The 57,671-nt window shown below is 39.9% G+C and carries 48 protein-coding genes, 2 tRNA genes and 3 rRNA genes (2 of these 53 cut by a window edge); 19 read left to right on the top strand and 34 right to left on the bottom strand.

Annotated features, from left to right (window positions below; translation table 11 throughout):
- A protein-coding gene (locus tag ACZ1GV_RS12040; RefSeq protein ID WP_472674374.1) for a 1-aminocyclopropane-1-carboxylate deaminase/D-cysteine desulfhydrase crosses the window boundary here: on the top strand, positions 1-323 show its 3' portion. The gene continues 664 nt to the left of window position 1, outside the view; 323 of the gene's 987 nt are visible here — the last part of the coding sequence; the start codon falls outside the window, past its left edge; it ends in the stop codon at positions 321-323.
- Here the strand turns inward: ACZ1GV_RS12040 and ACZ1GV_RS12045 are convergent.
- The 5 genes from ACZ1GV_RS12045 to ACZ1GV_RS12065 all read right to left on the bottom strand — a co-directional run bounded on the left by ACZ1GV_RS12045 (position 294) and on the right by ACZ1GV_RS12065 (position 8,344).
- Positions 294-1,670, bottom strand: a complete 1,377-nt coding sequence (locus tag ACZ1GV_RS12045) for an EAL domain-containing protein (RefSeq protein ID WP_472674375.1) — start codon at positions 1,668-1,670, stop codon at positions 294-296. The genes ACZ1GV_RS12040 and ACZ1GV_RS12045 overlap by 30 nt on opposite strands.
- A 790-nt stretch (positions 1,671-2,460) precedes the next feature.
- The gene (gene ssb / locus ACZ1GV_RS12050) at positions 2,461-3,099 is read right to left on the bottom strand and encodes a single-stranded DNA-binding protein (RefSeq protein ID WP_472674376.1); all 639 of its coding nucleotides are present in this window, start codon (positions 3,097-3,099) and stop codon (positions 2,461-2,463) included.
- Positions 3,100-3,116: 17 nt separating this feature from the next.
- Positions 3,117-4,484 (bottom strand): MFS transporter, encoded by a 1,368-nt coding sequence (locus ACZ1GV_RS12055; protein ID WP_472674377.1) that lies wholly within the window; start codon positions 4,482-4,484, stop codon positions 3,117-3,119.
- 81 nt (positions 4,485-4,565) lie between these two features.
- The gene (gene prsT, locus ACZ1GV_RS12060) at positions 4,566-7,358 is read right to left on the bottom strand and encodes an XrtA/PEP-CTERM system TPR-repeat protein PrsT (protein ID WP_472674378.1); all 2,793 of its coding nucleotides are present in this window, start codon (positions 7,356-7,358) and stop codon (positions 4,566-4,568) included.
- 107 nt (positions 7,359-7,465) lie between these two features.
- Positions 7,466-8,344, bottom strand: coding sequence for a PEP-CTERM sorting domain-containing protein (locus tag ACZ1GV_RS12065; protein WP_472674379.1), 879 nt, complete (start codon positions 8,342-8,344; stop codon positions 7,466-7,468).
- A 304-nt stretch (positions 8,345-8,648) separates the two neighbouring features.
- Between ACZ1GV_RS12065 and uvrA the strand changes: the two genes are divergently transcribed.
- Positions 8,649-11,471 carry an excinuclease ABC subunit UvrA gene (gene uvrA / locus ACZ1GV_RS12070; RefSeq protein ID WP_472674380.1) on the top strand — a complete coding sequence of 941 codons (2,823 nt, stop codon included), beginning with the start codon at positions 8,649-8,651 and terminating at the stop codon, positions 11,469-11,471.
- Positions 11,472-11,481: 10 nt separating this feature from the next.
- On the opposite strand, the gene ACZ1GV_RS12075 is transcribed toward uvrA, so the two are convergent.
- On the bottom strand, positions 11,482-13,722 hold the full coding sequence (locus ACZ1GV_RS12075; protein WP_472674381.1) for a bifunctional diguanylate cyclase/phosphodiesterase: 2,241 nt from the start codon (positions 13,720-13,722) through the stop codon (positions 11,482-11,484).
- A gap of 175 nt (positions 13,723-13,897) precedes the next feature.
- Between ACZ1GV_RS12075 and ACZ1GV_RS12080 the strand changes: the two genes are divergently transcribed.
- Positions 13,898-14,779, top strand: coding sequence for a TIGR03899 family protein (locus ACZ1GV_RS12080; RefSeq protein WP_472674382.1), 882 nt, complete (start codon positions 13,898-13,900; stop codon positions 14,777-14,779).
- A 12-nt stretch (positions 14,780-14,791) separates the two neighbouring features.
- Here the strand turns inward: ACZ1GV_RS12080 and ACZ1GV_RS12085 are convergent, their stop codons facing one another.
- The 8 genes from ACZ1GV_RS12085 to dusA all read right to left on the bottom strand — a co-directional run bounded on the left by ACZ1GV_RS12085 (position 14,792) and on the right by dusA (position 20,168).
- A complete protein-coding gene (locus ACZ1GV_RS12085; protein ID WP_472674383.1) occupies positions 14,792-15,544 on the bottom strand; it encodes a TIGR04219 family outer membrane beta-barrel protein in 753 nt (250 codons plus the stop codon).
- Between the two features lie 6 nt (positions 15,545-15,550).
- Entirely contained in the window at positions 15,551-16,528 is a 978-nt protein-coding gene (locus ACZ1GV_RS12090) for a DUF2333 family protein (RefSeq protein WP_210560974.1), read from the bottom strand.
- 15 nt (positions 16,529-16,543) lie between these two features.
- On the bottom strand, positions 16,544-16,987 hold the full coding sequence (locus tag ACZ1GV_RS12095) for a copper chaperone PCu(A)C (RefSeq protein WP_472674384.1): 444 nt from the start codon (positions 16,985-16,987) through the stop codon (positions 16,544-16,546).
- A gap of 67 nt (positions 16,988-17,054) precedes the next feature.
- Positions 17,055-17,381, bottom strand: a complete 327-nt coding sequence (locus tag ACZ1GV_RS12100; protein WP_472674385.1) for a hypothetical protein — start codon at positions 17,379-17,381, stop codon at positions 17,055-17,057.
- A gap of 15 nt (positions 17,382-17,396) precedes the next feature.
- Complete coding sequence (locus ACZ1GV_RS12105) at positions 17,397-17,606, bottom strand: PspC domain-containing protein (RefSeq protein WP_472674386.1); 210 nt, start codon at positions 17,604-17,606, stop codon at positions 17,397-17,399.
- A 10-nt stretch (positions 17,607-17,616) separates the two neighbouring features.
- A complete protein-coding gene (locus ACZ1GV_RS12110) occupies positions 17,617-18,276 on the bottom strand; it encodes a PspA/IM30 family protein (protein ID WP_472674387.1) in 660 nt (219 codons plus the stop codon).
- Positions 18,277-18,772: 496 nt separating this feature from the next.
- Positions 18,773-19,006: a hypothetical protein gene (locus ACZ1GV_RS12115; RefSeq protein WP_472674388.1), complete on the bottom strand. Its 234-nt coding sequence runs from the start codon at positions 19,004-19,006 to the stop codon at positions 18,773-18,775.
- A 169-nt stretch (positions 19,007-19,175) separates the two neighbouring features.
- A complete protein-coding gene (dusA, locus tag ACZ1GV_RS12120; protein ID WP_472674389.1) occupies positions 19,176-20,168 on the bottom strand; it encodes a tRNA dihydrouridine(20/20a) synthase DusA in 993 nt (330 codons plus the stop codon).
- Positions 20,169-20,396: 228 nt separating this feature from the next.
- On the opposite strand from dusA, the gene katG reads away from it, so the two are divergent.
- Positions 20,397-22,649, top strand: a complete 2,253-nt coding sequence (gene katG / locus ACZ1GV_RS12125) for a catalase/peroxidase HPI (RefSeq protein ID WP_472674390.1) — start codon at positions 20,397-20,399, stop codon at positions 22,647-22,649.
- Between the two features lie 197 nt (positions 22,650-22,846).
- Here katG and ACZ1GV_RS12130 read toward each other — a convergent pair whose 3' ends face one another.
- The 6 genes from ACZ1GV_RS12130 to ACZ1GV_RS12155 form a co-directional block, all read right to left on the bottom strand.
- A complete protein-coding gene (locus ACZ1GV_RS12130) occupies positions 22,847-23,377 on the bottom strand; it encodes a hypothetical protein (RefSeq protein WP_472674391.1) in 531 nt (176 codons plus the stop codon).
- A 359-nt stretch (positions 23,378-23,736) separates the two neighbouring features.
- Positions 23,737-23,851 (bottom strand): 5S ribosomal RNA (gene rrf, locus ACZ1GV_RS12135).
- A 152-nt stretch (positions 23,852-24,003) separates the two neighbouring features.
- Positions 24,004-26,882 (bottom strand): 23S ribosomal RNA (locus ACZ1GV_RS12140).
- A 299-nt stretch (positions 26,883-27,181) separates the two neighbouring features.
- A tRNA-Ala gene (locus ACZ1GV_RS12145) sits at positions 27,182-27,257 on the bottom strand.
- Between the two features lie 45 nt (positions 27,258-27,302).
- Positions 27,303-27,379: transfer RNA gene (locus ACZ1GV_RS12150), tRNA-Ile, on the bottom strand.
- 108 nt (positions 27,380-27,487) lie between these two features.
- Positions 27,488-29,021, bottom strand: a 16S ribosomal RNA gene (locus ACZ1GV_RS12155).
- The 16S, 23S and 5S rRNA genes sit together here with 2 tRNA genes alongside, the layout of an rRNA operon.
- Before the next feature lie 586 nt (positions 29,022-29,607).
- On the opposite strand from ACZ1GV_RS12155, the gene ACZ1GV_RS12160 reads away from it, so the two are divergent.
- Both ACZ1GV_RS12160 and trmA read left to right on the top strand, forming a co-directional pair.
- Entirely contained in the window at positions 29,608-30,024 is a 417-nt protein-coding gene (locus ACZ1GV_RS12160; RefSeq protein ID WP_472674392.1) for an RNA recognition motif domain-containing protein, read from the top strand.
- Positions 30,025-30,142: 118 nt separating this feature from the next.
- Positions 30,143-31,240 (top strand): tRNA (uridine(54)-C5)-methyltransferase TrmA, encoded by a 1,098-nt coding sequence (gene trmA / locus ACZ1GV_RS12165; RefSeq protein ID WP_472674393.1) that lies wholly within the window; start codon positions 30,143-30,145, stop codon positions 31,238-31,240.
- Positions 31,241-31,457: 217 nt separating this feature from the next.
- Here the strand turns inward: trmA and ACZ1GV_RS12170 are convergent, their stop codons facing one another.
- From ACZ1GV_RS12170 to fabR, 5 genes are all read right to left on the bottom strand, one after another.
- Complete coding sequence (locus ACZ1GV_RS12170; RefSeq protein WP_472674394.1) at positions 31,458-31,772, bottom strand: hypothetical protein; 315 nt, start codon at positions 31,770-31,772, stop codon at positions 31,458-31,460.
- A 19-nt stretch (positions 31,773-31,791) separates the two neighbouring features.
- Entirely contained in the window at positions 31,792-31,935 is a 144-nt protein-coding gene (locus ACZ1GV_RS12175; RefSeq protein ID WP_472674395.1) for a hypothetical protein, read from the bottom strand.
- On the bottom strand, positions 31,932-32,267 hold the full coding sequence (locus ACZ1GV_RS12180; protein ID WP_472674397.1) for a helix-turn-helix domain-containing protein: 336 nt from the start codon (positions 32,265-32,267) through the stop codon (positions 31,932-31,934). Before ACZ1GV_RS12180 ends, ACZ1GV_RS12175 begins: the two co-directional genes overlap by 4 nt.
- A 15-nt stretch (positions 32,268-32,282) precedes the next feature.
- A complete protein-coding gene (locus ACZ1GV_RS12185) occupies positions 32,283-32,813 on the bottom strand; it encodes a hypothetical protein (protein WP_472674398.1) in 531 nt (176 codons plus the stop codon).
- Positions 32,814-33,043: 230 nt separating this feature from the next.
- Positions 33,044-33,682, bottom strand: a complete 639-nt coding sequence (fabR, locus tag ACZ1GV_RS12190) for an HTH-type transcriptional repressor FabR (protein WP_472674399.1) — start codon at positions 33,680-33,682, stop codon at positions 33,044-33,046.
- Positions 33,683-33,825: 143 nt separating this feature from the next.
- On the opposite strand from fabR, the gene ACZ1GV_RS12195 reads away from it, so the two are divergent.
- Together ACZ1GV_RS12195 and sthA are read left to right on the top strand one after the other, a co-directional pair.
- Positions 33,826-34,944, top strand: coding sequence for an acyl-CoA desaturase (locus ACZ1GV_RS12195; RefSeq protein ID WP_472674400.1), 1,119 nt, complete (start codon positions 33,826-33,828; stop codon positions 34,942-34,944).
- 249 nt (positions 34,945-35,193) lie between these two features.
- A complete protein-coding gene (gene sthA / locus ACZ1GV_RS12200; protein ID WP_244731997.1) occupies positions 35,194-36,528 on the top strand; it encodes a Si-specific NAD(P)(+) transhydrogenase in 1,335 nt (444 codons plus the stop codon).
- A gap of 120 nt (positions 36,529-36,648) precedes the next feature.
- Here sthA and hemE read toward each other — a convergent pair whose 3' ends face one another.
- Together hemE and nudC are read right to left on the bottom strand one after the other, a co-directional pair.
- Positions 36,649-37,716, bottom strand: coding sequence for a uroporphyrinogen decarboxylase (hemE, locus tag ACZ1GV_RS12205; protein ID WP_210560955.1), 1,068 nt, complete (start codon positions 37,714-37,716; stop codon positions 36,649-36,651).
- 246 nt (positions 37,717-37,962) lie between these two features.
- Entirely contained in the window at positions 37,963-38,784 is an 822-nt protein-coding gene (gene nudC, locus ACZ1GV_RS12210) for an NAD(+) diphosphatase (RefSeq protein ID WP_472674401.1), read from the bottom strand.
- A 140-nt stretch (positions 38,785-38,924) separates the two neighbouring features.
- Between nudC and rsd the strand changes: the two genes are divergently transcribed.
- Positions 38,925-39,392 (top strand): sigma D regulator, encoded by a 468-nt coding sequence (gene rsd, locus ACZ1GV_RS12215; RefSeq protein ID WP_210560953.1) that lies wholly within the window; start codon positions 38,925-38,927, stop codon positions 39,390-39,392.
- Positions 39,393-39,411: 19 nt separating this feature from the next.
- Entirely contained in the window at positions 39,412-40,704 is a 1,293-nt protein-coding gene (locus ACZ1GV_RS12220; RefSeq protein WP_472674402.1) for a YfiM family lipoprotein, read from the top strand.
- A gap of 64 nt (positions 40,705-40,768) precedes the next feature.
- On the opposite strand, the gene fkpA is transcribed toward ACZ1GV_RS12220, so the two are convergent.
- Positions 40,769-41,503 (bottom strand): FKBP-type peptidyl-prolyl cis-trans isomerase, encoded by a 735-nt coding sequence (gene fkpA / locus ACZ1GV_RS12225; protein WP_210560949.1) that lies wholly within the window; start codon positions 41,501-41,503, stop codon positions 40,769-40,771.
- A gap of 132 nt (positions 41,504-41,635) precedes the next feature.
- Between fkpA and ACZ1GV_RS12230 the strand changes: the two genes are divergently transcribed.
- Both ACZ1GV_RS12230 and ACZ1GV_RS12235 read left to right on the top strand, forming a co-directional pair.
- A complete protein-coding gene (locus ACZ1GV_RS12230) occupies positions 41,636-42,880 on the top strand; it encodes a WD40 repeat domain-containing protein (protein ID WP_472674403.1) in 1,245 nt (414 codons plus the stop codon).
- Positions 42,867-43,094, top strand: a complete 228-nt coding sequence (locus ACZ1GV_RS12235; RefSeq protein ID WP_244731809.1) for a SlyX family protein — start codon at positions 42,867-42,869, stop codon at positions 43,092-43,094. Before ACZ1GV_RS12230 ends, ACZ1GV_RS12235 begins: the two co-directional genes overlap by 14 nt.
- A 42-nt stretch (positions 43,095-43,136) precedes the next feature.
- Here ACZ1GV_RS12235 and ACZ1GV_RS12240 read toward each other — a convergent pair whose 3' ends face one another.
- Positions 43,137-43,343 (bottom strand): YheV family putative zinc ribbon protein, encoded by a 207-nt coding sequence (locus tag ACZ1GV_RS12240; RefSeq protein ID WP_210560947.1) that lies wholly within the window; start codon positions 43,341-43,343, stop codon positions 43,137-43,139.
- Positions 43,344-43,548: 205 nt separating this feature from the next.
- Here ACZ1GV_RS12240 and ACZ1GV_RS12245 point away from each other — a divergent pair, with 205 nt between their 5' ends.
- Together ACZ1GV_RS12245 and ACZ1GV_RS12250 are read left to right on the top strand one after the other, a co-directional pair.
- Positions 43,549-45,465: an ABC transporter ATP-binding protein gene (locus ACZ1GV_RS12245; RefSeq protein ID WP_472674404.1), complete on the top strand. Its 1,917-nt coding sequence runs from the start codon at positions 43,549-43,551 to the stop codon at positions 45,463-45,465.
- Positions 45,449-45,910, top strand: coding sequence for a TIGR02444 family protein (locus ACZ1GV_RS12250; RefSeq protein WP_472674405.1), 462 nt, complete (start codon positions 45,449-45,451; stop codon positions 45,908-45,910). The genes ACZ1GV_RS12245 and ACZ1GV_RS12250 overlap by 17 nt, the downstream gene beginning before the upstream one ends.
- On the opposite strand, the gene ACZ1GV_RS12255 is transcribed toward ACZ1GV_RS12250, so the two are convergent.
- Complete coding sequence (locus ACZ1GV_RS12255) at positions 45,878-48,259, bottom strand: TonB-dependent receptor (protein WP_472674406.1); 2,382 nt, start codon at positions 48,257-48,259, stop codon at positions 45,878-45,880. The two genes, ACZ1GV_RS12250 and ACZ1GV_RS12255, sit on opposite strands and share 33 nt — an antisense overlap.
- A 204-nt stretch (positions 48,260-48,463) precedes the next feature.
- Between ACZ1GV_RS12255 and ACZ1GV_RS12260 the strand changes: the two genes are divergently transcribed.
- On the top strand, positions 48,464-48,688 hold the full coding sequence (locus ACZ1GV_RS12260; RefSeq protein ID WP_472674407.1) for a DUF3149 domain-containing protein: 225 nt from the start codon (positions 48,464-48,466) through the stop codon (positions 48,686-48,688).
- A 7-nt stretch (positions 48,689-48,695) separates the two neighbouring features.
- Here ACZ1GV_RS12260 and ACZ1GV_RS12265 read toward each other — a convergent pair whose 3' ends face one another.
- Genes ACZ1GV_RS12265 through ACZ1GV_RS12280 form a run of 4 tightly spaced genes read right to left on the bottom strand, consistent with a single transcriptional unit; the run spans position 48,696 to position 53,658 of the window.
- The gene (locus tag ACZ1GV_RS12265; protein ID WP_472674408.1) at positions 48,696-50,420 is read right to left on the bottom strand and encodes a porin family protein; all 1,725 of its coding nucleotides are present in this window, start codon (positions 50,418-50,420) and stop codon (positions 48,696-48,698) included.
- Positions 50,421-50,426: 6 nt separating this feature from the next.
- A complete protein-coding gene (locus tag ACZ1GV_RS12270) occupies positions 50,427-51,377 on the bottom strand; it encodes an XrtA-associated tyrosine autokinase (RefSeq protein ID WP_472674409.1) in 951 nt (316 codons plus the stop codon).
- The gene (locus ACZ1GV_RS12275) at positions 51,374-52,960 is read right to left on the bottom strand and encodes an XrtA system polysaccharide chain length determinant (protein WP_472674410.1); all 1,587 of its coding nucleotides are present in this window, start codon (positions 52,958-52,960) and stop codon (positions 51,374-51,376) included. Before ACZ1GV_RS12275 ends, ACZ1GV_RS12270 begins: the two co-directional genes overlap by 4 nt.
- 56 nt (positions 52,961-53,016) lie before the next feature.
- A complete protein-coding gene (locus tag ACZ1GV_RS12280) occupies positions 53,017-53,658 on the bottom strand; it encodes an XrtA/PEP-CTERM system exopolysaccharide export protein (RefSeq protein WP_210560937.1) in 642 nt (213 codons plus the stop codon).
- Between the two features lie 190 nt (positions 53,659-53,848).
- Between ACZ1GV_RS12280 and ACZ1GV_RS12285 the strand changes: the two genes are divergently transcribed.
- The 4 genes in view from ACZ1GV_RS12285 to ACZ1GV_RS12300 are tightly spaced (at most 2 nt apart) and all read left to right on the top strand, a layout consistent with a single transcriptional unit that may run on beyond the window.
- A complete protein-coding gene (locus tag ACZ1GV_RS12285) occupies positions 53,849-55,216 on the top strand; it encodes a TIGR03013 family XrtA/PEP-CTERM system glycosyltransferase (RefSeq protein WP_210562335.1) in 1,368 nt (455 codons plus the stop codon).
- A gap of 2 nt (positions 55,217-55,218) precedes the next feature.
- Positions 55,219-56,070: an XrtA system polysaccharide deacetylase gene (locus tag ACZ1GV_RS12290; protein ID WP_210560936.1), complete on the top strand. Its 852-nt coding sequence runs from the start codon at positions 55,219-55,221 to the stop codon at positions 56,068-56,070.
- A 1-nt stretch (position 56,071) separates the two neighbouring features.
- Complete coding sequence (gene xrtA, locus ACZ1GV_RS12295; RefSeq protein ID WP_472674411.1) at positions 56,072-57,583, top strand: exosortase A; 1,512 nt, start codon at positions 56,072-56,074, stop codon at positions 57,581-57,583.
- Positions 57,584-57,585: 2 nt separating this feature from the next.
- Positions 57,586-57,671, top strand: partial view of a glycosyltransferase family 2 protein gene (locus ACZ1GV_RS12300; RefSeq protein WP_472674412.1) — the 5' end (the start) only. 727 nt of this gene lie beyond the right edge of the window; 86 of the gene's 813 nt are visible here — the first part of the coding sequence; its start codon is at positions 57,586-57,588; its stop codon lies beyond the right edge, outside the window.

Here is a 57,671-nt window from a genome sequence, read left to right on the forward strand (position 1 = left end):
AACCATATTTGAATAAATCGTCTTGCATTCACCGTGGAGCCTTATTTGGCGGTTACGCTAAGTTTAACACTGAATTAATCGATTTCTGTCTCGACTTTCATGCTCAAACTGGAATAGCGATTGAGCCTATTTATTCTGGAAAAATGTTCTATGCGTTATGCCACCAGCGCGACGAACTTGGTTTGACTGATAGTGATAATGTTTTAGCTATTCATACCGGCGGATTGCAAGGAATATGTGGCTTGATATACGCTAAAAAGCTATGTGCAGAAGCCTGGGCGCCGGTTCTAAACTCAATGCCTTTGGAAACAATCGACGCCTAAACGCTTCAGCTTATTAATTTGACTCTCGGATTCAATACCAGTAGCAATAACTTTTTGTTTTTGAGTATTAGCCACTCCAACCAAACTCTTTATAAACAACTGATTTTCTTGCTTATTTTGAAGCAGCCCGGAGATACTTGGATGCAACTTTAAACTATCAACGCTAAGCAGATTTAAGTAGCTCAAATCTACAACATATAAGCCCACTTGGCTTACCATAACATGACCATTATAACGCTTAACAATTTTAAGCAGCTGCCTGATTTTTTTCACATTATTAGTAAGCTCAAATTCTGAAATTTCTATTATGACTCTTGGCATCAGCGTTGAGTTTTGTTTTAGAAATCGAACTAACCACAAATTAAAATCACGATCTAAAAGACTATCTATATGTAGGCGCACTGAAATAGGTGTTGCTTCTAATTGCGCTAATTCTTCTATTGTTAACTCTAAGGCCAGTTTATCGATTTCGGCTATCATCCCACTTTTACGGGCCATTGGCATAAATATAGAAGCCGCTATTAAATTTTGCTGTTCATCGATCATTTTGAGCGTAGCGTCAAATTGTTCAACTTTACCAGTAAAAGTATTAACTGGCTTTAAGTCGAGTAGAAAGTGTTTGTTTTTTAATGCCTTTTCTAATGATATTCGCCAGCGCACCGAGCCTTTAACCTCAGACTCTGGTAAATAATTCGACTCGTACATAAACCAGCTCGAAGGGCCTTGTAATTGAGCGGCTCGAAGTGCTAAATCGGTTTCTGCCAAAATATGAAAAGACGTCTCGGTTTGGTCAAACATTTTTACACCTATGTAACATGACGTGGTTTGATCTAAACCAAATGGCAAGGCAAATCTCTGACTTTTTTCGATTAACTCAGACGCAACTTTTTCAACGACTTTTGCATCTGCAAAAGGGATTAAAATCGCAAATTCACTATAAGTAAGTCGTGCAACGATAGACTGCTGTGTATCATCTAAATAAGGTATTAATAAACTGGCGTAATTTTTCACGTAGTAGGCAGTTGCCTTCTTTCCCTGAAGGTTTCTTAATTTATCAAGTGTTGCAAAGTTTATAAAAAACACAGCGCCTCTTACTTCGCCTTCTTCTTGCAATAACGCCTCAAGTCGATTGTCAAAATAACGCCTATTACCTAATCCGGTAATTTGATCCAAAAACGCCTGACTGCGGATTAGATGATCAATTTCTTGGCCGCTTTTTTTAGCTTCTATTCTTTGATCATTTAGTTTTCGAATGGTGTTAACTAAATGATATTTTTCACTTGAAATAAAAAATTTAAAATTATCATCTTTAGCCTGCCGGCTTGCCCACATTTCTAGTTGAATCAAAACCTTCCAGTGCTTAAACAGGCGCCGCTGGGTAAACATAATGCTTAAAATACAGATTAGTCCGTATAAGAAGTTATAACCGAGGAATGTCTTTAGATGAATGCGCCAGAAGGATCTAAACTGGACCTCCAGATTATAATTTTCACCTATTATCAATAAGCTAGTGCTATTAATTTTCGAGTCCGTGCTCGCAGCAAAAGCTTCGCTTTTATCTTTTACCAATGAGCTAATTATAAAATCACTCTGATTCGTCAATGTTGCGAGTTGATTTTGAAGTGTCGTTTTATTATTTGGGCTAGATAAAACGCTATTTGATATTTGGGTGGACGCTGAAAGCAGGGCTAGATGTTGTTTGATGTTACTTTGATAGACAGAACACAAAGCGATGAACAATACGCTATTAGTAAAAATGAACAGCGACAAAATGATATAACCAGCAGAACTCATTAGGCCGCGGTAAAGCACTTTGGTTAACTGCATATTTTTTATACTTATTGTTATTCCGTTAAGCCAATGTACTGGTTGTTTTAAAGACAATCAACCTTCGTACCGATTATGGTGCTCTGACCAGACAGTTTGCGTTAAAGTCCTAATTTATAATTCAGATTATTATTTACAATAAAGAACTTAAATAAAAGTTTTAAAAATGACGGTATTTTTAAAATAAAAGTATAAAAAATAAAAACCCAGTTTTTACACCGGGTTTGGCTCTCAACTTTAATAAAACTAAAAAAGCCGCTAAATAGCGGCTTTCAATAATATTTTTCAACATTCTACATTTTGTCTTTGGTTAGAACGGAATATCGTCATCGAAGTCCATACTAGGTGCCGGTGCTTGTGTTGGCGCCTGGCGAGGTTGGTTTTGTTGCATACCCTGGTTTTGCTGACCATAGTTGCCTTGCTGCTGTTGAGCTTGATATGGCTGATTAGCAGGTGCTGAAGTTTGTTGCGCTGGTGCTTGTTGTTGCCCCATGCCTTGGTTCATATTCTGATTCATACCTTGATTCGGCTGCGCGAAACCACCCGGTGTTGCGGCTGGTTTTTGAAAACCTGCACTTGGTGCAGAGCCAGCATTGTCACTACGTCCACCTAACATTTGCATTTGACCACCAAAGTCTACAACAACTTCTGTTGTATACTTTTCTTGGCCACTCGCTTGATCTTGCCACTTACGAGTTTGCAATTTGCCTTCAAAATATACTTGTGAACCTTTACGTAAGTATTCACCAGCAACTTCAGCTAATTTACCGAAAACAACAACTCTATGCCATTCAGTTTTTTCTTGCATCTGGCCAGTGTTTTTATCTTTCCAAGATTCATTAGTTGCTAGGCTGATATTAGCTACCGCGTTGCCATTTGGCATATATCTAACTTCTGGATCTGTACCAAGTGTACCTATCAAAATAACTTTATTGACTCCGCGAGCCATAACAATTCTCCTGCAAACTAATTAAAATTGGTTATTAGCTGATTCACACTCACTTCATCGTAAGACTGCTTATCAACTTTTAAATAAATTCGGTTTTCATCTTCCACCAGCGTTGCTTCAATAACGCCTGCACACTGACAAATATTTTCTATAAGGGACTCTAAATCAATTTTATTGTCAGAATCAAATGGAATAGACACTCTTTTTGAGCTAATTGGTAATACCATACCTGATGCGAAAACAAACCATAATACCGCAAGCGCTGCATTACTCGCAAACAAATAAGCAAAGCCAAATGTCTCGGCTACGTAACCACCTGTTATACCGCCTAAAAAAGCGCCCATAAACTGGCTACTTGAATACACTCCCATTGCCGTACCTTTTTGCCCGGCAGGAGAAATCCTAGAAACGTGCGCGGGTAAGCTCGCTTCCAAAAAGTTAAAGCCTATAAAAAAGATAAAAAGCATTGCAATGATATTTGCAAAATCTGTGTTTAACGCAAGAGCAAATGATGATGCTACTAATAAGCCAATTGCAAACAGAAAGAATGGTTTTTCTTGCGACTTTTTAGCTGCAACAATAATCATCGGCACCATAAAGACAAACGACAGTAGTAATATGGGTAAGTAAGCCATCCAATGGTCTGACACTACAAATCCGCTTTTTGAAAACAACACTGGGATTGCAATAAACATTGAGGTCATCATTAGATGCAGTACTAACACACCAAAGTCTAATCTTAATAATTGGCGGTTACACATCATGCTAAAAATTTGACCTGAGCTCGCTGTTATTTCGCCTGACCGCGCTTTAGTTACAGAGCTTGGAACCAAAGTCAAAACAACAATAATTCCAACAATTGCTAATATTGCAGTAAGGTAAAAAACACCCGATAAGCCAAATGATTCAGCAACCATAGGCCCAAGCACTAACGCCACCGAAAAGCTTAATCCTATACACATACCAATCACAGCCATCACTTTTGGTCGCTGTTCCTCGCGAGTGACGTCTGCGGCTAATGCAAGTACAGCACTGGCTATCGCGCCCATACCTTGGATTGCTCGACCTATCGTTACTGTTACGATATCTTCTGCTAAACCAGCTATCACACTACCGATTGCAAAAATTACCAATCCTAAAACAATGATTCGACGACGGCCGTATTTGTCTGACAACCAGCCCATTGGGATTTGAAATGCGGCTTGCGTCAAGCCATAAGCACCAATAGCTAAACCAATCCATAAAGGTGAAACACCATCAAGAGATTGGCCATAAATAGCCATAATTGGCATCAACATAAACAACCCTAGCATACGGATTGCGAAGACTGACGCTAGCGAGACTGCTGTGCGTTTCTCAAGATTATTTAGTTTATCTGAATGCATAGTTTGATGAGTGAACAGTGCTTTATGTAATGAAATTAGTTAGCCGGTTAGTATACTGTGAAAACAGCTTTTATTAAATGACTAACGTAACTGTTCTAGCAACACTTTAGCTTCATTTAACCAAACATGAGACTTTGCATTTTTTATTGCAAACTCAAGCTCATTTTTAGCTTCAGTTTTACGGTTTAACTTTATTAGCACATTCGCAAGATGAAAGCGTACCGTTGGATTTGACGAGTCCATAGCGAATGCTGTTCGCAATGTTTGTAGCGCTTCATCATTTCGATTTAACTTAAAATATATCCAACCTAATGTATCTGCTATTGCAGAGTTGGCATCGTTTATCTTGTAAGCCTTTATTGCGTACTCATAGGCTAAATCTAGATTGTCATCTAAATAAATATTGGCTAAGTTATTCAACAAGTATGGGTCTTGCTGGTATGTATCATGGTTTAGCAAACTTAGATATATAGGCAGTGCTGATGTGAAGTCCCCTAAATTTGTATAGTGATCGGCCAGTAACTTTTTACGCCAGAGCTCTTCATCAAATTGTTCAACAAGTGCTTTTAACTTTGTCGTCAAGCGTTCGCTGTTTATGCCTTCTTTTGCTAATTGATATAAATTCATTAACGCCATGTTAAATTGATTATCAGCTTCAAAGGCTCGCCAGTAGTAGTCAAATGCATTAGTTTTATTTTTTAATATCAACTCAATGTCGCCTAATAGCAATAGTATATTTGGCTCATTTTTATGTGATTTATTTAACGCTATCGCTTTTTGTTTTGCGCTATCAATATCCCCGCGAGCCATACTGAGCCTAATGACTTCCAGCTTCACACGAAGATTATTTGGCAATAACTTTGTTAACCGACTTAACGTTGTACTTGCTCCTTCAATATCGTCGATACCTCTTTGTGACACCGCAATATCAAACAGTAGTCGACCGTTATTTTCAGCTAGCCCGTAAAGAATACCAAGTTGTTGTTTTGCTTCGGTAAAACGATTGAGCTTTTTAAGTGTTTGAACATATTTAAATAGGTATTCAACGTTATACAAATTTGTGTTGGTAAGATCTTTAATGATGCGATTAGCTTGTGCAAAATCACCTGACTGAAAATAAATATCATACAGCAGCTCTTTACTTCGCTGACCGGTAACCCCAAGAGTAATGGTCTCCAATAAAGGAATCGCTTTATCAAACTGTTTATTTAGCGCATACGTTTCGCTCAGCATATATTTAACATCGTTATTCTCTGGTCTTAATTTAAACAACTCAATTAATATGCTTTGCGCCTGGTTAATTTTATTTTGCATTTTCAATGCAGTTGCTAAATTAAATCTAGCCTCAAAAAAATCACTTTTTTGCTCGATGATTTGTTCTGCAATCGCTTGAGCCTTTTCCGCTTCATTCTGTTTTATTAATACCGCGACTTTAAAATTTAGTAATTCAAGGTTATTTGGCTGGGCTTTTAATAGTTGCTCTGCAACTGATGACGCATTGGGTATATCGCCACTCTGCAGGTACATTAAGCCTTTGGCCAAAGCTAATCTGGATGTATTGGTGTCGCTCTTGCTTTCAATACTTTCGATTAAACGCTTTGCTTCCATAGAGCGACCAGCTTTGTTTAATAAGTTAACTTGACGTAGAAGAATATCAATTTCATTGGGATATTCACTTTGCAGCTTAGATAGGAGTCTTTCTGCATCAAAGCGTTTTCCATTTTTGTTGTAAAGATCAACTAGTCGAATCGCTAAGTCTTTATTCTTAATAACGCTTGATTCATAACGCTCTAATAGCAATTCAGCTTCTTGCTCTTTTCCTAATTTTATATATACGTCAGATAACATGGCGATTGCATTTGTATCACCAGCACGAACAGCTAAGTAACGAGTAAGATCTTTAGAAGCCTGTTCAAGATTACCTTGTAAATAAGCTGATAATGCACCGACAAATATTAAAGAAGGGTCTTCATTAAAAACATCCTCCGGAATTAGAGATGTTGCATTTGATAATGCTTCTAACATCTGAGCTGACTCCGCATCTTTTTTATCAATTGATAGAAGCCAGCTAGATAACAACATCATATGAGGATCATTGGGCGTCATTTTCAATATATTATCTATTAGGTTTTTCGCATCCTGTAATCTATCGGCTTTGATGTAAGCTCTAACCAGTGAACGCAGTACAACAGGATCTTCTTCAACATCTAACAAGGCATTTTCAAAAGACTGTATTGCTGCGTCAATGTCGCCTTTTTCTATTTGCACTGTACCGAGTAAATGTAAGCTTCTATGATCATATGGCGCCATCTCTAGTGACTTATTCACTAACATTTCTGCTTCGACAACCTCTCCTTCAGCTAATAGAAATGCCGCATAACTATTAAAGGCTCTAATATCGACTTTACCGTGTCGAACCGCCTTTTTATAAGTTTGTTTAGTTAACTCTGTTAAATCTAAGTTTTGATAAGCTATAGCTTTATTAAGTAATAATTCATATTCGCTCTGCAAGTTCAGGTTATAACCATCGGAAAAACTTAAAACTTTTTTATATTGCTTGGCGAAATTTAGAGCACTTGCGTAGTCGGCAACTATTAAGTTGATATCTGCTTTGTAAACCAAAGCTTCTTCAAATTCAGTAATAGCCTCATCAAAATAACCTTTGTGTAGGTATATCTTCCCCATCAATATTTTTGCAGGTAAGTTTCTTGGTTGTTGTTCTAAAGCGTTTTTTAGATAAATGAAACTAGCTTCATAATTACTCTCGTTAAATGCTTGTACAGCTTGTTCATAATAATTATTTGCAGAAAATGAGGTATTACTAAAGCCAAGAGAAAGGATGACAACGACAGGTAATAACAAGCGTTTAAGCATTTTTATGCCTCTGTAAAAGATAAATATAGAATTTGGAAAAATAAGATTATTAAAAACAAAAAAGATGGCAAACGCCACCTTTTTTATATCATTTAGAAGTGTAAATCCTAAGCGTGAAACTGAAACTTTTTGTTAGATTTTTGCTGTCTTAGAAGTAACAATAGACCTAAAGCAAACATCGCAACAGTTGATGGTTCAGGCACTTCAGTAACGTTTGTTGGTGCAGTTCTTGAAGCAACAATACCGCGAAGTTTAAACGCATCATAGTTGCCGCTCACTACTTCCTGAAACAAACCAACAATCCAATGCTTAGAAGTAGTACCGGCTGTATTACCGATTGAGTAGTAAACAACGTTTCTACTACTAGCCACAGAGCCTGTAGTATTAATAGCGCTAGTCATCGAGTTATCTAAAAACCCACGTTGCCATGCTACATTACGATTTTCATCTTCAATTTTGTTCACTGCGCGAGTAGACAATGTACGCGTTCCGATATTTAGTTCATCATTACCGGCACCATAAGTTGACTCCCAGCCAACCCAAAAACCTTCTAATGCAACTTCTTCTGCAAACGACAGCAATACAAACTCTTGATTTTCACCTTGGTTAACATTGCGATTATCGAGTGCATGTTCATTGTTTGAAGAACTTTCATTTTGATTAACAACGCCAATGCCGTTAGTTCCCCATGAATATACGTCGGCACTTACTGCTGTTAGTCTATCAGTGCGATTTGGGTTTTCTACCATGGACCAGCCACTAACAGTTACCGCTTCTCTTTCAGAGGCTACCCAGCCACGACCAGCAAGATGCTGATAACTCATTGCATCAAACGAGCTGTAGTCATTACTAACTGAGTTATTTTCACCAGCAACCGTATTAACAAAATTAGATCGGTTTCCGAAGTCCCATCCTAATGTTGTTGTATCAGCTTGTGCGCTTAATGCCGTACCTAATACTAAAATAATTGATAATATTCTTAACATACCACTTCCTTCAAACCCGATAAGGTATCGAGTGATTAAAATAATTCTATTCCTAGTTAATGCTAAAGCAATCATCAGACCACTTCGCAAATCGTTGTTATTATTGGAGAAATTTTATTGTTAACAATGAAATGTAAAAAAACATGACAACGAAACGGTATTTTAACTGGTTGGTCCATTTTTGACCACATTTAATTTTATCAAAAGTGATCTTCTGTACCCGTTTATTCATACAGTGTTTTATTTACGCCTTGGGCGGTTTAGTGTCATACTGTCTGATCTAATGAATTGGTAAGAAGTGAATATGGATAAAATTGAAGTTCGTGGTGCCCGCACCCACAATTTGAAAAATATAGATATTGAAATTCCTCGCGATAAATTAATCGTAATCACCGGCCTCTCAGGTTCGGGAAAATCCTCACTTGCATTTGATACCTTATATGCCGAAGGCCAGCGCCGATATGTTGAGTCCTTATCAGCATACGCACGCCAATTTCTTTCGTTAATGGAAAAGCCAGACGTAGATCATATTGAAGGTTTATCGCCAGCAATTTCTATTGAACAAAAATCTACTTCACATAACCCACGTTCAACGGTGGGAACCATCACAGAAATTTATGACTATTTACGCCTTTTATATGCTCGAGTGGGAACACCAACTTGCCCTACACACGGCGAGCCGTTGGAAGCTCAAACAGTATCGCAAATGGTTGATCGTATCTTAGATTTACCTGAAGGCTCTAAAATAATGGTTCTTGCGCCAGTCGTGAGAGACCGTAAAGGTGAGCATGTAAAAACATTAGAGAATTTATCTGCACAAGGTTTTATCAGAGCTAGAATCGATGGCGAAGTATGTGATTTATCAGATCCTCCTGAATTAGAGTTACACAAAAAACACACCATAGAGGTTGTTGTTGATCGCTTGAAGGTCCGTGATGACATTCAACAAAGACTTGCCGAGTCCATTGAAACTTCATTAGAGTTAAGTGGTGGTATTGTTAACATTGCTTTTATGGACGGAGATGCTCCACCATTAACCTTCAGTGCTAATTTTGCGTGTCCAGTTTGTGGATATTCAATGCAAGAATTAGAGCCTCGATTATTTTCATTTAATAACCCCGCCGGCGCTTGCACAAGCTGTGACGGCTTAGGTGTTAAACAGTATTTTGATTCAGATAAAGTCATTATTAATGACGAGCTAAGTTTAACAGGTGGCGCTATCAGAGGCTGGGATAAGCGTAATTTCTATTATTTCCAAATGTTAAAGTCACTGGCTCAACATTATAAAATTGATTTAAGCCTGCCTTTTAATGACTTACCATCTGAGCATCGCGAAGTCATATTAAATGGTAGTGGTACACAAAGTATTGAATTTAAGTACATGAATGACCGAGGCGACGTCGTTGTTCGCAATCATCCGTTTGAAGGTATATTGCCGAATATGGAGCGTCGATATAAAGAAACGGAATCAAATACGGTACGAGAAGAGTTAACTAAATATATTAGTACACAGCCATGCCCAAGTTGCAGCGGCAGTCGTTTACGAGAAGAAGCGCGCCATGTATTTGTTACAAATACTAATTTGCCGACTATAACTGATATGTCAATTGGCGACGCCAGCCAGTTTTTTGAAAACTTAAATCTAAGCGGCCAAAAAGCACAAATTGCAGAAAAGATTTTAAAAGAGATTCGAGAACGTTTAGGTTTCTTGGTTAATGTCGGATTGACCTATTTATCTTTATCACGAAGTGCCGAAACACTATCTGGTGGTGAAGCGCAAAGAATTAGACTAGCAAGCCAAATTGGTGCTGGTTTAGTAGGCGTAATGTATGTTCTGGATGAGCCATCAATAGGACTACATCAACGCGACAACGACAGATTGTTACAAACATTGGTGCACCTGAGAGATCTCGGCAATACAGTGATTGTGGTTGAACATGATGAAGACGCGATTAGAGCCGCTGATTATGTCATTGATATCGGTCCTGGAGCAGGTGTTCATGGTGGTCAGATAATCGCCAAAGGCACTCCTGAAGAGGTAAAAAGCAACCCTAATTCAATAACCGGACAATTTTTATCAGGTGCAAGAAAAATACAGGTTCCACAAAATCGAGTGCCTGTTAACAAAGATAAATGGTTATCGTTAAAAGGCGCCACAGGGAACAATCTAAAAGATGTTTCCATAGATATCCCAATTGGCTTGATGACATGTGTTACCGGCGTATCAGGCTCGGGTAAATCTACACTAATTAATGGTACTTTATTTCCTATTGCTCACTGTGCATTAAATAAAGCGACGTTGTCTGAGCCTGCACCGTATAAAGAAATTACCGGCCTGGAGCAGTTAGATAAAGTTATTGATATTGACCAAAGCCCAATTGGTAGAACACCTAGGTCTAATCCAGCAACCTACACCGGAATATTTACTAATATTCGAGATCTATTCGCTGGCACACAGGAAGCGAGGGCTCGAGGGTATAAAGCCGGTCGCTTTAGTTTCAATGTAAAAGGTGGTCGCTGTGAAGCCTGCCAAGGTGATGGCCTTATAAAAGTCGAAATGCACTTTTTACCGGACGTTTATGTACCGTGTGATGTGTGTGGTAGTAAGAGATATAACAGGGAAACGCTTGAAGTCACGTACAAAGGTAAAAATATAAACCAAGTACTTGAGATGACGGTAGAAGATGCAAGAGAGTTTTTCGATGCTATTCCTGCAATATCAAGAAAATTACAAACGTTAATGGATGTTGGCCTTAGTTATATTCGGTTAGGCCAGTCGGCAACTACCTTATCCGGTGGTGAAGCGCAACGTGTTAAACTTGCTAAGGAGTTGTCGAAGCGGGATACAGGACAAACGCTGTATATATTGGATGAGCCTACCACAGGCCTTCACTTCCATGATATTGAGCAGCTATTAACTGTTATCCATCGTCTTCGAGACCATGGTAATACTATTGTTATTATTGAACATAACTTAGATGTTGTAAAAACGGCTGATTACATTATTGATTTGGGACCGGAAGGTGGTTCTGGTGGCGGAACTATTGTCGCTGCAGGAACACCGGAAGACATATGCGATGTCGAAGGATCTTTCACCGCAAAATATCTTAAACCGTTACTAAATTAAATCGTTACAATTACTTTTGTTGGCTGTCGAAATTTTGAAGGAATTCTTCAAGATCGGCAGCTGGCATTGGTTTAGCATGATAATAACCTTGTGCCTCATCACACCCTAACTGCTTTATAAAGTCCTGTTGGTAGGCTGTTTCAATGCCCTCCGCAATAACCTCTAAGCCTAGCTTTTGGCCCAAGTTGATAATTGTCTCTGCTAGAATACCGTCACCACCAAAGCCAATATCTTTGATAAACTCTCGATCTACTTTTAGTCGATTGATAGGCAGTTTGTGCAAATAACTCAGTGACGAAAAGCCAGTTCCAAAATCATCTATCGCGATTGTATAACCTAATTGACGTAGGCGCTCTAAGGCAGTTACAACTAGTGTTGTATCGTCCATTACCACACTTTCAGTGATTTCTAACTCAAGGTTTTCAGGCTTAACATTATGTTTTTCTGTAAGCGCTAAAACCGTGTCAACAAAAGCACTATTTTTAAACTGAGGCATAGATACATTTACAGCAATTCGGATGTCTTTATAACCCAAGTTTGTAAGTTTTAAGATCTCTAAACAAGCTTGCTCAATAACCCAACTACCAATATCAACAATAAGTCCTGTATATTCCGCTAGTGGTATGAATGTTAAAGGTGAATAAAAGCCACCATTTTCATTAGGCCATCTTAACAGCGCTTCAGCCCCTATAATCTTGTTCTCTTTTAAATCTATTTGTGGCTGATACCATACTTGCAGTTTTTGTGCATAAAAATCATCAGTGAGTTTACGGATCATATCTAAGCGCCATGCCGTCTCATCTTCCATTTCCGAGGCATAGTAACTTGCTCTATTCTGTTGACCTTTTTTAGCTCGATTTAAAGCTATATTCGCTTGTTTAATAAGTACTAAACCGTTGGCTACATTATTTTCACCTTTAGAAATACCAATTCGGACGTTGACTGGGATTAGGTGCTCGCCGGCCATAAATGGTAAATCGAATACACTTAGGATTTCACTCTCTTCAAGCGAAGCCTTAGTTGATATAACGCCAAATACATCGGCAGCAACTCGATAAATCATCACAGATTCGCTAAATTCTGAACTTAACCGTTCTGCAACTGCGACAAGTAGCAAATTGCCATAATCCTGACCGAGCCCATCATTAATATCTGAGAAGTGCTCTATATCGATTAATGTAACTGACTTTATTTGTTTGTTCGATTTATGTAGAGAATCCAAGTCCTCAATAAACTTGGTTCTGTTTGGCAATTTTGTTAACGAGTCCAGATAGGCAATGTTACTAATCTGCTTTAAAAGCAGAGAATTATCAACATCGGAGGCGATATTAGAGACAAATGATTGAATAAGCTCCGGTCTAATTATATTCGGATAAACATCAAATAGTATCAATATAACGCTACATGACTTTGATGGAATAAATAAAATCAAGTCAGAGCCATGTGTATAAGAGGTTTGGCTTAGTATAGTTTGCTTAATTTTGACAACAATATCGTCAGACAAAACATCCTCAAAGTTTTGTCCTACAAACTGGTGTGTGCGCTCACTGCTATATTCAATTACAAATCGAGAAGGCTCGCCTTTCTTTTTTCCTTGATCAATTAATAATAAACCCGAGCCAGAGGCACTGAATAAATCTAACGAGTTATGAACTAAACATTGAACAAACGACGTAAACGTCGTTTGAGATATCAATGCACTATTCATAATAGTGAGTCGCTGCAGGAAGTCTCGCGCCTCACTGATAATGCAGAGTTGTTGATAAGATCTGATAGCAGAACACAAAGACGTAAACAACTTACTCCGAGTCGTTTCAGTTTTCATTATGTAGTCATTAATTTCGTAATCAGAGATTACTTGCTCTTCAGGTGCAAAGCCAGGCTGTCCAGTGCGTAAAATAATACGCATGTCTAATAACGCCAGCCTATCTCTTATACAACGAACTAACTTTAACCCTGAATCATCATCTTCCATAACAACGTCTAAAATCGTCACTGCGATTTTATCTTGTTCTTTTAAAAGCTCTAACGCTTCCGCTGCGCTGTACGCATGAAAAAACTTGAGCTTTTTACCCGCAATTTTTACACCTGCTAGCGCCATCGTTGTAACTTGATGGATTTCTGGTTCGTCATCAACAATTAAGATATTCCAATGGTCCAAACATTCTTGTTCGTTAATGTTATCGTCAGCGGTAAGCAATTGTCCCGAAAAAAGAAAATCATCTTGGCTTTTAGTTTTTTGAGTTGGCATCGGCCAGCAACATCCTCGTTAGAAATAATACTTATAATTCATAAAGTCCAACTTAAGTGTAGAAACAAAACCACTTTTTGTACAAAAACTTAATATTAAAATATTGCTATTTCTTTGACTTTTGTTGATGTTTTAAAGATTATGAATAACTCGGTGATTAAGAATAAAAAATTAAATGACTAACTCTGTAGATTCACGAACAAAATACTTAAACCTCGTTAAGCAATTAACGGGTATAGATTTTGAAATCGCTACAGGACATGAAGAAGAGAACAAAGTAATCAATCGTCTCAAGAATGATGAAGTTGTTTTACTTCGAGACCCCGATTTAAGTATATCGCAGCGCATCAACAAACGAGATCAAATTACCGAAGCTAGGCAACAGTATAACTTAGAGCAAATATTTAGTTTGGCCTTAGATTATGTAAAGGGTGATGTCCTCATTGATAGGTTAGATTTGGATTGGGTAATGAAGTTTACTGATATGGCAAAGCGTTGCTATACACCATCAATGCACGAACTTTGGGCAAAAATTTTGTCTGTTGAGTTAGTTCAACAAGGTTCCTTTTCTTACCGAAGTTTAAAAACACTTGCGGAACTTGGAACTAAAGAGGCAAAAATATTTTATAAAGCCGTTAGGCTTATGTGTCGATTTAATGATGAGCATTCAGGCAGAATATTAACCGGCCTTTACAAAAAACCGACGCTGATAAGCCTATTTTCTAACACAGGTAAAATTAGCTTAAATTTAAATCAATTCGGATTATCGTATACGCACTTAATTTCATTGGCTGAATTAGGACTTATACATCAGCAAGAAATTGAATCGGCTGCTTACAACGCCAATGACACACTTTCTATAGCGCAAAACAAACAAAGTTTTGATGTGACCATAAAACAGAAAGATGTGGTGTTTACGTACTATAAGTTAACCCAATCTGGTTACGAACTTAGTCGCTTAGTGAATGCTCCTGATGATAGTGAATTCTTACAATACCTTTTAAAAGACTTTACCGACTTGTTCGACAGCAATCATCAAGTTGCCACAAAAGCATAGCTCAATTAACGCTTAAAAGCGGACTCTCATTCCTGCAAAGGTCGCGTCTAATTCTTGATGAAAAATCACACCATCACCTGCGGTAAAGTCTATATTTTCATTTCTAAAGCCTACTCTCAAATCCACATCTGGAATAAGATTATTGTCAAACGTATATCCGATACCACTCTGATACAGGTGGTTATTGTCACCTTTGTTAAACTCCGCAAAAACGAAAAAGCCAAGTAACGGAACACCACTTTCTAAGTTTACATGCAACATAGGCACAATTTTATCGGAGTCGACCATTGACTGCTGAGTGTCTCCAATTTTGCTCGTATTAATCTCCAACTTTTGGTAACGCGCCAAAAGTCCCATGTCTATTTTTAACAGTCTAAAATCTAGCATTGGATAGGAAAGTAACACGTCATGTATCTGAGTTTTATTTTCTGAGGATAACTGACTTGCAACACTAAACACTTCTCCGCCTAGAACATAAGTTTGCGCAAGCGTATTATTCGCTGTTTGATCTGTCGATGACATCGCATATCGAATATTTGGTATCAGTGGTAGCTTATGGCTAAGGGACAACTCCAATTGACGTGCTGTCGCACCGTCATCTTTAAATTCAAGTAGATTATCACTGGCGACTCCATAAGTTGAGGGAGCATCATTCTTCCATTGATCAATTCCAAGTGAAAAACTGAAAATATCTTTTGCGTAAAGAGGTGACGCAATGATTAACAAAGAGACCAACGCGATAACTTTCAAAACTGACACAAACATAGTAGCTTAACCCTGCGTTAATAATGTTTTAAGGTCGATAATTGCAGCATTTGCTCTTGAAATATAATTAGCCATTACAAGAGAGTGATTTGCTAACACTCCAAATCCACTGCCATTTAATATCATTGGGCTCCAAATAGCTTGTTGTGTCGCTTCTAGCTCTCGGATAATTTGTTTCAAACTTGTTTGCGCATTTTTTTTCTGTAATGTGCTAGCAAAGTCGATTTCAACCGCTTTCAAAAAGTGCAATAGTGCCCAGCTTGCACCCTTAGCTTCATAAAACACATCATCTATTTTCCACCAACTCGTTTGTACCATTTGGCTCTTGGCAGTTTGTGTGGATTGTATCGCAGCAGTGTCACCTGCTAAATCTATGTTAATGCGATCTTGGCCAACGCTCGCGCTTAATCTTTGACTTAAACTTCCTAGGCGTTTTTCTACTTCATTTAACCAGTCTTTTAAATTATCAGCACGTGCATAAAATTGTGCAGAACCTTGCTGCTCATCGCTTAATGAATCACGGTACTTTTCTAGAGCTTCTACAGCCATACGATAAGAAGACTCCGAGCTTGGTAGAGCCCACGAGTTATGGTCAATACTGAACTGTGGTTGCGCGACTTTTAGATACGGATTTTCTACCGATTGAGATTGAGAGCGACTGAAATCTCGACGCAACGCCAATGCTAAATCCCTGCTCATTTCTAACGCACCAAATTCAAATGCAGGAATATTATCTAGAAATACAGAAGGCGGTGCGATGTCATTTGATAAGTAGCCACCCGGTTTATCGAGAAGTACTTTTGTTACTTCAATTAAAGTATGTGTTGTTGTAAAGCCTGTAACCGGTGTTGTGTTTAATTGCTTTGCTTTTGAAAGGGCGCGCTCTTCTACAGAAAATACATCCGGCATGAAACTCCAGTATTGTGCCAGTAAAATAGACAGAACGACAATAGCTCCAAGGCCTGCTGCTAACCACTTTTGCATTTTTTTGACCTTCTTTTAGTGATGGTGATGTTTTACTTTTATTGACTCAACATTAAACGGGATAATGAATTTGTCACCACTTCTTGTTTCAAAGGTAACATCTACAAGATTATTACCTTTAAGACCTGGCTCAACGTCTAAAAACATTAAGTGTAGTCCACCAGACTGAAAAACTACTGTTTCACCTACTGGTATTTTTACTTCTTGCTGTTGATACATTCGCATAACCCCATTTGTCATTTCATGATTATGGAATTCTAATACCCTTGATGCATTACTCTGAGCATTAACAAGTACTACGTCAGATTCACCATTATTGGTTAATTTCAAATATCCTACGGTATTTTTCATACCTGGTATTGGTGCACGAACTGAGGCATCCGTCGCTGAAATCGATAAGTCAGCTATTGCATTTGTGCTAGCCAATAATAAACCTAATAAAAGTACAATTATTTTCATTTCATACACCTAACAAAGTTATTTAATAATAATCATACCGTAACCTAGGTCTTGATTGGATATTTATTTATTGATTTTTATCGTTTCGAGAAAATACTAAATAAGCGATCACTGCCAACAAGACAATCGGCCAAGTAGCTGTGAGCCCTGCTAATATTATCCCACCAACTACCATAGCAAACACAACAAATAGTCCAGCGAACAAACTTATAAATGCAACAGCAAGACCAAAAAACACTATGATTGCGACACCAAAACCAATAATATTTTCTGTTATTCCTCCAATACTTACCCAGTGATTAAACCCTTCCATATTGAAGTAAAAAGTTGGTAGTAAACTTAATATAAAACATATACCTAGTAGATATAGAGTAAATTTAAAAAAACTAGCCATGACGCTCCCCTTCAATTAGTAGTATTTCCGAGTTGGCATCAAAATAGACGCCAATAGATAACCAAAAATAGCTGCTGACGGGTAAAACAAACCAAATATCACGGTTCCGGTTCGAACAGCCCAAACAGGCAGATTAAAGTGCTTTGCCATACCAGCACACACACCCGTTAACTTTCTATTTAATGCATCTTTAGTGATTGGATTACCGACATATTCATTTTTCATAACTTTGCTCCTACGCGTTCGCTAATTTTTGCTTTAATTGTGCCAATTGCTCGTCAACTTTTGATTCGACTTCTAGCTTCTTAAACTCATCTTGCAAATTACTTGATGTATAGTCATATGCATCCGCTTGGCTTTCTAGGTCATCTACTTTGCGCTGCAATGCTTCATAACGATTGCTGATCATATCAATCTTGTTACTATCCATTACTTGTTGAGAGCGTTGGCGGACAGATGCTGACTCATGACGTCGATTAGAGCTTTTTAACTTATCTTTTACTTCTGCTAGCTTTACATGTAATTGACTAGTGTCCGATGATATTGTTTCTAAATCTGTTTCTATTCTTACTAGTTGCGCCTTAAATACTTCAGCTTCGCTAGATGTTTTTTCTTTTTGGACTAATGCATCTCTTGCTAAATCTTCCCGACCTTTATTAAGTGCCAATTCCGCTTTAACCTGCCACTCATTTTGCTGCTTTAAGATCAATTCCAAATCTCTAGTGATATGCTTTTTTTCAGCAATTAAACTAGCTGCATGTGTGCGAGCCTCAACCAAAGCCTCTTCCATATCTTGGGCAATTAGTCTTAACATATGTTCTGGTTTTTCAGCCTTATCTAAAGCCGCATTTAGGTTAGCGTTTACTACATCAACAAATCTATTTAGTACACCCATGGGAATCTCCTGATCGTTTAGTGGGTTAATCAAAATCACTTTTATACTTTCAATCGCCGTGCCACCCTAATAAACACCATAAGTAACTGTTTTTATTAGAAATTAATTAGATCGGCTAAAACGCCATACTTTAAAACATTTACTTGGTGGTTAAGTTGACCAACTTTTGAGCAAATCAACCAGCACTCTAATCTTGCAGTTCTAAGAGTTGTACTAGCGCTTCAGAAACATGAGTTTTAGTTTGAAAATTTGGCGCAACTTTATAAGTCGTAGTTGTTTTAGATTTGGAATTTGGAATTTGGAATTTGGAATTTGGAATTTGGAGGAGTGAAGCAACTTAAGCAAATTGACTACAAACTAATTTGCTTATTTAAGTATGAAAAAATCGCATTAACAAAGCTAGAGGAGTTGACTGCATTTACGATAACGTAAACTACTCCCAAGCTAATGACAGGCAATATCGAAACAACTAACAGCGTTAACGAACTCACCATAATTATTCACTTGCTTCGTTGTTTGTGCTGCTTACACGTTTCGCTAATTTTACTATGTGTCTAACTTGTAAGATGTCAGTGTCTAAAATAGATAACTGAGTGTTATGGTGAACCTGCTTCTGCACTGTGGTAACTTGCTCATTTATCAACTTATTCAAGTCTTGAGTATCAGATAACGAACTTATTGAAACAGGTGTATTTAGAACTAGGCTGCTGATTAAAACTAATGATTGCATGACTTATCTCCTGATGTTTTATGTTTAGTCGGAGATACTATTACAAAGGTTGTGCCAAGCTTTGAATAAAAAAAGACCCTTATAAAATGGGCCTTTCAAGGTTTGTGTGTACAAACATAAAGTTTTAAATTTTTACCAAAAGTTACTCAGTGGTAAATTTAACCACTTTTTAGTCAATTCCTCTTTCGCGAAAAAATTCGGTGGCTTCTAGTATAAGCTCTTTACCTTTTTTCTCTGTTTTAACTGCATTTTCGCTTAAATATCGACGCCATATTTTCGCGCCCGGCAAGCCTAAATATAAGCCCATCATATGACGTAAAACATGCCATGCACGACCGTCATTCATTTCATGTTTAGTAATGTAGTCGGACATTTTTTCTAATACGCCAGAGCGAGTAATCTTGGCATGATCGTCTTTGTAAATAACTTCATCAACATCAGCCATTATGTAAGGATTTTGATAAACCTCGCGACCAACCATCACGCCATCGACGTGCTTTAAGTGCTCAAGACTCTCATCTAAAGTTTTAACACCGCCGTTGATGATAATTTCCAGTTCAGGAAACATCTCTTTAATTTTATATACACGGTCGTAGTCAAGTGGCGGTATATCACGATTTTCTTTTGGACTAAGGCCTGTAAGCCAAGCTTTTCGTGCGTGTATGATAAACGTTTCACAACCAGCAGCTTTAACTTTGGTAACAAAATCTAATAAAAATTCAAAGCTATCTTGATCATCAATGCCGATACGAGACTTCACCGTAATAGGGATAGTTGTCACCGCTTTCATTGCTGCAACACATTCCGCTACCAACTCCGGTTTTGCCATTAGACAGGCGCCAAACATGCCATTTTGAACACGATCTGATGGACAACCTACATTTAAGTTTACTTCGTCGTAACCTCGTTCTTCGGCTAGCTTGGCACAGTGCGCTAACGCTTCTGGATCGCTACCACCTAACTGTAAAGCGACAGGTTGCTCTTCTTTATTAAACTTTAAAAAGTCATTTTTACCGTGAATGATTGCACCAGTAGTGACCATCTCCGTATACAAAACCGAATATTTTGACATAGTGCGATAAAAATAACGACAGTGACGGTCGGTCCAATCCAGCATTGGCGCTACGCAAAAACGGCGATCTAACTTATTAACTGACGACATAAAAACCCTAAAATTTTTTCAAACGAATATACGTAGAAAGCAAAATATCACTAATTATAACACTGGCAACTTGACCTCAATAGGCTTTCCTAGCTTTTTGCCTTGTTATTTTATTTATGTTCTAAAAAACAGAATTTAGGGTTCAGTATTATGAATTGTCGATACTTGAAATCTGCTTCTATCATTTGCAGGCTAGCTAAAAATAAATTCCATATGGAGGAAATAAAAATGAAATTAGCTAAATTAACATCAAGCCTGATGGTTGCCGGTCTTATTCTCAGTGGTAGTTTATCGTCACAGACCGCAAACGCTTCAGAACAATCTAGCCAGTCTGAGTTTTCTGGCTCAAATGCTAAAACGAATAGCTTTTGGTGGCCAAAACAACTTAACCTAAGCCCTTTGCGCCAGCACTCACCAGAATCTAATCCATATGGTGCAGATTTTGATTATGGTGAAGCTTTCCTAACTTTAGATATCAAAGAAGTAAAAAGTGATATTGAGACTGTTTTAAAAACCTCTCAAGACTGGTGGCCAGCGGATTATGGTCATTATGGTCCTTTTATGATTCGAATGGCTTGGCATAGTGCCGGGGTATACCGAGTAAATGATGGTCGTGGCGGCGCGGCAGGTGGTCAACAACGGTTTGATCCACTAAACAGTTGGCCCGATAACGCAAACTTAGACAAAGCTCGCCGTCTATTATGGCCTGTCAAACAGAAGTATGGGCGTAATCTATCTTGGGCAGATTTAATGGTATTGGCAGGTAACGTATCTCTTGAATCAATGGGTTTTAAAACTTTTGGTTTTGCCGGTGGTCGTGCTGATGATTGGGAACCAGACTTAGTTTACTGGGGACCAGAAACCAAAATGTTGGACGACAAGCGTCGTGACAAAAAAGGCAAACTTAAAGGCCCTCTTGCTGCAGTAGAAATGGGACTAATTTATGTTAACCCTGAAGGCCCTCATGGTGTTCCAGATCCTTTATTAGCCGCAAACGACATTCGTATGTCATTTGGTCGTATGGCAATGAATGATGAAGAAATTGTTGCTCTTATTGCAGGTGGTCATACATTCGGTAAAGCCCATGGAGCTAAAAAGCCAAAAGATTGTGTTGGTGCAGAGCCAGCAGCTGCGGCTATTGAAGACCAAGGCATAGGTTGGAAAAATAAATGTGGAACTGGTAAGGGTGCAGATACAACCACGAGTGGTTTGGAAGGAGCATGGACCGTGACACCAACTCAATGGTCTACAAACTATCTGGATAACCTAATGATGTTTAACTGGGTTCAAACTAAAAGTCCTGCTGGCGCCACACAATGGATACCGGACGACAAAGCCGCGGCCAATTTAGTTCCAGATGCTCACATTAAAGGTAAGCGTCACGCGCCTATTATGTTTACAACTGACATCGCATTAAAAGAAGATCCTAAGTTTAGAGAAATTGTTGAACGTTTCCGTAAAGACCCTTCTCAATATGAACTGGCATTTGCGAAAGCGTGGTTTAAATTAACACATCGTGACATGGGCCCTAAAGCGCGTTACATAGGACAGGAGGTTCCTTCGGAAGATTTACTATGGCAAGACCCACTTCCTAAAGCGGACTATAAAACCATTTCTAATAGTGATGTTAAAAAACTTAAGAAACAGATTTTGGATTTAGGTATTACTGGTCCTGAGCTAATCAGAACAGCTTGGTCAGCAGCATCTACCCACCGAGTAACCGATATGCGTGGTGGTGTGAATGGTGCCCGTATTGCTTTAGAGCCTCAAGTTAATTGGGAAGTAAATAATCCTAAAGAACTTAAAAAGGTTCTAAGTGCTTTGAAAAAAGTGCAGGAGACTTTTAATAACAGTTCTCGTAGTAAAAAGGTTTCCTTGGCAGACTTGATTGTATTAGGCGGTGCCGTAGCTATCGAAGAAGCAGCTAAAAAAGGTGGCGTAAAAGTAGAAGTACCTTTTGTTGCTGGTCGTGTTGATGCAACTCAGAATACAACTGATATTCAATCTTTTAACTACTTAAAACCAACAGCCGATGCATTTAGAAATTACTACGATGCGTCAAGCTACATGGGCCCAACAGAGATGATGGTAGATAAGGCAAACATGCTAGGTTTAACTGTACCAGAAATGACAGTTTTACTTGGAGGTCTTCGTAGTTTAGATGCAAATATTAATGGAAAGGATCACGGGGTATTTACAAATAAGCCTGGTACTTTATCTAATGACTTTTTCGTAAACCTTTTAGATATGGGAACCGTCTGGAACAAAACATCGACCGAAGGTGTTTACGAAGGTAAAGATCGTAAAACAGGTAAACTAAAATGGACAGCAACACCGGTGGATCTCATTTTTGGTTCAAACTCAGAATTGCGTTCTGTTGCTGAAGTTTACGCTTCAAACGACGCTGATGAGAAATTTGTGAATGACTTCATTTCAGTGTGGGTCAAAGTAATGCAATTAGATAGATTTGATATTAAATAGCTTTTGCATCTACCTTTTTAGTGAATGATTATTATTAATAATTTACTATCAATAGATGTTAAGCCTAATAAAACATGCTGTTAAAGCTATTCAAATAGCGCTTTTATTAAGGTCACGTTTAACGTGGCCTTTTTTATTATAAACATCTATATACTCGCGGTTAGAACATCTGTAGCTAGACATGAAATATTTGTAGGCTATAGCGCCTTCTTCTTTTTGTAACGCTTTTTCACAATAAAAGCTTGGTATTCCATTAAGTCTTGGTAACTGGATTTAGTTATATTTTCTATAGGTGAGTGATAACTGACATCTCTCAACCATTCTATGTTATATGGGCATTTCTTTATTAATCTACGGATTACCTTTCGCGTATCAACATAATCCATGTCTACAGTTTTATAAAATAAAGCTTCTGCAAACATAGTAGGGGTTACACAATAATAGTTGTTACTATCTGACTGTAGGAATTTACCATCGAAAGACGATACCGCTAGGTTAGAGTTTGGTTTAGGTATGTGAATAGTTACACTCCCTTTAACCAATGTTTTGCCTGTCTTTTGTTTAAACCCTAATGATTCAAAAAACGAAATAACGTATTTGCGTTGGCCAATAGAAAGCACATCGTAATCATTTCTGACAAAAAAATTATCGTCGTATACCGTGATTAAAGGCAAGCCATCTAAAGCATATAGATTGTTATCTCTATTTAGTACTGAAAAGTCTATCATTTAGGCAAGTTCCAAAATTAAAAACTCTATTTGTTCAACTTATTATTACGAGTATAACAGCACTTAGATCATAGGAAAGCTGTGGATGAAAGTGACTTTTAAACACTGAAAGTGAATATGGAAAGCGAAGAAGCACTGAATCGTGGTGGTTGGGTATAAATTTGAGGCAATAAAAAACCCCGGCGCAGAGCAGGATGCTCAAGTGCCGCGCAGGCAGGATGCCTAAGAGTGGCCACCTTGATGGTTTTAAGGAATTCTAAACGAAAAAAACCGCGACGAAGCAGTGAATCGTGGTGGTTGGGTATAAATTTGAGGCAATAAAAAACCCCTCGCACCAAGTGCAAGGGGTTAGTATGGGAGCCTGGCGGTGAGCTACTCTCGCATAGCAAATGCTACACTACCATCGCCGCAGCTGCGTTTCACTTCTGAGTTCGAAATGGAATCAGGTGGTTCCACAGCGCTATTGCCACCAGGCAAAGCTGTTTGTAATCGATGTTTAATAAACACCGCTTACTTAAATTGTCTTAACAATTAGAAAGCCAGCACCGCATCAGCAGTACTTTAAAATAAGGTAATATTGTTTTAATAATTTTGACCATCAGTGCTCAAGAACACTTAAGCGTTGTATGGTTAAGCCTCACGGGCAATTAGTATAAGTTAGCTTAATGCCTCACAGCACTTCCACACCTTACCTATCAACGTTGTAGTCTTCAACGACCCTTTAGGACAGTTAAACTGTCAGGGATGACTCATCTCGAGGCTCGCTTCCCGCTTAGATGCTTTCAGCGGTTATCGATTCCGAACGTAGCTACCGGGCAATGCCATTGGCATGACAACCCGAACACCAGCGGTTCGTCCACTCCGGTCCTCTCGTACTAGGAGCAGCCCCTCTCAATCATCCAACGCCCACGGCAGATAGGGACCGAACTGTCTCACGACGTTCTAAACCCAGCTCGCGTACCACTTTAAATGGCGAACAGCCATACCCTTGGGACCGACTTCAGCCCCAGGATGTGATGAGCCGACATCGAGGTGCCAAACACCGCCGTCGATATGAACTCTTGGGCGGTATCAGCCTGTTATCCCCGGAGTACCTTTTATCCGTTGAGCGATGGCCCTTCCATACAGAGCCACCGGATCACTATGACCTACTTTCGTACCTGCTCGACGTGTCTGTCTCGCAGTTAAGCTTGCTTCTACCATTACACTAACCGTACGATGTCCGACCGTACTTAGCAAACCTTCGTGCTCCTCCGTTACTCTTTGGGAGGAGACCGCCCCAGTCAAACTACCCACCAGACACTGTCCACAACCCCGATAAGGGGCCAATGTTAGAACATCAAACATACAAGGGTGGTATTTCAAGGATGGCTCCACCTGAACTGGCGTCCAAGTTTCATAGCCTCCCACCTATCCTACACATGTAGGCTCAATGTTCAGTGTCAAGCTGTAGTAAAGGTTCACGGGGTCTTTCCGTCTAGCCGCGGGTACACAGCATCTTCACTGCGATTTCAATTTCACTGAGTCTCGGGTGGAGACAGCGTGGCCATCATTACACCATTCGTGCAGGTCGGAACTTACCCGACAAGGAATTTCGCTACCTTAGGACCGTTATAGTTACGGCCGCCGTTTACCGGGGCTTCGATCATGAGCTTCTCTTGCGATAACCCAATCAATTAACCTTCCGGCACCGGGCAGGTGTCACACCCTATACGTCATCTTTCGATTTAGCAGAGTGCTGTGTTTTTAATAAACAGTTGCAGCCACCAGGTCACTGCGACCCACTTCAGCTCCGGCAGCAAGTGCCTTCACCTAATGTGGGCGTACCTTCTCCCGAAGTTACGGTACCATTTTGCCTAGTTCCTTCACCCGAGTTCTCTCAAGCGCCTTAGTATTCTCTACCTGACCACCTGTGTCGGTTTGGGGTACGGTTCTTAATCATCTGAAGCTTAGAGGCTTTTCCTGGAAGTATGGCATCAATGACTTCATCACCTTAGTGACTCGTCTCGTATCTCAGTATTAGCCGCCCGGATTTACCTAAGCAGCCTACCTACATACTTTCACACGGACAACCATCGCCGTGCTCACCTAGCCTTCTCCGTCCCCCCATCGCAATGATTAAAAGTACAGAAATATTAATCTGTTTCCCATCGACTACGCATTTCTGCCTCGCCTTAGGGGCCGACTTACCCTACCCTGATTAGCATGGGATAGGAACCCTTGGTCTTTCGGCGTGGGGGTTTTTCACCCCCATTATCGTTACTCATGTCAACATTCGCACTTCTGATATGTCCAGCACACTTCTCAATGCACCTTCAGCCACTTACAGAACGCTCCCCTACCTAGCGAATAAATTCGCTACCGCAGCTTCGGTGTTATGCTTAGCCCCGTTACATCTTCCGCGCAGGCCGACTCGACTAGTGAGCTATTACGCTTTCTTTAAAGGGTGGCTGCTTCTAAGCCAACCTCCTAGCTGTCTAAGCCTTCCCACATCGTTTCCCACTTAGCATAAACTTTGGGACCTTAGCTGGCGGTCTGGGTTGTTTCCCTCTCCACGACGAACGTTAGCACCCGCCGTGTGTCTCCCGGATATTACTTTACGGTATTCGGAGTTTGCATGGGGTTGGTAAGCCGGGATGGCCCCCTAGCCCAAACAGTGCTCTACCCCCGTAAGTATTCGTCCGAGGCTCTACCTAAATAGATTTCGGGGAGAACCAGCTATCTCCCGGTTTGATTAGCCTTTCACTCCTAGCCACAGGTCATCCCCTAACTTTTCAACGTTAGTGGGTTCGGTCCTCCAGTTGATGTTACTCAACCTTCAACCTGCCCATGGCTAGATCACCGGGTTTCGGGTCTATACCTTGCAACTTATTCGCCCAGTTAAGACTCGGTTTCCCTACGGCTCCCCTATTCGGTTAACCTTGCTACAAAATATAAGTCGTTGACCCATTATACAAAAGGTACGCAGTCACAGAACAAGTCTGCTCCTACTGCTTGTACGTATACGGTTTCAGGTTCTATTTCACTCCCCTCACAGGGGTTCTTTTCGCCTTTCCCTCACGGTACTGGTTCACTATCGGTCAATTGGGAGTATTTAGCCTTAGAGGATGGTCCCCCTATCTTCAGTCAAGGTTTCTCGTGCCCCGACCTACTTAATATGTCCAACATGGCTTGTCGTGTACGGGACTATCACCCACTATCGTTGCACTTTCCAGAGCATTCCACTAAACCATGCTGATTCGGCTGTTTCCCGTTCGCTCGCCGCTACTTAGGAAATCTCGGTTGATTTCTTTTCCTCCGGGTACTTAGATGTTTCAGTTCTCCGGGTTCGCTTCGCATAGCTATGTATTCACTATACGATACCCTAAAAAGGGTGGGTTTCCCCATTCGGAAATTCTGGTTTATAACGGTTTTTATCACCTTAACCAGACTTATCGCAGATTAACACGTCCTTCATCGCCTCCAATTGCCAAGGCATCCACCGTATACGCTTATTCACTTAACCATACAACCTTAAATGCTCTCGCAAATTCAGTCGTATATTATGTGTCATATTTATTGGTTACTTGACTTGTATAAGGTCAAGAACCTGACATAAATAACGCTTGAGTTTTCTCTTACAGTGATAATCAAAATTATTTTTTTAGTTGTTGAATAACAAATAAATAAACAATAATGTTTACCTTATTTTTTTATCAGCTTTCCAAATTGTTAAAGAGCATGAGTTTATAAAAAACTCTAAACGATGCACACTAACTAATGTGTATGGTTTAGGGTTTTGAATCGAGAAACTGAGTGTCAGTATGGTGGAGCTACGCGGGATCGAACCGCGGACCTCTTGAATGCAAATCAAGCGCTCTCCCAGCTGAGCTATAGCCCCATACTGAAGTCACGTCATTAAAACGATTGTTCCAAATCGATGATTTGGTAGGCCTGGGCAGACTTGAACTGCCGACCTCACCCTTATCAGGGGTGCGCTCTAACCAGCTGAGCTACAGGCCTATCGTTTATGCTACAAACTCTCGAATGCAGCTAACAGCTTGCAGCTTTCTCGCTCATTATTCGTAATTAATTATTTGTGTGAACACTCTAAAGGTGTAACTTCGTTTATAAGGAGGTGATCCAGCCGCAGGTTCCCCTACGGCTACCTTGTTACGACTTCACCCCAGTCATGAACCACAAAGTGGTAAGCGCCCTCCCGAAGGTTAAGCTACCTACTTCTTTTGCAGCCCACTCCCATGGTGTGACGGGCGGTGTGTACAAGGCCCGGGAACGTATTCACCGTGGCATTCTGATCCACGATTACTAGCGATTCCGACTTCATGGAGTCGAGTTGCAGACTCCAATCCGGACTACGACAAGCTTTATGGGATCCGCTTACTCTCGCGAGTTCGCAACCCTTTGTACTTGCCATTGTAGCACGTGTGTAGCCCATCTCGTAAGGGCCATGATGACTTGACGTCGTCCCCACCTTCCTCCGGTTTGTCACCGGCAGTCTCCTTAGAGTTCCCACCATTACGTGCTGGCAACTAAGGATAAGGGTTGCGCTCGTTGCGGGACTTAACCCAACATTTCACAACACGAGCTGACGACAGCCATGCAGCACCTGTCTCATAGTTCCCGAAGGCACTAAAGCGTCTCTGCTAAATTCTATGGATGTCAAGAGATGGTAAGGTTCTTCGCGTTGCATCGAATTAAACCACATGCTCCACCGCTTGTGCGGGCCCCCGTCAATTCATTTGAGTTTTAACCTTGCGGCCGTACTCCCCAGGCGGTCTACTTAATGCGTTAGCTGCGCAAGACAACTCTTAAGAGTCAAACTGCTAGTAGACATCGTTTACGGCGTGGACTACCAGGGTATCTAATCCTGTTTGCTACCCACGCTTTCGTACATGAGCGTCAGTGTCGACCCAGGTGGCTGCCTTCGCCATTGGTATTCCTTCAGATCTCTACGCATTTCACCGCTACACCTGAAATTCTACCACCCTCTGTCGCACTCTAGCCATCCAGTTTCAAATGCAGTTCCCAGGTTGAGCCCGGGGCTTTCACATCTGACTTAAATGGCCGCCTGCGTACGCTTTACGCCCAGTAATTCCGATTAACGCTCGCACCCTCCGTATTACCGCGGCTGCTGGCACGGAGTTAGCCGGTGCTTCTTCTGCGAGTAACGTCACACCTAGCCGGTATTAACGACTAAGCTTTCCTCCTCGCTGAAAGTGCTTTACAACCCGAAGGCCTTCTTCACACACGCGGCATGGCTGCATCAGGCTTTCGCCCATTGTGCAATATTCCCCACTGCTGCCTCCCGTAGGAGTCTGGACCGTGTCTCAGTTCCAGTGTGGCTGATCATCCTCTCAGACCAGCTAGGGATCGTCGGCTTGGTGAGCCTTTACCTCACCAACTACCTAATCCCACTTGGGCTTCTCTAAAGGCGGGAGCCGAAGCCCCCTTTGAGCCGTAGCTATCATGCGGTATTAGCAGTCGTTTCCAACTGTTGTCCCCCACCTAAAGGCAAATTCCCAAGCATTACTCACCCGTCCGCCACTCGTCAGCAACTAGCAAGCTAGTTCTGTTACCGTTCGACTTGCATGTGTTAGGCCTGCCGCCAGCGTTCAATCTGAGCCATGATCAAACTCTTCACTTAAAAGTTTAATCGCTACCCATTGAATTCTGTTCAAATAAATTTTCGTTCAGACACTCAATCAATAGTTTACAAGTGCTAGCCTGTTTCCTAAGAAACTCTAGCGTGTTTGTTACTACTCTTCGGAGTGCCCACACAAATAATTAATTACAAATTGTTAAAGAACGTTCAGAGCCTTTCTGCTCTTGGTCGAGACCTTGTCTCAACCGGGATGCGCATTCTACACTTCCCTAATTCGTTGTCAACGTTTTTATCAAATCTTTTTCAATATTTTGAAGAAGTTTTCTAAACCGTTTTGAGCCTCATCTCACAACCTTTACTTAACGTTTCGAGCTGTTTGATGTCTCCCTGACAACGAGGACGCATTTTAGGGAGTTTTAGAAATAGCGCAAGCACTAATTGCAAATAATCCGATCTTTTTAGATCGTTTGAACAGATCTTGTTCGATCTGTGTAAAAAATGGATCATTCTGCTAAATTATGACCAAGAAATAACTTGTAAATCCCTCTGTAGGTAATAGTATATGCCTTACGTGAACGATCACGTGTTTACATTTATGTTTTTTAAAACTTTTTTGAGAGTATGGAATATGTCTTTTAATTCTTCGGTATTCGTACCGTCTATAGTAGTAGCAGTTATCGGTGCGGTTCTTTTTCATTTTGTTGGTTCTGAAGTCCCTGCATCTGCAGCCTTTGCGATTGGTGCGGTAGTAGCAGGTCTTGCTGCTTCATTCACTGGTTCTTCAGAAGAGCAGGCAGCAAATACAACAACGTTATATGTGGGTAACCTTCCTTATCGTGCAAACGAAGGAAGTGTTCGTGAGCTTTTCAGCGAATACGGTACCGTGTTTTCTGTTCGTTTATTACGAGATAAACAAACAGGCAAGCGTCGTGGTTTCGGTTTTGTAGAGATCGCAACGGCAGATAGCACTAAAGTGATCGACTCTTTGAATGACTTTGAGTTTCAAGAACGTATGCTTAAAGTACGTTTAGCAAACGACAAGTAATTCACACTTAACTTTAAGAAAAGGTCGCATTAGCGGCCTTTTTTATTGCCAAATTTAGTGTTTTAGTCATTTATTGAGTAAAATGCATCATTATGTCCATTATTATGAATTTATCCCTATGCCATTAAGTTCGATCAAACCAGAACAATACGACTCGCTATTAGACAAAAAGATCCAAATTGTTAATGAACAGTTTAGTGAATTTTCTATCCCACCTATAGATGTATATAAATCGCCTACACTGCATTACCGTATGCGTTCAGAATTCAGAGTCTGGCATGACGGCGACGATCTGTTTCACATCATGTTCGACAAGGAAACTAAAGAAAAGATCCGAATAGATCACTTTCCACCAGCAAGTGAGCTTATTAATAGTGTGATGAAAGACATCATTGACGAGCTAAAGCCAAACGAAGTGCTGCGCCGGAAACTGTTTCAAATAGACTACCTTTCTACCCTAACCGGAGAAGTATTGGTGAGCCTGCTTTATCACAAACAGTTAGACGACGAGTGGATTGAACAATGTAAGGCCTTAAAATCTCGCCTATCTGAGAAATACACAATTAACTTTGTTGGGCGTGCCAGAAAGCAAAAGGTAATTTTAGATCGTGATTTTGTCATTGAAGAACTAAACGTCGATGGCAAGCCTTACATATATAAGCAAGTAGAAAACAGTTTTACCCAGCCAAACGCTAAGCTATGTGAAGATATGTTGAGCTGGGCCAAAAATGCAAAGCCATATACTGGTGACCTGCTAGAGCTATACTGCGGTGCAGGTAACTTCTCACTCGCATTAGCTGATAAGTTTGATCGCGTGCTCGCTACCGAGATATCTAAAACCTCAGTACAAGCCGCTCAATACAATATAGAGGCAAACAAAATAGACAACGTTGATATTATAAGAATGTCAGCGGAAGACTTTACCGAAGCGATGAATGGAACACGTACATTTAATCGATTAGAAGGTATCGATTTAAAGAGTTACAACTGCAATACAATTTTAGTCGATCCGCCTAGAGCAGGTTTAGACGATGACACGGTTAAAATGGTTCAACAATATGAAACCATCATATATATATCGTGTAATCCTAATACCCTGCACGACAACTTATTAGAGTTAAGTAAAACACACGACGTTTCAAAGTTTGCTGTGTTTGATCAATTCCCATATACCGATCATTTAGAGTGTGGGGTTGTTCTTACGGCTAAGTCTTAGTCTTAGTCTTAGTCTTAGTCTTAAAGATCTTTCGGTAATAAAAAGCCCACTCAAGTGATTATGCTTGGTGGGCTCTTCTCGAAAACATACTTCAACCTGACGCTTTGGCCTAAGTAGATCAATAATGGAGCTTTAGTAATAGCACTTTAATAACAGCACTTTAACAACAGTACTCTAATAATTGCTAACGTAATAATGATGCTCTATTAAAACAGCCTTAAGCTGCATCTCTACCAGCTCGCTGTTCTTTTAACGACAACCTCTGATAAGAGCTATAAGCTAATGTTCTTGTTTGGCCTTCTCGCATATAGGCATCCATCTCAACAGTAAAGGCAGCAGACACAGGAGCAACCTCTAAAATAACACCATCGCCTAAATTTGCGCTTAAAAGCGTTTTACCTGAAAACGCAAATAACGTTTTATCTTGGTCTTTAAAGTCCCCATCCACATATAGCTTTACACCTCTTATCCAATTGTTACAAATACGAACTTCTTTACCTTTCACATTAAATACAAACTCTTTACTAAACATACCTAATCCTTAATCCTGCTTATGCTAAAAACTTACCCAAAGCGCTACCAATTGACACACCTAATCCAAATAAACAGATTGCCCCCACAATAATCGCCAATGGCAAAACTCCTGGCTCATCCCATACAGATTTATACTCTTTATTGTCTAATACCTGTTTCATACGACATCCTTAGTAAAAAGCACCACTAACGCTGCCCCAATGATAATTCCAGAAGATAGAGTGAATATGAACTGCACTATTTTTTCTAACTTTTTACTACTTTCGTCTGTTACCAGGTCCATTTCAATCACTGGCGTTTCTGGGACAATAATCTCTGACTGTTGAATTTCAAAAACAGAGGCCAGCGCCATTACCGTTTCATTTGAAGCATTACCATACCGCTCAACACGTTGAATAGTTCGTAAACTTACTCCACACGCATCGGCTAAATGTTGTTGCGTCCAACTCTGACTCGTTCTTTTTGTTTTAATTAACTCTGCATTTATATCCATTTTAATTCTCCAGAGTTACTTATCTAAAAATTGTAAAAATAAGAACATACCCACAAACCCGCATACTCCGCCAATGGCAAACCAGGTTAGGAACCCTTTTAAAAATTCACTTTTAGAAGAGGTCGCTTTTGGCATCACTTTTCGGGTTTCTACATGGACGCCGTCTTTAATAAGTGAACAATGCAACTCTGAGGTCAGCATGTTGACCATATTGAACTCTATTTCAAACAACACACCTTGATGCTCAAAAGAATGAACTGACTTACGTCTTAAACTGCGCTTTTCCGAAACGACTACACCATCAAAGGTAACCGACTCTTTACCTGATTTACCCGAGCCCCATGCTTCAATTTCATGGTCATCAACTTTAAAGTGAAACCTAAATCCGTCTGATAGCAGAGTCATACCCGACAGCTTTTCTACACTATCGTTCTCAGCTTGGTTAAGCATATTAATTTCAGAGTCATTAGTGTCAACATTGCCACTTTTAATTGTGCTACTTTCAGCACTCTTGTTATCAAAGTTATTATCTTTTTCAGAAGTCATTTTCAAAATCCTTAATGTATTTGTGTTACTCAATGTGGGACTCAGTAAAACAAATATTTCCTAAACCTGTGACGACACTAACAGGACAGTCATACGTTTTGTCATATGTCTGTGGTTAGTGTCACAATATGACAGTGAGGTGTCATATCTCTGAAAGTCTTGCCCTGACTAGCTTTTCTTCTAATTATCTATATTTTTAATCAAATAGAATTAAACGTAAAACCAGCCGTCTACTTTTTCACGTGTCGCATGGATTCAGAGCCTTTTGCAATAAAGCGCATTTGGCGAACCACTTTTATTGACAATAATTCTCGCTTTTCCTGGCTTAAATCTAATGCTTCTGCGCCGGCATTAAATACAATCGTCACCAAGGCATCAGCTTCATATAATGCGTCTTGATGATTCGAATTTGTTTTGGTTTGAATGTATTCCGTTAACTCTTCCACAAAATGTTGAATCTCTCGGTTTACTGCTAACCTAAATGCCTTAGACGTACCAGATCGTTCACGAAGTAAAAGCCTAAACTCATTACCATTAATTTCCACAAACTCCATAAAGGTAGAAATTGACGTTTGCACTACACTGCCTTTGCCTTTATCAATACGAGCACGAGCTTGGCGCATTAATTGTCTAAGCATTAAACCAGCCTCATCCACCAGCGTTAAACCTAATTCATCCATGTCTTTGAAGTGACGATAAAACGAAGTGGGCGCAATGCCAGCTTCACGAGCCACCTCACGCAAACTTAAATTAGCAAAGCTTTGATCTGGGCTTAACATCCTAAACGCAGCGTCAATAATGGCACGTCGAGTTTGTTCTTTCTGTTGAGCTCTCGTTCTTACGAGTGTTTGACCTGTATCGTTATTCATCGCTTACCTAATATTAGATTCCGGTGTCCCACAAACTTTAAACTGAATAACAACAAGTAGTAGCTATCATTTATAAAGTTATTCGTTGCATTTATTATCGCATCTTCTAAACTCAGCGTACGTCTGTTAGCTGAGTATTAAATATGTCAAAACCACCTATTCTATGGACCAACGTGTTCGTTTTTTTATCTACATTTGTAATCGCATTAATAGGTGTACCTTTATATGGCTACTATTATGGTTACCAAACAGAACATCTGGTTGCCACAATAATAGCATTAGGTTTTGCAGGCATGTCTATCACCGTTGGTTATCACCGCCTTTGGTCCCACCGTACGTACGAAGCACATCCCGTTTTACAATTTATATTAGCGTTAGGCGGTGCATTTGCATTGCAAAACAGTGCATTACACTGGTCTTCTGATCACAGAATACATCATAAATTCGTTGACCAGAATGGTAAAGACCCATACTCAGCTAAAAAAGGGTTTTGGTTTAGTCATATCGGCTGGATGTTACGAGACCATCAACCAGAGCGATATGACGACTACAGCAACTGTCGAGATCTTCAAAAGAACAAAATAGTTATGTGGCAACACAAACACTACCTGTTACTCGCAATGACGCTTAACTTCGGTATTCCTATTGCGCTTGGCATTATTTTTAATGATATCTGGGGCATGTTACTAACGGTTGGCGTCTTGCGCTTAGTATTAAGCCATCATTTTACGTTCTTTATAAACTCGCTGGCTCATATTTGGGGAAAACAACCGTATACCGATAAAAATAGTGCCAAAGACAATGGCCTGCTCGCTTTTATCACTTATGGCGAAGGCTATCATAACTATCATCATATCTTTGAAAACGATTACAGGAATGGCATCAAATGGTGGCACTTCGATCCAACTAAATGGTTTATTAAAGCGATGACCTTTGTAGGCCTAACCAATAACCTTAGAAAAGTACCGGAAGAAAAGATAAAGGCGGCAAAGTGGAAAATGCAAAAGCAACTTGCCACTCAAAAGCTCATCGCACTTAAAGGTAAAACCGATTTGTTAAACCAACTAGATGCTGAGTATCATCACCTTGTTGAAGAATTTAAACGATATGTTGAGATCAAATCTGCATACCTTACAGCTAAAAAACAAGCGATATCTGACGCTGCACTTGCAGAACTGAAAACAAATTACAAACTATTACAGTCACAAATAAAAATGAGACAACAAGAGTGGCAGGCACTCATTAACGAAATTCCGGCTTAAATAGGCTAATTAGCAATAAATTAGCTACATAAATACAAAACTTTTACTAAAATGAATAATTCTCTAAGTTTTAATTCTTTGTTAAACTTACAAGAATTAGATGATTGAACATCATTCCTTTTATGTTGAAGCGACAAGGGTGTATTTGTGAGCGATAAAAAACAAAAAAACCAAGCAAATGAAAAACCACAAAAGTTCGATTACGATACGATTGTAATCGGCACGGGACCTGGTGGTGAAGGTGCTGCAATGAACCTGACTAAAGCAGGTAAACGTGTAGCGGTAATAGAAAAACACACTCAAGTTGGTGGCGGTTGTACACACTGGGGCACAATCCCGTCAAAAGCGCTTCGACACTCTGTAAGTCGACTTATCGAATACAACAGCAACCCACTGTTTAATAAATCGGAAAAAGCAGCGTCGCTAACATTCGAAAACATCCTAGAACATACAACCAAAGTAATTCGTGATCAGGTTCGCCTACGTGGTGGGTTCTACAACCGTAACGAAGTGGATATTATTCACGGTACGGCTTCATTTGTAGATAAAAACACGCTTCAAATAGTTTTGCTTGATGGTTCAATCGAACACCTTACTGCCGAGAACTTTGTAATTGCTACAGGATCTCGACCGTACAATCCTGTTGATGTTGATTTTAAACACCCTCGTGTTTACGACTCCGACACTATTTTATCGCTAAAGCATCAACCTAAAAACATCATTATTTATGGTGCTGGTGTCATCGGCTGTGAATACGCTTCAATTTTTAGAGGACTAGGCTGTAAAGTCGATCTTATTAATACACGTGATCGCCTGTTGTCTTTCATGGACGCTGAAATGACAGATTCACTAAGCTATCACTTCTGGAACAGTGGCATCGTTATTCGCCACGGTGAAGAATACGAGAAAATTGAAGCACAAGAAGACGGTGTTATTATGACACTTAAGTCAGGCAAACGTATGAAAGCTGACTGTATTCTATTTGCTAATGGTCGTACTGGTAATACAGATTCATTAAATCTTTCTGCTATCAATTTAGAAGCTAACTCTCGTGGTTGTTTAGCAGTAGATTCAACCTATAAAACAGCAGCTGACAACGTATTTGCAGTAGGTGACGTAATTGGTTACCCAAGCTTAGCAAGTGCGGCTTATGACCAAGGGCGAATTGCGGCTGAATATATGTTGCACCTTCCTACTGAAGGCCAACTTATTGAAGATATACCAACGGGTATTTATACCATTCCGGAAATGTCATCGGTTGGTAAAACAGAGCAACAGTTAACGGCCGCTAAAATACCTTATGAAGTGGGTCGTTCATCATTTAAACACCTTGCTCGTGCACAAATCGGTGCAACTCCTGTAGGTGGCTTAAAAATCTTGTTCCACTGTGAAACCAAAGAAATTTTAGGCATTCACTGTTTTGGTGAGCAAGCGGCTGAGATCATTCACATTGGGCAAGCTATAATGCAGCAAAAAGGGAAAGCAAATACGATTGAATACTTTATTCATACCACGTTTAACTACCCGACAATGGCTGAAGCTTATCGTGTTGCCGCGTTGAATGGCTTAAACAGACTGTTCTAAAAATTAATCACGATTGCAGGTTTTTCAAGTTCTTAAATCTGCAATTAAAGTGATGTATAAAACACGCATAAAAAAAGCGCCCAGGTTAACCTTTGGCGCTTTTTGTTTTTTGATGCTTAATTATTTGTGATATTTCGGGCTGTAATCAACAACGGCATTAATAAAGGCACCCGCATTCTCAGGCGATACATCTGGCGTAATGCCGTGGCCTAAGTTAAATACGTGGCCTGTTCCTTTATCGCCGTAGTCAGCCAAAATAGTTTGTACTTCTTGGCGAATACGATCTGGCGTCGCATAAAGCATTGCTGGATCCATATTACCTTGAAGTGCTACTTTGTCGCCGACACGTGCTTTTGCTTCTGCAATGTTCATAGTCCAATCTAGACCTAGTGCATCACAACCTGTCGCCGCCATTTTTTCAAGCCACTGACCACCGTTCTTAGTAAACAAGGTAACTGGTACTTTACGACCTTCATTCTCACGAGTTAAACCATCAATGATCTTGCTCATATAGTTTAGAGAGAACTCTTCATAGTCACGTGGCGTTAATACACCACCCCAAGTATCAAAAATCATTACCGATTGCGCACCCGCAGCAATTTGCGCGTTTAAGTAGCTAGTAACAGAGTCCGCTACCTTATCCAACAATTGGTGCATCATCTTAGGCTCTGAATACATCATGCCTTTAACTTTTGAAAATGTTTTAGTGCCACTGCCTTCAACCATGTAGGTTGCTAAAGTCCAAGGACTACCTGAAAAACCAATCAATGGAATAGAGCCATTTAACTCTTTACGAATAGTACGCACTGCGTTCATTACGTATTGCAGTTCGCCCTCTGGATCAGGAATAGGTAATTTATCAATATCCGCTTTTGATTGAATCGGATTTTTAAAACGTGGGCCTTCACCCGTTTCAAAATATAAACCTAATCCCATCGCATCAGGAATAGTTAATATATCTGAGAAAAGAATTGCCGCATCTAACGGGTAACGACGTAATGGCTGCATAGTCACTTCACATGCTAACTCTGCATTTTTACATAGCGACATAAAATCACCAGCAACAGCTCTTGTTGCGCGGTACTCTGGCAAATAGCGTCCAGCTTGACGCATCATCCATACTGGAGTTCGGTCTACAGGCTCTTGTAATAACGCACGTAAGTAACGATCATTCTTTAATTCAGTCATCGGCTCTTCTCTAATAAATATGCTGGCGCGATTCTACCAGAACCCGCTAATTGTCTCTATAGATTGAAAGTGTATAAAAAGCGTTTTTTTTATTCGAAATCAATTTTAGGTTATTTCTTGCACACTGATCCATGCTTTGCTATAAATACTTCGCGCTCAAGAAAAACTATAATAAAAACTCATTTTAATGAGCTCACGCGCTAGAAAAATTCGACCACTCTTATGAGTGGTTTTTTCTTTTCTGCACTACTTACGTACCAATTTCTTTGTGTGCTCAATTAATTGTCTAGATATCGTTTTAAATGGTGGAACTGGTGGCATGTCTTCGCCAAACTCAAACCAATCGGCAGCTTCAATCTCATCATCACACAAATTAAGTTCGCCAGTATCATACTCTGCAACAAATCCAACCATTAACGAATGCGGAAACGGCCAAGGCTGACTCTTAACATACTTAATATTTTTAACCTTAATCCCGACCTCTTCAAAAACTTCGCGATGTACAGCCTGCTCTAAGGTTTCACCACTCTCTACAAAACCAGCTAATACGCTATATATATTAGCCGTAGAGCGTTTATTTTTAGCCAATAAGATTTGTGAACCTTTGCGAATAGCAACAATAACAACGGGCGAGATCCTCGGATAACAACGGTGCTTGCACGGCTCGCATAATGTTGCGAGTTCCCAATCAATAATTTGCATTGGTGATCCACACTGTCCACAGTATTGATGGGTTTTTAAAAATAACTGAACCTGATAAGCACGCGCTGCAAATTCAAATAATTCATTCTGCTCAAACAAAATACTACGAAGGCCAACAAATTCATCGAGTTCCAGATCCGATTCTGACGCAAGAATGTGCGTAGCATCTAAGGTGTACACAGGATCGCCATCATACTCACCGATTTGATGCACAACATCAGGTCTAGTGATATTTATTGCGAGATCATCAAAGCTACCAAATGGAATTTTATTCTTTGGGCCAGGCAAATAGATCTGATGAGTTAAAATAACGCACCACCAGCCTTCTAATTCAGGTGAAAATGGAATACTGTGTTGAATCATCATTGCTCCTTTAAGGTTCAAAACCACTGAGCACTAGTGTAAACCGAAACATCACATTTCCGTTATGCTAAATCTAAATTTATGTCTTATAATTTTATTTAACAGACGGAAAATAACTGTACTTTCAAAGAGGAAGACTCTAAATGTTAATTCGGCAGGAAAAAACTCAACAAAAATATGGCGGCGCAAATACGGTCATCGATGCATGGCTAGCTGAGCGACAAGAGCTGCTAGTGAAGTATTGTCAGTTGGCTGGACTTCCACCTTTTGAATCAGTGAAAAACTCATTACCAGACCATGTAGCGATCACTAATTTTTGCCAAATCCTCATCGACTACTTATCCGCAGGTCACTTTGAGATATACGATAGTATCGTTAAACAATGTTCGGAAAATGGTGCTGAAAGTGCTGCACTCGCTCAAAGGCTGTATCCTTTAATAACGGAGACCACACAGCTGCTCGTAGATTTTAATGACAAATATGCCAACCTTCCATCAGACAAAGAACTTAACGCTTTCGATTATGACTTATCTGAAGTTGGTACCACTCTTGAACAACGTATGGAGTTAGAAGACGAGCTAATTCATATTCTTCATAGTAAACATAGTTAGATTGATATAAGCAGTTGATATGAAGTTTTTGTTTAAGTTTTTTTTGGTGTTGGTATTCCTTGTAGTGATGGTTGCCGTTGCACTTATATCCTTTAAACCCATCACGCTCGAAAATAAAGTATTAACGCCAATGCAAGTGGCAGCGGCAAAATCTTCATTACAACGACTACTCACAGAGTTACGAAGTGAATCTGAAGTAATTAGCTTGGTAATGTATCAGTCGGAACTAGATGCACTCTCAGATTTAGCAGCGCACACTATAAATAATGCTAGTTTTGAGAATTACGTTTCTGGGTCTATTTATACAAGTGCAATTAGTTACAACCTTAGCCAATTGATAGACTTCTCACATAAAGACTTGTACTTAAATGCCTATTGCTCAATGGAGCAGCAAGCTGAAAAATTTATAATAGAGCACTGCAAGCTAGGCAGTATTTTATTGCCGCACTTTATTGCTGAACCTTTGGTATTAGGCACATTAAAACGAGCAATGAAGCCAAAACCGGCGCAACTTGTTCAAATGCTGTTTGAGCAAATACAAGTTAAAACATCATCGTTAACACTCACCACCGAACGACCACCTTTATTGGTTCAATTAGTTAAAGACTCATTTAAATCATTAAAACAGCAGGCGACTGATATAGCGGTAGGTAAACGATTTAATGCAAAAAAATTCTATGACTATGTGACCTTGCTCGAACGAAATAAAGCAAACAGCGAAGAACTTTCCTACTATGTCGGATTAGTGTTTCAGGAGGCGCGCAGTAACCTCATAGCGCAACCATCTCTTAGTGCGGCGAGTGAGAATAGACATGCCTTATGGGCACTTGCGTCCTATTTTGGCAACAGTAAATTTGCAAAAATTGCTGGGCTAAATATTCCACCAGACTCTAAGCCTCTTCAAACACCAGTGGTTCACGGCCGTACGGATCTTACCTTGCACTTTTTATATTCGGCTATTTTAGAGCAGCTAGGCGGCCAACAAATTGGCCTCAACATAGGTGAAATAAAAGAGCTATATGACGCCAATGAAGGTGGCAGTGGTTACAGCTTTCCTGACTTAGCCGCCGATAAAGCTGGATTAAGCTTTAGTCAATTTGTTGCATACAACGAGCAACAAGCTCGCCAAGCTCAACAGATGCTGGCGGGAATAAAAGATGAAAGTGTCTTTTTCCCTATGGTAGACCAACTTCCGGAAGGGTTAAGCGCTACGCAGTTTAAAGACGAACTAGGCAATAAACACAGCATAGAATACAAACTTATAGAACAAGCAATCGATGACCGAATTCGTCGACTGCCCTTGTATCAATAATTTAGATATAAAAAAAAGCGCTTATAGCGCTTTTTTTGTGTGTTTAAAACTAGGTTTCAAACGATTATTCTGCTGCTGGTGCTTTTTGAATATCAAATAGCTCAACTTCAAAAATAAGTGTTGAATGTGGAGGAATTGAACCTGCAGCACGCGCGCCATATCCTAACTCAGAAGGAATGTAGAACTTATACTTAGAGCCTTTGCTCATGTACTGTAAACCTTCAGTCCAACCAGGGATAACTCGATTTAACGGGAAGCTAGTTGTTTGACCACGATCGACAGAAGAGTCAAATACTGTTCCGTCAACTAACGTGCCGTGGTAATGAACAGTTACAGTGTCAGCTGCCGCTGGCTTTTCGCCTTCTGCTTCAGATAAAACTTCGTATTGAAGGCCAGACTCAGTTACTGTTACTTCGCTACGTTTTGCATTCTCAACTAAAAATTGCTTGCCTTCTTCTTGAGCCGCTGACGCCAACTTCTCTTGATGCTCCATGCCACGCTTACGAACATCAGCCTCTAAAGCATTCATAACAGTTTCAATTTCTTCTTCAGTAAACTGAACTTTGTCACCCAACGCGTCTTCAATACCGCCTAAAATCATATCTTTTTTAAGCTCAATGCCAATCTCAGCATTCTTCTCAAGATTATTATTTAGGTAACGACCCATAGATGCACCTAGTGCATAACTTTGCTTATCGGCTTCAGATTCAACTTTAACCTGCGCTTTTTCCGCATTACCACAAGCGCCTAAAAGTGCGACTGCCGCAGCAATTGCAGTTAGTTTTACTGCTTTATTCATGTGTTCTCCATTATTCTTATAAATCTAATGCTACATTTTTCAATTAGATGTAGCCTATACTAGCGAGTAACAATGTAAAGAAAAACCCTAAAACGCTAGAAAACCAAGCTAATAAATAAATCGAGGCTCAGTTTGCGAATTAAAATTCTTTTTGTATCTATCGTATTTATTGCAACTACGTTAATTAGTGGCTGCCAACCTGCTGGCGATAAGCCAAAACAACAGTTTGAGCATGCCCAAACCGGTGCCTTTGCGGCAAGCATCTCCAGTTCCGGAAATTACTCCGTCGTATCCACCTTATATCATGGGGTAGCTTTATGGGATCTCAATGCCAACGGTGCTAAATATCAATGGTCACACAATATTGATCAGCAACCACTTAGCTTCGATGATGGCGAAAGCACCTCAATCATGAGCAACAGCAATGTCATCTTTGCAACTTCTATTGCCGATAATGACTCTCATGCGGTATTGGCCGATAAACATAATTTTTCACTGTGGGACATTACCAGTGGTGAAAACGTAGGTTTTTGGCAAGTTAGAAAGTCAAAAGTTCAAATTAGTGACGACGATGGTTCAAATGCTTGGGTCAACCGTAATAATCCTGCCTCCGATTTACCAAAAGCCTCACAGATTAGCGTTATCGATCGCGACAAATGCATAGATGTAGACTTTGCGGCGGGAGAGCAATGTTTAGCGCTTGGAACAATACGCGCCATCGATGTTTCAAATAATGGAAAGCACATTGTTTTAGGTAAAAGCAACGGCATGATCACCCACATCACCATAGAAAGTGGACGTCGACTGGAGTTTTTAGGCCACCAGCGCAACTTATTAGATGAGCAGGGTGAGTCCGTACAAATTAACAATGCAATTAATAGTCTAGATATGGCACCAAACGGAAAGTATGTCTTGACGGGCTCTAGCGATCAAACCGCTTATTTGTGGGATACCAGCAGTGGCCAAGTCATACATAAATTTAGACATGCGAGTCGCGTCATATTTGTCGCATTAGACCCTAGAGCTCGTTATGCATTTACCGCAGATAGTAAAAAACAAGCTCGTATTTGGGACTTAAAAACGGGCCAAACGATTTCACAACTTGATTACATTAATCGCCAAGAAATATTTACCAGTGCGCGATTTAGTGACAACGGCAAATGGCTACTCACCGGAGCACCAACCCGACAACTTACATTATGGGATGTAAAAACCGGCAAACAGTTACAACAATGGCTTGTTACCCCTAGGAAAGGCTCGCGTCCGCAAAGTGCTGTAGTGTATAGTGCCAGCTTTATAAATAACGAAACCCAAGTCGTCAGCGAAAGTTCAGCTGGGTTAAATGAAATATGGGATATCGACAGTGAGCACAGATAAACTGCAAGAGCTAACTTTAAAAGTAGAGTCGCTAGAAAGCCAACTCGCTTTTCAAGAAGATACAATAGAACAGCTAAATGCTGAAATCACGACGCTAAATTTAGCTCAGGCGACGATGAAACGTCAGATTGAACTGCTAGCCCAAAAATTTAGTCAAGATAAAGGCTCGCCAGTGGCATCGCAGGCAGAAGAGACACCTCCTCCGCACTACTAAAAATAACGGTACCAAAGATTACATAAAATAATCTACCAGTACCTAATCGCCAGGCGTAAACACACCAATGACTTGTTCAAATTGGCGAGTTGCGCCTTGAACGGCACCGTCCGGTTGCGTCATTTGATGACCACAAGACTTACACTCAACTTTTTCAACGTTATTTTCCATAAATAACATCATGGTATCCATCGCCTTACATTCAGGGCAACTTGCACCAGCAATAAATCTCTTTTTCTTTTTAGTCATCGTATGTTCCCAGTTACCTCAAGTGACTCTATTAACTTACGATAATTACCGAAATGCAATTAAGTTAGTTGAATAAAACCCGACGTAAAAAACCGTTAATTCAAAACAGGCGCTATTTAAACAAAAAAGCCGTCCTTTGGGTATACGTTTTGTTAAGCAACATATACCATTCCCACGTTAAAAATTTTAGGACTTTATATTCTCTATGCTGCAAATTTCACAACTCGACTTACAACTTGGTAACAAAGTCTTATTCCAACAAGCCTCTGCCACTATTTATCCCGGCCATAAAATAGGCATAGTAGGCGCAAATGGTTGCGGTAAGTCGACGCTGTTCAATATGATCCGTGGAGAACTGTCTAATGACGGTGGCGAAATCTCCTATCCAAAAGGTTGGCAGCTAGCGTGGGTAAAGCAAGAGACACCAGGACTAGACAAATCGGCATTAGACTACGTGATAGATGGCCACGAAAAATATTGTCAGCTTCAAGCAGCATTAGCAAAAGCCGAACTTGCGAATAATGGCCATCAAATTGCCCAAATCCATCATGATTTAGAAACGATTAACGCCTACACCATTCCAGCCAGAGCAGGTGAAATGCTAAATGGCTTAGGTTTTGATGCTGACGCACAACAACGTCCTGTTAAGAGTTTTTCTGGTGGTTGGCGAATGCGCTTAAATTTAGCCCAAGCACTTATGATTGATAGTGACTGCTTACTACTAGATGAGCCAACTAACCACTTAGATTTAGATGCGGTAATTTGGTTAGAAAAGTGGCTAAATAGATACGAAGGGACCATTTTATTAATCTCCCATGACAGAGACTTTATCGACAATATTTGCCAAGGCATTCTGCACGTAGAAAACAACAGTCTAAATAGTTACACAGGTAATTACTCAACATTTGAAACTCAGCGCGCAGAAAAACTCGCCCAGCAACAAGCTAACTTTGAAAAACAACAGCTTGAAATTAAACACATTCAATCTTTTATCGACCGGTTTAAAGCCCAAGCGACCAAAGCCAAACAAGCACAGAGCCGAGTAAAAATGCTCGAACGCATGGAGAAAATTGCACCAGCGCACGTTGATTCACAATTCCATTTCGAATTTCGACCAGCATCTAATATCCCAAACCCAATTATTAAAATGGACCAGGTAGAAGCCGGATACGGCGATACCGCTATTTTATCTAAAATAAGAATGAACCTAGTACCTGGCAGTCGAATTGGCTTGCTAGGTAGAAATGGCGCTGGTAAATCCACCTTAATTAAAACACTTTCTAGAGACATACCGCCTCTTTCTGGTGAATTTGAACATAGTAAACACTTACGTATTGGTTATTTCGCGCAGCATCAATTGGATACCTTATCAATTGGTCAAAGTCCGGTTGATCATGTTCAGGCACTAGATCGCACCATGACAGAACAAATGGCTCGTGACTATTTAGGCGGATTTGGCTTTAACGGCGATCAAGCTCTAGACAAAATTGACAGCTTTTCCGGCGGTGAGAAAGCTCGATTAGTGTTAGCCCTTATCGTTTTTCAAAAACCAAACTTATTGCTTCTCGATGAGCCTACTAACCATTTAGACATCGAAATGCGTCAAGCCTTAGCAATTGCCTTACAAGGTTTCGAAGGCGCTATGATACTTATTGCCCACGATCGTCACTTATTAAAATCAACCTGTGATGACCTATACTTAGTTGATAGTGGCCAAGTCGCACCATTTGACGGTGACTTAGACGATTATCACAACTGGTTGCTTGACCAAGATCGTCAGGCCAATCAAGATAAAGACACAAGTAACGACAAGGTGAATTCTGCCGTTGCCAAAAAAGATCAAAAGCGAAAAGAAGCAGAACTACGTAAAGCCCTATCCCCAATTAAGAAAAAAGCTGATAAGTTAGTTGAGCAACAAGAAAAAATGACAACAAGGCTAAGTGAAATTGAAGAGGCAATGGGCGACACTGACCTCTATACTGAGTCAAGAAAGTCAGATTTAAACCAACTTTTAAGTGAACAAGCCAAATTAAAAAGTGAGCTTGAAGACATAGAAATGCAATGGTTTGAATATGAAGAACAAATGGAAGTGATGAGGAGCGAGTATGACGAATCTAATTGAGCCAACTGAGCTTTGGCAGTTTAGTGTAACCAGTTATCAGCAAGATGAGCTTCAAAACGAACTCTTAAGCTGGCAAAACAGTTACGATGGGAACGTCAACCTAGCGTTATTTTGTTTATATTGCGACGACTTAACCATTGAAATAAGTGACCAAGAACTCACTATTTTGCACAACTACATCAGTCAATTCTCTAGAAAATTTACTCAAGCCATTCGTGTCAATCGCGAGACGTTTAAACAGCAAAAAGCTCAAATCAATCATTACGAAGACATTCGTCATCACCTATTAGAAGCAGAATTGTTATTTGAGCAACAAGAACAATCTTTGCTGTGTGACATGATGAAAAGAGACGCCGCCGAATATCGAGCTGACGTCTCAGTACCTAATAACTGGGGACGTTATCAAGCTTTGTTAATACATACCTCTAATACCGACAACAAATGAGCGACTAGGTAACAAGGTATCGTTCTTTAAAAAGCTCGAATGAACTCGGGCTTCTTCGTCAAACAAGTTATTAATCTTAAAGAACAAGGTTGTATCCATGCCAGCTAACGGTAAGTAATGGTTAACTTTTATATCAACCATAGAATAGCTATCCGTTGTTGTTTCCATCGCTGCGGTTTTGTCTTGCTCAAAATGATGCATCACACTCAGTTCAATACTGGTATTTTCCAACTCGTAGTCAAAAGTAGTGCCTAATCTAGTTGGTGGAATACGCGGTAAATACTCACCTGATGTTAATTTTCCATTGATGCTGTCTGCCTGCACTGTGATCTTCAAGTCTTGGTTAGCTTGCCAAATCCACTGCGCTTCAACACCATAAAACTCAGCGTCTCTGGCCTCATAACGGTATACCGGCAACTCATCTAGCTCTTCACCAGTATTGGCTTGATAATAAAAATCATCTACTTGATTAAAAAAGGCATTAACAACAAAACCCACATCGCCTTCAAATTTTCTAAGGCTCAACTCTATGTTATTCGATGTTTCTTCCACCATGTCCGACTCTATGACAGATGTAGCTCCATCTATTGAGTCAAAAATTGCACCTAGTTCGAACGAACGGGTACCAATATGAGGTCCGTATGAAAGCAATTCGCCTGCAGAAGGTGCTCTAGAAGAATGAGTATACGACGCGGCTATGTTATAACCACTAGCAAAATCATAAACTAAACCCGCTGATAAGCTCACTGGTGAGAAATCAAACGAGTACAAATCTGAATCTATAGATACTTGTTCTGCACGTGCACCTAGTTGCACCAACACATTGTCAAAGTGCTTTTCTTCAAGCAGTCCAATAGCGTACGACTTAGTTTTTGATGGCGGTGTAAATGCCTCTTCGCCTATTGCTTCAAAGTCAGATGATTTTATATCGAACGTTAAAGCGCCATGCCAATCGTTTAAATCAGCGAGTAACATATCACTACGAAGTTCCCATGCATCATTATTAAACTGAGTACCGACTTCTACGCCACCAATCCCATCAAACTCCAGCTCTTGGTGCTGATAATTTGTTACACCAAACTTAGTATTTAAACCTGTTATCCATGAATTTTTAAAAGTAAGCTCAGAAATTAACTGCACACGAGTTTGACGCATATCGCCTTTTACAAAGCCTTCTTCACCATGCTCATCGTGGTCATCGTGACCTTCGTGCTCATCTGCGTGTTCTTCATGCTCTTCATGTTCTTCATGCTCTTCATGCTCATCGTGCTTTTCATGTACATGCGCGTGACCAGGTATACCGTACAAACGGTCTAGGTAACCTACCGAAACACCAACAAAGCCGTTATCCAATAACACACTTGCTCCAACAGTACCGCCTTTTGAACGAGAGGCACTATTTGCTAGCGTAAAAGAGCCATGATCATCTTCAGCGTGTTCAGCATGTTCTTCTTCATCTTCATCGACATGTAACTCAGGATCGGCAGGCACATCATAATCACTGCTGTCTCTATAAAAAGCATCAACATGCCAAGCAATATCTTTTCCTGACAAGGCTTGCTCTGCCCCACCGTTTAATGCAAACGACAACTCCGATTCATCTGCCACTGTGCCAAAGGAATATTGCCATTCAGAGCTTCGCTCTAATTCTCGTGGTACACGGTTATCAACCACATTCACGACTCCGCCAATAGCGCCACTGCCATAAAACAATGTTGCAGGACCTCGTAATACTTCAATTTGTTTTACGGTACTTGTTTCGGTCGATACCACATGATCTGGGCCCACTCTAGAAGCATCACCTACATCTAAACCATTTTGCGCAATAAGAACTCGAGGCCCATCTAAACCACGAATAATAGGCGTGCTACTTACAGGACCGTAATAGGAAGAATGTACACCTAACTCTGCTTTTAATGTTTCACCTAATGTTGAAGCATGTTTGTTTTTTAACTCTTGGTCACTCAACACAGAAATTGGCGTTGCAGACTCCAAAGTAGAACCGTGAAGTGGCGTCGCAGTAACGTCAATACGCTCAATTAGGCTAGGCGACAGTACAATATTGTAACTAGTAATATTTTCAGAAAGTTTAACTGAAGCATGATTAAATCCTGATGCAACCACGTGCAACTCTTCGATATGCTTCATTTGTTCAGTTAATTTAAAGCGGCCACTTTGATCTGTGGTAACGACTAAGGTACTGCCATGTACAAAGACTTTGGCATTTTTTACTGGTGCGCCTTTCGCGTCTTTAACTAGTCCTTCGATACTATGTGCAGCGTACGCCGGACTTGCACTTAAAACACTAACTGCACACAAAGAAGTTGCAAAAAATCGATTTAAAAACACAAGCTTTTACTCTCTAAATTAATGATATAGAAAAATGATACACTATATCATATCAATGTAAATACGTTTGTTAGCGATTATTTAATATGATCTAAATCAATGTTTAATTCGCTTATTAAACGCACACCTAAAAAGCATGATCTAGATCATTATTAAATTACACCAAGGAGCTAAATTGAAGGCATAGAAAAAAGGAGAACGATTATGTTTAACGAATTTAATATTGAATCTATGTTTCGTGACTTTATGAGCGATCCAGTATTGTTTATGAGCTTTGGTATTTTAGCATTAACACTAGGCTTGATGATTTTTTACACTTGGTATTTCATTAAAAATATCATGGAATCAGAGGCGCCAATGGAAGAAATGAAAGATGACGTTGAGTTAGATGTAACAACTAACCTAAATATGCATCAAAACGCGCATTAAAATTAATTTAAAATTGATAAGAGTACTGCACTTCCAACCGAGTATCTTTTCTATTTTGTCCAATTGAATTTCCGTCGTTATCAAAGCGGCGGATATTCAGTTTTCCAGTTGCCTTTCTTGTTAACTTACGCTCCAAACCAACACTTGCCTGAAAGCCTTTTCTGTCGCCTCTTGTACCATTTGAATCAACGTCAGTTTGGTTTGCTGATGCATTAAAAGACGTTCGGCGCGACATTCTATGGTTATAGTTAATAGAAAAAGACTCACTGTCTTGTTCGTTACCAAACTCATCATTGTCACGTTCTAAAAACAAGCGCTTACTTTTTGCATACGACAAAGTTAATGTACTCTTACGGCCTTTATACGACACAGACGCATTTAATCCCTTAGATAACACTAACTCTTCATCAATAAAAAAGTTCGGATCAAAAAACTCAATATACTCACGTCTTGGGTCTGGTCTGTCTGGAATTCTTGATAACGGAATACAATCCACTCTTTCTAACGAAATAGGATTACAGCTATAAATACCAGCAGAAATAGGATCGTTAACCAACCTAGACTGGCTCGATAAATCTTCAGCATATCCAACATTAATATTCCAGTGGTTGCCCGACTTGTTGTATTTAAAGTTATGTGACTCACCGTAAAAACGTCGGCTGTTTTCATAACTTAGCGAAGTTCGTTTACTCGGCTCTAATACCAAACGATAGCCAACAAAAGTATCATCAAACTCCTCATCAGCATCACTAAAACGGGTTTGACCCTGCGTATCTTTATTGTAGGTTACCGCGATATATGAGCGTTCGCTGAAACGCCACGCTAAACCAGCGCCATAAAATTCATTATCCAAATTAGAGTCTTCAAAACTCGAATTTGCTATGGAGTTACGTGATGCTGAACCACTTAATACAAAATCAAGCGCCGACCACATAGGTAGTTCCAAATTAAAAGAGGCTGCTATATTACTTTGCTTGCCACGAACATTTCTATCGTTACTATTTCCAGCTAGTCGAAACTCACCCTTTACTTGGTTTGCTCGTGAACCATATGCGAGCCGAACTTCCGCGTTCTGTCTATCGCCTTTAACCAGTTGCGTTGACCGTGTGCTGGTATTTGCTAACTGATCTTCATCAAAGCGAGTCGCCGAATACGAATAATTCAGACTATTACGCCAGTCGGAACCCGATTTGTTTTTTACGGTTAATCCTAATGTGCCATTATCAACATCGACGTATTCGCTTTGACCAAAAATAGGATCTGAGACACCAGCAAAACGGTTATCAATATTTTGGTTCTTGCGACTAGCATTCGCGGAAAATACCACGCGATCTTTAACAAAGTTAAATTGATTATTTAGCGAGATATCGCTGAAAGAGGTATTTTCAAAATTAGACTCTAGTTGCTCTATTTTAGTGTGAGAAACTGTCCATTGGCCATTCCAAACAGGGCCACTAGCGAGCATTGAAATACTCGGCGTAAGCGTTAAAGCTTGGTGGCCATCTTCAACCGGCGAGTCCAATTCAAAACCATTAAACTCCGCGTCACCAACATAGGTATATACCGACGTAATTTTAGGTTTGATTTCTATTTCAGTGGCAACTGCACTCGTTGTCACCGTTCCTAAACAAGTAGCAACAAACATGGCAACAGCAGATATAACAAAGTCATTAGCGCGACGTGATGACGCATTTATAATTGCACAACTTCTTTGATTCTGCTGCTTGCTCATTTGTAATTAAGCTCCTGAACCGTAATAGTAACCATAACCCTGAGTTTCAGTTGGGTCAGTCACTTTATTAAGTACAAACCCTACCGCCATCTTCTCTGGTAATAAATCAACGGCTTGCTTTACTTCCGAGACTTTTGATTTGTACTCTTCTACCACAATCACGCCTTGGCCACATTGCTCTGCCATTAGTGCCGTTTCATTAACACCTAAAAGCGGAGGGCAATCAAAAACAACGATTCGGTCAGGATAACGACTGGCAAACTCTTTACAGAGCTTGAGCATTTTGTCGCTTGATAATAATTCGTTTGATAAGTGATGTGGTAAACCAGCAGGAATAACCTTTAGATTTTCAATATTGGTATGATAAATAACAGATGAAACGTCTTTCTCTTCACCGGTTAAATATTCAATTAAACCAACGTTCGCGCCTATTTCTAAGGTTTTTGATACGCTCGGTTTGAGCACATCAGCGTCTACTAGCAGCACCGTTTTGTCTTGTTCTAACGCAATGCTTAACGCTAAATTAACCGCTGTAAAGGTTTTACCTTCATTCGGTCGTGAGCTTGAAACAAACACCAGGTTCGCATGATGAAGCGTTTTGGCCAAACCGCCAAACGCGTTATTTAACACTTTACGCTTAATGCTACGAAACTCTTCGTTTATTAACGTACGCTTACGAGATAAAGCAACAAAACCCTTGCTTTCAAGCATTTCAAAATCAATCACTAAGTCTTTATTGTTACTTACCGGTGAGCTCAACTCGGTTTGGTGATTATCCGACGGCAACACCTGATCTTGTTTTGTAACTTGTTCTGACTCTGGTTGTTCTAAATGCTTCGACTCTTCTGTTTGGTCATTAGGCGTTGCTACTTGTTCAATCTCACCTTCAGCTGCTTTTGGTTGACCAAATTTAGCTTTTTCACCTTGGCGTTTCATTGCCTTTTCTATAGAGCTCATATGAATCTCTCCATTAACTGCAACGGTGTCTTTTTCATCACAATCTCTGAGAACATAAACACCAAATATAAACCAAGAATTACGGTGGATGAGGCAGCAAATACCCACATTCTGCGTCGATCACGTTTATTGATTTCTGCTAAGTTAATATCTGTGACTGCGCCTAATACAGGTCGGCCAGTAATTTTTGTTAAATGATTAGCATTGATGATTACCGGATTTAGCTGGCTAAACAAAAAGGCCAAGGCTACGCCAGCACCAAAACTAATAATTAACACACCTGTGTATAACAAGGCACGTTTTGGCCCTGATGCCGCTAGTGGCACAACAGGTGGCTCAATAATTCTAAATTGCACATCTTCAGCAGATAAGTCGGCCTTACGGGATAAATCTGCTGACTCTTTACGAGTTAATAACTCTTCATACTTACGTTTAGTAATTCCATAATCACGGTTTAACGCCGTACGTTTCGCCTCAATATCTGGAATCAACTCTAATTTTTGTTCAAGCACGTCTAGTTTTTCAACATAACTTTGCTTACGAACATTTAATGACGCGATATTACTTTCTAAATTGTTAATCACGATAGTAAGCTGTTGAACAATTGCGTTTTCACTTAGACTACCAGCGGCCAACTCACCATTTGACAGCCCTTTCATTAGCTGATCGATTTCCGACTTACGTTGTTGCTGCAATGATTCTAGACGCTCTCTTGTTTGCAGTACATCTGGATGTTTATCGGTAAAACGAATTTGTAAATCATCTAAATTTGCCTGCATTTGAGCAATACGTTGATCGTACTGAGTAGCGATATTTACGTTATCAGGGTTGCCTTCATTGGTAGTACTAGTGGCAAATTTACTTTTTAAACTCTGTAATTGCGTTTGCTTTTCTGACAACTCTAAATTAATTGACTCAATTTGAGTTTTTAACTGTCCTCGTTGCTGGTAATAACCCGAACCGCCAGACTCTGGCAACAAGTCACCATACTGCTTTTTAAAATCAGCTAAACGCTGCTCTGAGCTTGCCAATCGAGTAGCATATTCTTGTAACTGTTCATCTAAAAAGTTACTGGCTGTGGTGCTGTCCTGACGATTTTGACCTAATGCCGACTCAACAAACTTATCTAGTGTTAGTGATACAACGCGTTTGGCAATTTGTGGATCTGGATGCTCAAAAGAAATACTGTAAATACTAGCGCGACCTGAACTATCAAAAATAATTTTATCTCTTAAGTTCTCAACAATGCCCTGGAACTCTTGAGGCGTTTTAGCGCTAATGTCTAAATCTGCTTTACGGGCAATATCCTCTAGGTTTGGCGTTGATTTTAATGTACGCGCAATAGCATTTATTTCTTCTTTCGGGTCTGTTTGAATTGCTAACCCTCTTAGCAGTGGCTTAAGCATGGAACGAGTATCTGCATATACCTTCGCTTCTGATTCATATACATCGGGCATTTTTGCCACTAAAAACAATCCCAGCGGACATATCAACCAAGTCGATATGATAATAAACCGCTTTTTAATCCAAATACCTTTTATATAATCCAGTATTTGTTGAATGGTGGCCTGCAGATCCTGCATTTAATAATCCTTTGCTTAACTACTTACTACTTAAAAACTACTTTTTACGCGACCAATTAGAACCAATCTTCCGGAATGATAATAATATCGCCAGGTAAAATATCTACATTTGCACTGATATCACCCTGCTTTATTAAATCGTCGAGCTCTATCTCAAATTCTGTTTGTCGACCGTTAATAACACGAACTAACACCGCACTATTGCCATTAGCAAACTCAGTTAAGCCACCAACTTGAATCATAAGATCAAGCAGAGTCATGTTTTGACGATAATTTACGGCCATCGGGTTTGTTGCTTCACCAATTACACGAACCTGCTCGGTAAATGGCCCGACAAAGCCACCAACACTAACAGTTACAATAGGTGATTTAATATATTGCCCAAGCACAACTTCGATTTCGCGCGCTAATTGTGTTGGCGTTTTGCCGGAAACAGGAATGTCTTCGACAAGAGATGTGGTAATCATACCATCGGGGCGAACAACAAAACTGCCTGAAACCTCAGGGTTTCGCCAAACAAAAATATTAACCGAGTCGCCTGGGCCAATAAGATATTGATAGTCATCAACACTAGCAATTGCGGAAGGTTTAACCGTTGCCGGTGGCAAACGATTTGTTGAACAGCCAATCATGGCTAGTACACACATTAATATAATTAATATTTTCACGGCAAATTCACTCTTGTTTTTGTTGTCCATAATATGTATCAATAGTGATTGTAATCAAATCATAATAAATGTGAACTATTATATTTTTTCGAAATGACAGTATGCTTACAATCAGTTAAAGTATCTGTTACAAAAACAATAACAACTTTCACAACGACTAGGAACTGACTTGAAAAAGGTATTTCATCAAAAGCCTATTAATCAACGTAGTAACACGTTAATGATTATGGATTGGCTAGTTGCTCTATCTGTAGGTCTAATAGGCTTTTGGGCCATAGAAGTTTATGACTTACCACTATTGCCAGCTTATAAAGAAGTATGGTGGGTATTGCCAATAGCTATCGCTAGTTTGTTTATTGTTACCAACCTATCCGTTGGTTTATACGATATAAAATTACGAGACAGCCATATTGGTATATTTCGTCGGTGTCTAGTTAGTGGCGTAATGACCTTTGCCATCTTTGAAATTATTGTTTTTAATATTTTTACCTCTTCAGAAGTTCTTCCTCTTTTATTTGCATCATACGTATTAACCATTGTTGTTCTTGTTTTTACCATTCGTTATTTGGCCAGCACGTTCGAAATGTTTGGTATTACAAAAAAACGTGTAGTGGTAATCGGAGCAGGTGAAAGAGCGTCAATAATTGAAAAGCGTATGCGTCGCGAGTCAGACCGCCGTGGTTTTTCATTAGTTGGTTTTATTCCGTTAGCATCAGATAAAGAAGATGAATTAAAGCGTGAAAATATAATCAAGCTTGACTCCCTAGACAACTTACATGAGTTTATTCAAGAAAATCAAATTGATGAAATTGTAATTGCACCAGATGAGCGCCGAGGGTCACTGCCGTTAGAAGCACTATTCGACTGTAAGATGGGCGGCGTAGTCGTTAAAGACATTCTGGACTTTATTGAAGAAGAAACAGGGCAAGTTGCCGTCAACCTTATTTATCCGTCTTGGGTTATTTACTCGAACGGGTTCCAATCTCGTCACTATATCCGTGTTGCAGCCGATTATGTATTAAATGTTATTTTAGCCGTGTTTGTATTTGCACTAACTTGGCCACTGATACTTATCACCATGGCACTTATCTATCTTGAAGACGGTCGCAAAAAAGGTGGCACTATCTTTTACAAGCAAACCCGTGTTGGTATGGATGGCCAGTTATTCGAAATTATTAAATTTAGAAGTATGCGCCAAGATGCCGAAAAAGACGGTGCGCAATGGGCTCAAAAAACCGATGACCGCGTAACAAAAATTGGTAATGCATTACGTAAATACCGAATTGATGAATTGCCGCAGTTGTTTAATGTTTTTAAAGGCGAAATGGGCTTTGTTGGGCCTCGTCCAGAACGCCCAGAGTTTGTAAAAGAACTCATCAAAGAAATACCGTATTACAATCATCGTCACAACGTTAAACCAGGCTTAACAGGTTGGGCACAACTTAATTACCCTTATGGTTCAAGTGTTAATGACTCGCTAGAAAAGCTCAAATTTGATTTGTATTACATCAAGCGTCGCAGCATTCTGCTCGACTTATTGATTTTAGTTCGTACCTTCGAAATTATCCTATTTGGTAAAGGTCGTTAATTATGTCGGGCAGTAAGCCAAACAAAGCAACTACTCATGCGATGACCGTTGACGTGGAAGACTACTTCCACGTTTCTGCTTTTGACTCTTTGTTCTCACAAAAAGATTGGCCAAGCTTAGAACACCGAGTGAATGATAATACACGTCGCTTGTTAGACTTGTTTGATGCCCACAACGCAAAATCAACATTTTTTATACTTGGTGCCGTTGCCGAAAAGTTTCCAGATTTAATTACCGAAATTGACCGTCGCGGACATGAAGTTGCAAGTCATGGTTTTGCTCATCAACGTGCAACAACCCAAAGCCAAAGCGTATTCAAAGAAGATGTTTACCGTTCTAAATCATTTTTAGAAGACACCTTAGGCAAATCTATTGCCGGATACCGCGCACCAAGCTTTAGTATTAACGATTCAAATCAATGGGCTTACGAAATACTTGTAGAGCTGGGTTTTAAATATAGCTCTAGCACCTACCCAATTGAACACGATTTGTATGGCGTTCCCAACTGGCCACGATTTAAGTATGAGCGTCCAGAAGGTATTATTGAAATACCTATCCCGACAATTCGCAAAGACGACGTAAACACCGGCATTGGCGGTGGCGGTTACTTCCGCTTATTCCCTTATTGGCTTTCTAAACGTCGCATTAACAAATTTATGGAACAAGAGTCTGCACCTTATAGTTTTTATTTCCACCCGTGGGAAATTGATCCAAACCAACCTCGCGTTAAAGATGCAAGCTTCAAATCAAAGTTTAGGCACTACATCAACCTAGACAAAATGGAAGGTAAAATAGCAAGACTACTCACTGACTATCAGTGGGATACGATGCAGAACGTATATTTAGAAGACTAATATGGATATTGTTAATACGTTAAGGACCAACAAAGCAATGCAACGCGCTGTTATCGAAGCAGTGTGTCTAGTCGCACTGCTTGTATTGTTTTATCTCGATACCGTAGTCGATATGGTTCATTTATGGATGAACTCGGAAACCTATAGTCACGGTTTGTTTATCGTGCCTCTCACCGCAGTACTGATCTTTTCGCGACTGCAACGTAAACCTTTAAAAGTTAATGCATCACAGCCTCTAGCGGCGTTAGGTATTCTATTTTTTAGTGCCTGTTGGTTAATCAGCGAACTCGCGCAAATAAACTTACTCGCACAACTAAGCTTAGTGGCCATTATACCTTTTGTTGTGTGGGCTCTTTATGGATTTAAAGCGCTGTGGCAACTAAAAAGTGCATTGCTGTTTTTATTTTTAGCGGTACCGGTAGGTGATTTTCTTATCCCTCATTTGCAACAAATTACTGCCGTATTATCCATTGCCATGATTGAATTTGTGGGAATTCCCGTTTACAGCGACGGGCTTTATATTTCCATTCCAGCGGGTAATTTTCTTGTTGCCGAGGCGTGCAGTGGTATCCGCTTTCTAATTTCATCTATTACCATCGCTATTTTTTATGCCCTGCTTTATATCGACAGCTATAAACGCCGTTTAGTCATGATATCGGCAGGTATTTTTGTGCCGATACTCGCAAATGGTATGCGAGTTTTCCTAATCATCGTTATTGCACATTTAGGCAATATTGAAGCTGCAACAGGGTTTGATCATATCGTTTACGGGTGGGTATTTTTTAGCTTTGTAATGATCATGCTCATTTGGCTTGGTAATGCCTTGTCAGACCAAATAGAACCGGTTTCTGCTGATGAAGAACAAAACGCTAAAGCAGAAAACAAAAACACTACTACCGACTCACCAAGAAATATTGGCGTCGCTTACCTTGTGGTGGCGATAGCGTTAGCCATTGCACCGCTGAGTGCTAACCTGATTAAACAAGCGCAACCTGATGTTGCTGTTGCAAGTAAACTCAGTGAGCACGTATCAAAAATAAATGACTTGTATAAACAACCAATGACACCTTGGGCGGTTTACTTTCCTAACGCGGATAGTATCGAATTAAATACATGGTCAAACAACCAAGCGGTAACAACATACAAAGTACTGTTTGCAACAGAAGCCGATGACAAAGAACTGATAAACTTCGAAAACCGATTATTTAATCCAGACCGCTGGTCAATCAAATCGAAAAAAATGAAACCTATCACAATAGGTGAGCAAATAATTGAAGTGCAATACACTCAAATTGTTAGCTTAGTTGGTAAAAAACGAAATATTCTAATGGTTTATAAAACCGATGGATTTGTGTCAGCGAACACGTGGAAAATCAAAGGTCAGCAAGTCATCAATAAATTGTTGCAAACCGACTTTGGAGGACAAGCGTTAATCATGTCAGCGGATCAGGCCGATGTCAGCCAAGAACAATTAGAATTGTTATTTGGCCAATTTATTCAACAGGAACAATAGCCATGTTAGTGTCAGCCGTCATATTGTCATTTAACTCTGTTAACACCTTGCCACGTTGCTTAGACTCCTTGTTAGAGGCTTATCGCCA

The organism is Psychrosphaera sp. HA2-10 (genome assembly GCF_055693745.1).

What these genes read in the sequence shown, in the direction of transcription:
- fkpA (WP_210560949.1), bottom strand. Translation starts at nt 41,503, where the DNA reads ATGAATAAAGCAGTAAAACTAACTGCAATTGCTGCGGCAGTCGCACTT.
- ACZ1GV_RS12105 (WP_472674386.1), bottom strand. Translation starts at nt 17,606, where the DNA reads ATGAAAAATGAATATGTCGGTAATCCAATCACTAAAGATGCATTAAAT.
- ACZ1GV_RS12260 (WP_472674407.1), top strand. Translation starts at nt 48,464, where the DNA reads ATGTTTAACGAATTTAATATTGAATCTATGTTTCGTGACTTTATGAGC.
- ACZ1GV_RS12080 (WP_472674382.1), top strand. Translation starts at nt 13,898, where the DNA reads ATGACTAACTCTGTAGATTCACGAACAAAATACTTAAACCTCGTTAAG.
- ACZ1GV_RS12130 (WP_472674391.1), bottom strand. Translation starts at nt 23,377, where the DNA reads ATGATAGACTTTTCAGTACTAAATAGAGATAACAATCTATATGCTTTA.
- xrtA (WP_472674411.1), top strand. Translation starts at nt 56,072, where the DNA reads ATGGATATTGTTAATACGTTAAGGACCAACAAAGCAATGCAACGCGCT.
- ACZ1GV_RS12180 (WP_472674397.1), bottom strand. Translation starts at nt 32,267, where the DNA reads ATGGATATAAATGCAGAGTTAATTAAAACAAAAAGAACGAGTCAGAGT.
- dusA (WP_472674389.1), bottom strand. Translation starts at nt 20,168, where the DNA reads ATGTCGTCAGTTAATAAGTTAGATCGCCGTTTTTGCGTAGCGCCAATG.
- ACZ1GV_RS12065 (WP_472674379.1), bottom strand. Translation starts at nt 8,344, where the DNA reads ATGTTAAGAATATTATCAATTATTTTAGTATTAGGTACGGCATTAAGC.
- ACZ1GV_RS12170 (WP_472674394.1), bottom strand. Translation starts at nt 31,772, where the DNA reads ATGTTTAGTAAAGAGTTTGTATTTAATGTGAAAGGTAAAGAAGTTCGT.
- ACZ1GV_RS12265 (WP_472674408.1), bottom strand. Translation starts at nt 50,420, where the DNA reads ATGAGCAAGCAGCAGAATCAAAGAAGTTGTGCAATTATAAATGCGTCA.
- hemE (WP_210560955.1), bottom strand. Translation starts at nt 37,716, where the DNA reads ATGACTGAATTAAAGAATGATCGTTACTTACGTGCGTTATTACAAGAG.
- ACZ1GV_RS12285 (WP_210562335.1), top strand. Translation starts at nt 53,849, where the DNA reads ATGATTATGGATTGGCTAGTTGCTCTATCTGTAGGTCTAATAGGCTTT.
- ACZ1GV_RS12160 (WP_472674392.1), top strand. Translation starts at nt 29,608, where the DNA reads ATGTCTTTTAATTCTTCGGTATTCGTACCGTCTATAGTAGTAGCAGTT.
- ACZ1GV_RS12095 (WP_472674384.1), bottom strand. Translation starts at nt 16,987, where the DNA reads ATGAAAATAATTGTACTTTTATTAGGTTTATTATTGGCTAGCACAAAT.
- rsd (WP_210560953.1), top strand. Translation starts at nt 38,925, where the DNA reads ATGTTAATTCGGCAGGAAAAAACTCAACAAAAATATGGCGGCGCAAAT.
- ACZ1GV_RS12185 (WP_472674398.1), bottom strand. Translation starts at nt 32,813, where the DNA reads ATGACTTCTGAAAAAGATAATAACTTTGATAACAAGAGTGCTGAAAGT.
- ACZ1GV_RS12090 (WP_210560974.1), bottom strand. Translation starts at nt 16,528, where the DNA reads ATGCAAAAGTGGTTAGCAGCAGGCCTTGGAGCTATTGTCGTTCTGTCT.
- ACZ1GV_RS12175 (WP_472674395.1), bottom strand. Translation starts at nt 31,935, where the DNA reads ATGAAACAGGTATTAGACAATAAAGAGTATAAATCTGTATGGGATGAG.
- ACZ1GV_RS12250 (WP_472674405.1), top strand. Translation starts at nt 45,449, where the DNA reads ATGACGAATCTAATTGAGCCAACTGAGCTTTGGCAGTTTAGTGTAACC.
- ACZ1GV_RS12075 (WP_472674381.1), bottom strand. Translation starts at nt 13,722, where the DNA reads ATGCCAACTCAAAAAACTAAAAGCCAAGATGATTTTCTTTTTTCGGGA.
- ACZ1GV_RS12100 (WP_472674385.1), bottom strand. Translation starts at nt 17,381, where the DNA reads ATGGCTAGTTTTTTTAAATTTACTCTATATCTACTAGGTATATGTTTT.
- ACZ1GV_RS12245 (WP_472674404.1), top strand. Translation starts at nt 43,549, where the DNA reads ATGCTGCAAATTTCACAACTCGACTTACAACTTGGTAACAAAGTCTTA.
- ACZ1GV_RS12290 (WP_210560936.1), top strand. Translation starts at nt 55,219, where the DNA reads ATGTCGGGCAGTAAGCCAAACAAAGCAACTACTCATGCGATGACCGTT.
- trmA (WP_472674393.1), top strand. Translation starts at nt 30,143, where the DNA reads ATGCCATTAAGTTCGATCAAACCAGAACAATACGACTCGCTATTAGAC.
- uvrA (WP_472674380.1), top strand. Translation starts at nt 8,649, where the DNA reads ATGGATAAAATTGAAGTTCGTGGTGCCCGCACCCACAATTTGAAAAAT.
- fabR (WP_472674399.1), bottom strand. Translation starts at nt 33,682, where the DNA reads ATGAATAACGATACAGGTCAAACACTCGTAAGAACGAGAGCTCAACAG.
- prsT (WP_472674378.1), bottom strand. Translation starts at nt 7,358, where the DNA reads ATGCTTAAACGCTTGTTATTACCTGTCGTTGTCATCCTTTCTCTTGGC.
- ACZ1GV_RS12240 (WP_210560947.1), bottom strand. Translation starts at nt 43,343, where the DNA reads ATGACTAAAAAGAAAAAGAGATTTATTGCTGGTGCAAGTTGCCCTGAA.
- ACZ1GV_RS12110 (WP_472674387.1), bottom strand. Translation starts at nt 18,276, where the DNA reads ATGGGTGTACTAAATAGATTTGTTGATGTAGTAAACGCTAACCTAAAT.
- ACZ1GV_RS12280 (WP_210560937.1), bottom strand. Translation starts at nt 53,658, where the DNA reads ATGGACAACAAAAACAAGAGTGAATTTGCCGTGAAAATATTAATTATA.
- ACZ1GV_RS12085 (WP_472674383.1), bottom strand. Translation starts at nt 15,544, where the DNA reads ATGTTTGTGTCAGTTTTGAAAGTTATCGCGTTGGTCTCTTTGTTAATC.
- ACZ1GV_RS12220 (WP_472674402.1), top strand. Translation starts at nt 39,412, where the DNA reads ATGAAGTTTTTGTTTAAGTTTTTTTTGGTGTTGGTATTCCTTGTAGTG.
- ssb (WP_472674376.1), bottom strand. Translation starts at nt 3,099, where the DNA reads ATGGCTCGCGGAGTCAATAAAGTTATTTTGATAGGTACACTTGGTACA.
- ACZ1GV_RS12275 (WP_472674410.1), bottom strand. Translation starts at nt 52,960, where the DNA reads ATGCAGGATCTGCAGGCCACCATTCAACAAATACTGGATTATATAAAA.
- ACZ1GV_RS12195 (WP_472674400.1), top strand. Translation starts at nt 33,826, where the DNA reads ATGTCAAAACCACCTATTCTATGGACCAACGTGTTCGTTTTTTTATCT.
- ACZ1GV_RS12270 (WP_472674409.1), bottom strand. Translation starts at nt 51,377, where the DNA reads ATGAGCTCTATAGAAAAGGCAATGAAACGCCAAGGTGAAAAAGCTAAA.
- nudC (WP_472674401.1), bottom strand. Translation starts at nt 38,784, where the DNA reads ATGATGATTCAACACAGTATTCCATTTTCACCTGAATTAGAAGGCTGG.
- ACZ1GV_RS12055 (WP_472674377.1), bottom strand. Translation starts at nt 4,484, where the DNA reads ATGCATTCAGATAAACTAAATAATCTTGAGAAACGCACAGCAGTCTCG.
- ACZ1GV_RS12115 (WP_472674388.1), bottom strand. Translation starts at nt 19,006, where the DNA reads ATGCAATCATTAGTTTTAATCAGCAGCCTAGTTCTAAATACACCTGTT.
- katG (WP_472674390.1), top strand. Translation starts at nt 20,397, where the DNA reads ATGAAATTAGCTAAATTAACATCAAGCCTGATGGTTGCCGGTCTTATT.
- sthA (WP_244731997.1), top strand. Translation starts at nt 35,194, where the DNA reads ATGAACCTGACTAAAGCAGGTAAACGTGTAGCGGTAATAGAAAAACAC.